Origin of the sequence: Thermodesulfitimonas autotrophica (assembly GCF_003815015.1) — a bacterium.
Lineage (GTDB): Bacteria > Bacillota > Desulfotomaculia > Desulfotomaculales > Ammonificaceae > Thermodesulfitimonas > Thermodesulfitimonas autotrophica.
The window spans coordinates 566,324-623,238 of sequence record NZ_RKRE01000003.1 but is presented as its reverse complement, the minus strand read 5'-3'; the positions used below and the strand labels follow the sequence as shown (position 1 = coordinate 623,238).

At 63.5% G+C, this 56,915-nt stretch carries 58 protein-coding genes and 1 tRNA gene (2 of these 59 running past the window's edge); 11 read left to right on the top strand and 48 right to left on the bottom strand.

The features are described 5' to 3' along the window. The 3 genes from murJ to EDD75_RS10660 form a co-directional block, all read left to right on the top strand. Positions 1 to 1,207 carry the 3' portion of a murein biosynthesis integral membrane protein MurJ gene (gene murJ / locus EDD75_RS10670; RefSeq protein ID WP_123931889.1) on the top strand. It extends 392 nt beyond the left edge of the window, so 1,207 of the gene's 1,599 nt are visible here — the last part of the coding sequence; the start codon falls outside the window, past its left edge; its stop codon occupies positions 1,205 to 1,207. Positions 1,208 to 1,309: 102 nt separating this feature from the next. Next, positions 1,310 to 1,852, top strand: coding sequence for an NADH-quinone oxidoreductase subunit NuoE family protein (locus tag EDD75_RS10665; protein WP_123931887.1), 543 nt, complete (start codon positions 1,310 to 1,312; stop codon positions 1,850 to 1,852). After that, positions 1,794 to 3,485: a NuoF family protein gene (locus tag EDD75_RS10660; protein WP_123931885.1), complete on the top strand. Its 1,692-nt coding sequence runs from the start codon at positions 1,794 to 1,796 to the stop codon at positions 3,483 to 3,485. Before EDD75_RS10665 ends, EDD75_RS10660 begins: the two co-directional genes overlap by 59 nt. On the opposite strand, the gene EDD75_RS10655 is transcribed toward EDD75_RS10660, so the two are convergent. Genes EDD75_RS10655 through EDD75_RS10645 form a run of 3 tightly spaced genes read right to left on the bottom strand, consistent with a single transcriptional unit; the run spans position 3,482 to position 6,049 of the window. Then, positions 3,482 to 4,228: an ABC transporter permease gene (locus EDD75_RS10655; protein WP_123931880.1), complete on the bottom strand. Its 747-nt coding sequence runs from the start codon at positions 4,226 to 4,228 to the stop codon at positions 3,482 to 3,484. The two genes, EDD75_RS10660 and EDD75_RS10655, sit on opposite strands and share 4 nt — an antisense overlap. 7 nt (positions 4,229 to 4,235) lie before the next feature. Beyond that, on the bottom strand, positions 4,236 to 5,015 hold the full coding sequence (locus EDD75_RS10650; RefSeq protein ID WP_123931878.1) for an ABC transporter ATP-binding protein: 780 nt from the start codon (positions 5,013 to 5,015) through the stop codon (positions 4,236 to 4,238). Further along, positions 5,012 to 6,049, bottom strand: a complete 1,038-nt coding sequence (locus EDD75_RS10645) for an ABC transporter substrate-binding protein (RefSeq protein ID WP_245963152.1) — start codon at positions 6,047 to 6,049, stop codon at positions 5,012 to 5,014. The genes EDD75_RS10650 and EDD75_RS10645 overlap by 4 nt, the downstream gene beginning before the upstream one ends. 252 nt (positions 6,050 to 6,301) lie before the next feature. Here EDD75_RS10645 and EDD75_RS10640 point away from each other — a divergent pair, with 252 nt between their 5' ends. Then, on the top strand, positions 6,302 to 8,101 hold the full coding sequence (locus EDD75_RS10640) for an NADH-dependent [FeFe] hydrogenase, group A6 (RefSeq protein ID WP_245963173.1): 1,800 nt from the start codon (positions 6,302 to 6,304) through the stop codon (positions 8,099 to 8,101). A 34-nt stretch (positions 8,102 to 8,135) separates the two neighbouring features. Continuing rightward, the gene (locus EDD75_RS10635; protein WP_123931874.1) at positions 8,136 to 8,453 is read left to right on the top strand and encodes a carbohydrate-binding protein; all 318 of its coding nucleotides are present in this window, start codon (positions 8,136 to 8,138) and stop codon (positions 8,451 to 8,453) included. A 121-nt stretch (positions 8,454 to 8,574) separates the two neighbouring features. On the opposite strand, the gene EDD75_RS11530 is transcribed toward EDD75_RS10635, so the two are convergent. The 8 genes from EDD75_RS11530 to prmA all read right to left on the bottom strand — a co-directional run bounded on the left by EDD75_RS11530 (position 8,575) and on the right by prmA (position 16,744). After that, positions 8,575 to 8,892 (bottom strand): HesB/IscA family protein, encoded by a 318-nt coding sequence (locus tag EDD75_RS11530; protein WP_342781001.1) that lies wholly within the window; start codon positions 8,890 to 8,892, stop codon positions 8,575 to 8,577. Positions 8,893 to 9,115: 223 nt separating this feature from the next. After that, complete coding sequence (locus EDD75_RS10625; RefSeq protein ID WP_123931870.1) at positions 9,116 to 9,790, bottom strand: ATP-binding protein; 675 nt, start codon at positions 9,788 to 9,790, stop codon at positions 9,116 to 9,118. Then, positions 9,790 to 10,068 (bottom strand): hypothetical protein, encoded by a 279-nt coding sequence (locus EDD75_RS10620; protein WP_123931868.1) that lies wholly within the window; start codon positions 10,066 to 10,068, stop codon positions 9,790 to 9,792. The genes EDD75_RS10625 and EDD75_RS10620 overlap by 1 nt, the downstream gene beginning before the upstream one ends. Beyond that, entirely contained in the window at positions 10,061 to 11,518 is a 1,458-nt protein-coding gene (locus tag EDD75_RS10615; protein ID WP_123931866.1) for an AAA family ATPase, read from the bottom strand. Before EDD75_RS10615 ends, EDD75_RS10620 begins: the two co-directional genes overlap by 8 nt. Further along, positions 11,500 to 12,504, bottom strand: a complete 1,005-nt coding sequence (locus EDD75_RS10610; protein WP_170157806.1) for a metallophosphoesterase family protein — start codon at positions 12,502 to 12,504, stop codon at positions 11,500 to 11,502. The genes EDD75_RS10615 and EDD75_RS10610 overlap by 19 nt, the downstream gene beginning before the upstream one ends. 97 nt (positions 12,505 to 12,601) lie before the next feature. Beyond that, on the bottom strand, positions 12,602 to 14,530 hold the full coding sequence (locus tag EDD75_RS10605; RefSeq protein WP_123931862.1) for an ATP-binding protein: 1,929 nt from the start codon (positions 14,528 to 14,530) through the stop codon (positions 12,602 to 12,604). A 292-nt stretch (positions 14,531 to 14,822) separates the two neighbouring features. Next, on the bottom strand, positions 14,823 to 15,779 hold the full coding sequence (locus EDD75_RS10600) for a DNA double-strand break repair nuclease NurA (protein ID WP_123931860.1): 957 nt from the start codon (positions 15,777 to 15,779) through the stop codon (positions 14,823 to 14,825). Positions 15,780 to 15,877: 98 nt separating this feature from the next. Further along, on the bottom strand, positions 15,878 to 16,744 hold the full coding sequence (gene prmA, locus EDD75_RS10595) for a 50S ribosomal protein L11 methyltransferase (protein ID WP_123931858.1): 867 nt from the start codon (positions 16,742 to 16,744) through the stop codon (positions 15,878 to 15,880). A gap of 196 nt (positions 16,745 to 16,940) precedes the next feature. Here prmA and EDD75_RS10590 point away from each other — a divergent pair, with 196 nt between their 5' ends. The 3 genes from EDD75_RS10590 (at position 16,941) to EDD75_RS10580 (ending at position 20,427) form a co-directional block, all read left to right on the top strand. Then, positions 16,941 to 18,233, top strand: a complete 1,293-nt coding sequence (locus EDD75_RS10590) for a homoserine dehydrogenase (protein WP_123931856.1) — start codon at positions 16,941 to 16,943, stop codon at positions 18,231 to 18,233. Then, entirely contained in the window at positions 18,223 to 19,134 is a 912-nt protein-coding gene (gene thrB / locus EDD75_RS10585) for a homoserine kinase (protein ID WP_123931854.1), read from the top strand. Before EDD75_RS10590 ends, thrB begins: the two co-directional genes overlap by 11 nt. Positions 19,135 to 19,203: 69 nt before the next feature. Then, positions 19,204 to 20,427, top strand: coding sequence for an aspartate kinase (locus EDD75_RS10580; RefSeq protein WP_123931853.1), 1,224 nt, complete (start codon positions 19,204 to 19,206; stop codon positions 20,425 to 20,427). Positions 20,428 to 20,475: 48 nt separating this feature from the next. Here EDD75_RS10580 and EDD75_RS10575 read toward each other — a convergent pair whose 3' ends face one another. The 25 genes from EDD75_RS10575 to spoVB form a co-directional block, all read right to left on the bottom strand. Beyond that, on the bottom strand, positions 20,476 to 21,060 hold the full coding sequence (locus EDD75_RS10575; protein ID WP_123931851.1) for a lytic transglycosylase domain-containing protein: 585 nt from the start codon (positions 21,058 to 21,060) through the stop codon (positions 20,476 to 20,478). 101 nt (positions 21,061 to 21,161) lie between these two features. After that, on the bottom strand, positions 21,162 to 21,743 hold the full coding sequence (gene plsY, locus EDD75_RS10570) for a glycerol-3-phosphate 1-O-acyltransferase PlsY (protein ID WP_123931849.1): 582 nt from the start codon (positions 21,741 to 21,743) through the stop codon (positions 21,162 to 21,164). Positions 21,744 to 21,957: 214 nt separating this feature from the next. Beyond that, the gene (gene der / locus EDD75_RS10565; protein WP_123931847.1) at positions 21,958 to 23,286 is read right to left on the bottom strand and encodes a ribosome biogenesis GTPase Der; all 1,329 of its coding nucleotides are present in this window, start codon (positions 23,284 to 23,286) and stop codon (positions 21,958 to 21,960) included. Between the two features lie 27 nt (positions 23,287 to 23,313). Beyond that, entirely contained in the window at positions 23,314 to 24,642 is a 1,329-nt protein-coding gene (locus EDD75_RS10560) for a DUF512 domain-containing protein (RefSeq protein ID WP_123931845.1), read from the bottom strand. 105 nt (positions 24,643 to 24,747) lie between these two features. Next, positions 24,748 to 25,122: a DUF3189 family protein gene (locus EDD75_RS10555; RefSeq protein WP_170157805.1), complete on the bottom strand. Its 375-nt coding sequence runs from the start codon at positions 25,120 to 25,122 to the stop codon at positions 24,748 to 24,750. A 47-nt stretch (positions 25,123 to 25,169) separates the two neighbouring features. After that, entirely contained in the window at positions 25,170 to 25,625 is a 456-nt protein-coding gene (locus EDD75_RS10550) for a DUF3189 family protein (RefSeq protein WP_123931840.1), read from the bottom strand. After that, positions 25,625 to 26,800, bottom strand: a complete 1,176-nt coding sequence (gene spoIIP, locus EDD75_RS10545) for a stage II sporulation protein P (RefSeq protein ID WP_245963151.1) — start codon at positions 26,798 to 26,800, stop codon at positions 25,625 to 25,627. Before spoIIP ends, EDD75_RS10550 begins: the two co-directional genes overlap by 1 nt. Beyond that, on the bottom strand, positions 26,787 to 27,500 hold the full coding sequence (locus EDD75_RS10540; RefSeq protein ID WP_123931836.1) for a DUF1614 domain-containing protein: 714 nt from the start codon (positions 27,498 to 27,500) through the stop codon (positions 26,787 to 26,789). The genes spoIIP and EDD75_RS10540 overlap by 14 nt, the downstream gene beginning before the upstream one ends. Before the next feature lie 280 nt (positions 27,501 to 27,780). Beyond that, positions 27,781 to 29,832 (bottom strand): bifunctional 4-hydroxy-3-methylbut-2-enyl diphosphate reductase/30S ribosomal protein S1, encoded by a 2,052-nt coding sequence (locus EDD75_RS10535; protein ID WP_123931834.1) that lies wholly within the window; start codon positions 29,830 to 29,832, stop codon positions 27,781 to 27,783. Then, a complete protein-coding gene (locus EDD75_RS10530) occupies positions 29,832 to 30,419 on the bottom strand; it encodes a lysophospholipid acyltransferase family protein (RefSeq protein WP_123931832.1) in 588 nt (195 codons plus the stop codon). The genes EDD75_RS10535 and EDD75_RS10530 overlap by 1 nt, the downstream gene beginning before the upstream one ends. A gap of 4 nt (positions 30,420 to 30,423) precedes the next feature. Further along, entirely contained in the window at positions 30,424 to 31,086 is a 663-nt protein-coding gene (gene cmk / locus EDD75_RS10525) for a (d)CMP kinase (protein ID WP_123931830.1), read from the bottom strand. Positions 31,087 to 31,151: 65 nt separating this feature from the next. After that, a complete protein-coding gene (gene aroA / locus EDD75_RS10520; RefSeq protein WP_123931828.1) occupies positions 31,152 to 32,459 on the bottom strand; it encodes a 3-phosphoshikimate 1-carboxyvinyltransferase in 1,308 nt (435 codons plus the stop codon). Between the two features lie 90 nt (positions 32,460 to 32,549). Further along, positions 32,550 to 33,644, bottom strand: a complete 1,095-nt coding sequence (locus tag EDD75_RS10515) for a prephenate dehydrogenase (RefSeq protein ID WP_123931826.1) — start codon at positions 33,642 to 33,644, stop codon at positions 32,550 to 32,552. 55 nt (positions 33,645 to 33,699) lie between these two features. Then, positions 33,700 to 34,524: a prephenate dehydratase gene (gene pheA / locus EDD75_RS10510; RefSeq protein ID WP_211328175.1), complete on the bottom strand. Its 825-nt coding sequence runs from the start codon at positions 34,522 to 34,524 to the stop codon at positions 33,700 to 33,702. Continuing rightward, entirely contained in the window at positions 34,524 to 35,540 is a 1,017-nt protein-coding gene (aroF, locus tag EDD75_RS10505; protein WP_123931824.1) for a 3-deoxy-7-phosphoheptulonate synthase, read from the bottom strand. The genes pheA and aroF overlap by 1 nt, the downstream gene beginning before the upstream one ends. A 19-nt stretch (positions 35,541 to 35,559) precedes the next feature. Beyond that, positions 35,560 to 36,645, bottom strand: coding sequence for a histidinol-phosphate transaminase (gene hisC / locus EDD75_RS10500; RefSeq protein ID WP_123931822.1), 1,086 nt, complete (start codon positions 36,643 to 36,645; stop codon positions 35,560 to 35,562). A 60-nt stretch (positions 36,646 to 36,705) separates the two neighbouring features. Further along, positions 36,706 to 37,497 (bottom strand): tryptophan synthase subunit alpha, encoded by a 792-nt coding sequence (gene trpA, locus EDD75_RS10495; RefSeq protein ID WP_123931821.1) that lies wholly within the window; start codon positions 37,495 to 37,497, stop codon positions 36,706 to 36,708. After that, positions 37,494 to 38,681 (bottom strand): tryptophan synthase subunit beta, encoded by a 1,188-nt coding sequence (gene trpB / locus EDD75_RS10490; protein WP_123931819.1) that lies wholly within the window; start codon positions 38,679 to 38,681, stop codon positions 37,494 to 37,496. The genes trpA and trpB overlap by 4 nt, the downstream gene beginning before the upstream one ends. Further along, on the bottom strand, positions 38,681 to 39,301 hold the full coding sequence (locus EDD75_RS10485; protein WP_245963150.1) for a phosphoribosylanthranilate isomerase: 621 nt from the start codon (positions 39,299 to 39,301) through the stop codon (positions 38,681 to 38,683). The genes trpB and EDD75_RS10485 overlap by 1 nt, the downstream gene beginning before the upstream one ends. Positions 39,302 to 39,313: 12 nt before the next feature. After that, positions 39,314 to 40,129, bottom strand: a complete 816-nt coding sequence (trpC, locus tag EDD75_RS10480; RefSeq protein WP_123931817.1) for an indole-3-glycerol phosphate synthase TrpC — start codon at positions 40,127 to 40,129, stop codon at positions 39,314 to 39,316. Then, on the bottom strand, positions 40,130 to 41,146 hold the full coding sequence (gene trpD, locus EDD75_RS10475; protein WP_123931815.1) for an anthranilate phosphoribosyltransferase: 1,017 nt from the start codon (positions 41,144 to 41,146) through the stop codon (positions 40,130 to 40,132). A 76-nt stretch (positions 41,147 to 41,222) separates the two neighbouring features. After that, entirely contained in the window at positions 41,223 to 41,792 is a 570-nt protein-coding gene (locus EDD75_RS10470) for an anthranilate synthase component II (protein WP_123931813.1), read from the bottom strand. Positions 41,793 to 41,836: 44 nt separating this feature from the next. Then, positions 41,837 to 43,342, bottom strand: coding sequence for an anthranilate synthase component I (gene trpE, locus EDD75_RS10465; protein ID WP_123931811.1), 1,506 nt, complete (start codon positions 43,340 to 43,342; stop codon positions 41,837 to 41,839). Between the two features lie 200 nt (positions 43,343 to 43,542). Then, on the bottom strand, positions 43,543 to 43,770 hold the full coding sequence (locus tag EDD75_RS10460) for an alpha/beta-type small acid-soluble spore protein (protein ID WP_123931809.1): 228 nt from the start codon (positions 43,768 to 43,770) through the stop codon (positions 43,543 to 43,545). 497 nt (positions 43,771 to 44,267) lie between these two features. Further along, positions 44,268 to 45,833, bottom strand: a complete 1,566-nt coding sequence (spoVB, locus tag EDD75_RS10455) for a stage V sporulation protein B (protein ID WP_123931807.1) — start codon at positions 45,831 to 45,833, stop codon at positions 44,268 to 44,270. Positions 45,834 to 46,088: 255 nt separating this feature from the next. On the opposite strand from spoVB, the gene fusA reads away from it, so the two are divergent. Next, positions 46,089 to 48,101 carry an elongation factor G gene (gene fusA, locus EDD75_RS10450; RefSeq protein ID WP_123931805.1) on the top strand — a complete coding sequence of 671 codons (2,013 nt, stop codon included), beginning with the start codon at positions 46,089 to 46,091 and terminating at the stop codon, positions 48,099 to 48,101. 55 nt (positions 48,102 to 48,156) lie between these two features. On the opposite strand, the gene EDD75_RS10445 is transcribed toward fusA, so the two are convergent. The 8 genes from EDD75_RS10445 to EDD75_RS10410 form a co-directional block, all read right to left on the bottom strand. After that, positions 48,157 to 48,366: an alpha/beta-type small acid-soluble spore protein gene (locus tag EDD75_RS10445; RefSeq protein ID WP_123931803.1), complete on the bottom strand. Its 210-nt coding sequence runs from the start codon at positions 48,364 to 48,366 to the stop codon at positions 48,157 to 48,159. Positions 48,367 to 48,502: 136 nt separating this feature from the next. Next, a complete protein-coding gene (locus EDD75_RS10440) occupies positions 48,503 to 48,682 on the bottom strand; it encodes an aspartyl-phosphate phosphatase Spo0E family protein (RefSeq protein WP_211328174.1) in 180 nt (59 codons plus the stop codon). Between the two features lie 158 nt (positions 48,683 to 48,840). Beyond that, entirely contained in the window at positions 48,841 to 49,482 is a 642-nt protein-coding gene (locus tag EDD75_RS10435) for a nitrite/sulfite reductase domain-containing protein (RefSeq protein WP_123931801.1), read from the bottom strand. A gap of 70 nt (positions 49,483 to 49,552) precedes the next feature. Beyond that, entirely contained in the window at positions 49,553 to 50,248 is a 696-nt protein-coding gene (locus EDD75_RS10430; RefSeq protein ID WP_170157804.1) for a Crp/Fnr family transcriptional regulator, read from the bottom strand. An 80-nt stretch (positions 50,249 to 50,328) separates the two neighbouring features. Then, entirely contained in the window at positions 50,329 to 51,198 is an 870-nt protein-coding gene (locus EDD75_RS10425) for an SPL family radical SAM protein (RefSeq protein ID WP_123931797.1), read from the bottom strand. 385 nt (positions 51,199 to 51,583) lie between these two features. Beyond that, positions 51,584 to 51,658 (bottom strand) — tRNA-Val (locus tag EDD75_RS10420). Positions 51,659 to 51,739: 81 nt separating this feature from the next. Beyond that, positions 51,740 to 51,940, bottom strand: coding sequence for a hypothetical protein (locus EDD75_RS10415; RefSeq protein WP_123931795.1), 201 nt, complete (start codon positions 51,938 to 51,940; stop codon positions 51,740 to 51,742). 285 nt (positions 51,941 to 52,225) lie between these two features. Then, entirely contained in the window at positions 52,226 to 52,699 is a 474-nt protein-coding gene (locus EDD75_RS10410; protein WP_245963149.1) for a pyruvoyl-dependent arginine decarboxylase, read from the bottom strand. Positions 52,700 to 52,893: 194 nt separating this feature from the next. On the opposite strand from EDD75_RS10410, the gene EDD75_RS10405 reads away from it, so the two are divergent. After that, complete coding sequence (locus tag EDD75_RS10405) at positions 52,894 to 53,817, top strand: VanW family protein (protein WP_211328173.1); 924 nt, start codon at positions 52,894 to 52,896, stop codon at positions 53,815 to 53,817. On the opposite strand, the gene EDD75_RS10400 is transcribed toward EDD75_RS10405, so the two are convergent. Beyond that, a complete protein-coding gene (locus EDD75_RS10400) occupies positions 53,814 to 54,242 on the bottom strand; it encodes an EamA family transporter (RefSeq protein WP_123931789.1) in 429 nt (142 codons plus the stop codon). The two genes, EDD75_RS10405 and EDD75_RS10400, sit on opposite strands and share 4 nt — an antisense overlap. A gap of 87 nt (positions 54,243 to 54,329) precedes the next feature. Further along, positions 54,330 to 55,358: a D-alanyl-D-alanine carboxypeptidase family protein gene (locus tag EDD75_RS10395; RefSeq protein ID WP_123931787.1), complete on the bottom strand. Its 1,029-nt coding sequence runs from the start codon at positions 55,356 to 55,358 to the stop codon at positions 54,330 to 54,332. 174 nt (positions 55,359 to 55,532) lie between these two features. On the opposite strand from EDD75_RS10395, the gene pdaB reads away from it, so the two are divergent. Beyond that, complete coding sequence (pdaB, locus tag EDD75_RS10390) at positions 55,533 to 56,282, top strand: polysaccharide deacetylase family sporulation protein PdaB (protein ID WP_123931785.1); 750 nt, start codon at positions 55,533 to 55,535, stop codon at positions 56,280 to 56,282. Positions 56,283 to 56,327: 45 nt separating this feature from the next. On the opposite strand, the gene EDD75_RS10385 is transcribed toward pdaB, so the two are convergent. Both EDD75_RS10385 and EDD75_RS10380 read right to left on the bottom strand, forming a co-directional pair. Continuing rightward, the gene (locus EDD75_RS10385; protein WP_123931783.1) at positions 56,328 to 56,828 is read right to left on the bottom strand and encodes a YhcN/YlaJ family sporulation lipoprotein; all 501 of its coding nucleotides are present in this window, start codon (positions 56,826 to 56,828) and stop codon (positions 56,328 to 56,330) included. A 38-nt stretch (positions 56,829 to 56,866) separates the two neighbouring features. Further along, positions 56,867 to 56,915: the final stretch of a divergent polysaccharide deacetylase family protein gene (locus EDD75_RS10380; RefSeq protein ID WP_123931781.1), read on the bottom strand. The gene runs 1,373 nt beyond the window's last position; 49 of the gene's 1,422 nt are visible here — the last part of the coding sequence; the start codon falls outside the window, past its right edge; its stop codon occupies positions 56,867 to 56,869.

Here is a 56,915-nt window from a genome sequence, read left to right as displayed (position 1 = left end):
CACCGCGGCGATGACGCCCGCGATTATTTTTTTGACGGTGGCCGGCATCCTGGGCGGCATCCTCAACGCCAACAACATCTTCGGGCCGCCGGCCCTCGGGCCGGCAATCATGAACGTCATGGTGATCACCGGCGCGCTTGCGGGGGCGCGGCTCCTTGACGTTTACGGGCTGGCCCTCGGTGTAGTGGCCGGAAGCCTCGCCTACACGCTGGTTCAGCTTCCGGCCCTCCGCTACGTCGGCTTTCGCTACACACCGGCCTGCGACTTTTGGCACCGCGAGGTGCGCCGGGTTGGGGCGCTGCTGCTGCCGGTGGTGCTGGCTTCCGGAATCGGCCAGGTTTACACCTTCATCGACTGGCGCCTCGCGTCAGGTCTCGCCGAGGGGAGCATCGCGGCGCTCAACTACGCGAACAAACTGATGAACCTGCCGCAGGGGCTCCTGGTCACGGCCGTGACCACCGCCATCTTCCCGACGCTAAGCCGCCTGGCGGCGGAGGAGCAGCCGGAGGCGATGGCCGCGACGCTCAGACGCGCGCTGAAGTGGATCCTGCTGTTAGGCGTCCCGGGCGCGGTCGGGCTCATCGTGCTGCGCGCCCCGGTGGTGATGCTTCTCTTCGAACGCGGGGCTTTCGACGCGCGGGCCACCGGGATGACGGCGCAGGCGCTCCTCTGCTACGCGGTGGGCTTAGCGGCTTTCTGCCTCAACCTCCCGCTCACCCGCGGCTTTTTCGCCTTTCAGGACACCCGGACGCCGCTCTTGATCTCGGCCGCTACCGTCCCCGTGAAGCTTCTGCTGAGCCTCGTCCTGGTGCGCGTTTTGCACCACGCCGGCCTTGCCCTGGCTACCTCCGTCACGATGACGCTCAATATGTGCCTCCTCTCCTACCTCCTCTACCGCCGCCTCCCCGCCCTCTTCGACGCCTCTTTCTGCCGCTTCGCCGGCCGGCTGCTCCTCGCCGCCGCCCTTATGGGCGCAGGGGTGCACGTAGCCGACGGTTACCTGGCCGCCCACCTGAAAACCACGGGTTTGGGGCTGCTCTGCCGGGTGGCAGCAGATATCGCGGCGGGCGCCCTCCTCTTTTTCGCCGCCGCCTTCTCCTTACGTCTCGATGAGCTTCTCTCCCTGTGCGACCTCCTCCGCGAAAAAGCAGCGGGCGTCGCCATCCGGAGCAAGTCGCTCCGCCCCCGCTACCGAAACAACCGGTAAAGATTTGCCGCGCCGGCGCCAGCCCCCGGCGGCCGGTTTCCAAAGAATAAATCGGGGTATTAAAAGCCGCGCCGGGGTAAACGCTAAGCACGGTGAGGATCGATGCCGGAGATAAACCCCTACGCGCGCCTCGACCGCTTCATCCGGGCCTACGCGGAAAAGCCCGGCGGACTGGTGCGGGTGCTCCAAAAGGCGCAGGAGATTTTCGGTTACCTTTCCCCCGAAGTGCAAACCTACGTAGCGCGCCAGATGAAGCTCCCGGCCAGCACGGTGGCCGGCGTGGCAACTTTTTACTCCCAGTTCGCCGCCGTGCCCCAGGGGAAAAACGTCATCAACGTCTGTCTGGGCACCGCCTGCTACGTTAAGGGAAGCGGGGAAATCTTCGCCGCTTTCAAAAAGCTCCTGGGGGTTGATGCCGACGAAACTACGCCGGACGGCCTTTTTACCCTGCGCGCGACCCGCTGCCTCGGCGCCTGCAGCATCGCGCCGGTGGTGACGGTAAACGAAGCGGTTTTCGCCCACGCTACGCCGGAAACGGCCGCGGCGATCGTAGCACGCTACCGGAAAGAAGGGGAGGAAAGGAAGGATGCTGCAGAGTACGCGGGACTTGGCAGAGCTGCGGCAACGCCTCCTCCCCCGGCTTAGCTTCCGGACACCGGCTGCCGCGGGTCCGCCGGCGGCGGTGCTGGTCTGCACTAGCATGGGCTGCCTCGCCGCGAAGAGCGAAGCGGTGATCGCGGCGCTCAAAGAGGAGGTGGCGGCGTTAGGGCTTGACGTGACCGTGCACGAGACGGGCTGCCTCGGGCTCTGCAAGTTCGGGCCGGCGGCGCTCGTTTACCCGGGGCAGGTGCTCTACTTGGGGCTCGACCCGGACGCGGTCCGCAAAATCGCCCGGGAGCACCTGCGCGACGGGCGCCTGGTGGCGGAGCACCTCTTCCGGGACCCAGAAACGGGGGCCGCAATCGCCCAACTCCCCAACATCCCTTTCTTCCGGCGGCAGCTCCGCGCCGTGCTGGCCCAGGTAGGCGTGATCGACCCGGGAAGCCTCGAGGATTACATTGCCGCTGGCGGCTACGCGGCTTTCGCCACGGTCCTGGGCTGGCAGCCGGAGGCGGTTGTGGCTGCGGTAAGCCGCGCGGGTCTGCGGGGCCGGGGCGGGGCCGGTTTTCCGACCGGCCGGAAATGGGCCGCAGCCGCCGCCCAGCCGGCCAAACGCAAGTACATCGTCTGCAACGCCGACGAAGGCGACCCGGGCGCCTTCATGGACCGCAGCATCATCGAAGGCACGCCCCACGCCGTGTTAGAGGGGATGCTCATCGCCGGCTACGCCGTCGGGGCGCAGGAGGGGATTGTTTACGTGCGGGCGGAGTATCCCCTCGCGGTTAAGCGCTTGGAGACGGCCATCCGCCAGGCGCGGCGCGCCGGCCTTTTAGGCAAAAACCTTCTCGGGAGCGACTTTTCCTTCGATGTGGAAATCTGCCACGGCGCCGGCGCCTTCGTCTGCGGCGAGGAGACGGCGCTCCTCGCGTCGGTAATGGGCCGCCGGGGCGAGTCCCGCCCGCGGCCGCCCTACCCGGTGGAGGAAGGGCTCTGGGGCGAGCCGACGGTGCTGAATAACGTGGAGACACTGGCCAACGTGCCGCTCATCATCCGCAAGGGACCCGAATGGTTCGCCGGCATCGGCACGGAGAAGAGCAAAGGGACGAAGATTTTCTCCTTGGCGGGGAGCATCAACATTACGGGGTTGATCGAGGTGCCGATGGGGGTAAGCCTGCGGGAAATCGTCTTCGGCCTGGGCTACGGGCCGCCGGCGGGGCGGGAGCTTAAGGCGGTGCAGACGGGCGGGCCTTCGGGCGGCTTCCTCCCCGCGCGCCACCTCGATACGCCGGTAGACTACGAGTCGCTCAAAGAGCTCGGCACGATCATGGGTTCTGGCGGCATGATCGTGCTCGACGAGGCGAGTTGCATGGTGGACGTGGCGCGCTTTTACACCGCCTTCGGGCAGGACGAATCCTGCGGCCGGTGCACTCCCTGCCGCGTGGGCACAAAGCGGATGGTTGAGCTTCTCGACCGGATCACCGGTGGCACGGCAACGGTCGCGGACTTGGAACTGCTCGAAAAGCTGGCGGAAGACGTGAAGGACGCCTCCCTTTGCGGCCTCGGCCAGACGGTGCCCAACCCGGTGCTCTCTTCGCTGCGCTTTTTCCGGGATGAATACCTCGCCCACGTGAAAGAACGGCGCTGCCCCGCCGGCCGCTGCCGGAAGCTCCTGCACTAAAGGTACTTCCAGGCGCAGAGGCGCCGCTCGAGCCACTCGAGGATTACGTAAATGAGGAAGCCGAGGAGTCCCATGGCGATGATGCCGGCGTAGAGCTCCGGGTAAGCGTAGCGCGTCCAGGCGTCGAGGAGGTAGTAGCCCAGCCCCTCCTGGCTCGCGATCGTCTCCGCAAAAAAGAGCACGGCGATCGCGGTTCCCGAAGCGATCCGGAGGGCGGTCAGGACCTCCGGGAGCACCGCCGGCCAGATCACGTGGCGCAAAAGGGCACCCGGCCCCGCGCCGAGGGAAGTCACCGAAGCGATGAGCGCCTGGGGAATGTGCCGGGCGCCGTCGCGCACGGGAAGGAGGATCTGGAAGAAAAGGACTAAGGTGATGAGCAGGATCTTCGCCCCGTCGCCTAAGCCCAAGAGCACCATCACCACGGGAAGAAAGACGATCTTGGGCACCGGGTAAATGAGGTAGATGAGGGGTGATAAAACGCGGTCGACCGCGGGATTGCGGCAAGCAAGTCCCACGGGAATGGCGGTAGCCACGGCAAGGCAAATGCCCGCCGCCACGCGGTAGCTGCTGACAAGCAGGTGGCGCCCGAGCTCACCCGGCAACTCCCGGAAGAAAACCGCAAAGGCCGCAAGCGGCGTAGGGAGCGCAGGGAGACGGACTACCGCCGCCGCCAACGCCCACAAAGCAAGCAGCAGCAAAAGCGCGCCGAGGGTGGTGCCTGCGCGGCGGAATAGTCTCTGCACCGGCGCCTCACCTCCGACCCGCCGCTGCGGTGCCCGGTGCTGCAGCGCCAACCGCCAGTTTTTCCCGCAGGAAGGAGCAAAGCCGCAGGAATTCCGGGTCACGGCGCCAATCCTGGCGCCCCGCGCCGGGATTGGGCAGCGCGGCCACCACCCGCCCCGGCCGGGGGGAGAGAACGATGATCTGCCGGCCCAAGAAGACCGCCTCCTCGATACTGTGGGTCACCAGGACAATCGTGCAGCGCGTGCGGGTCCAAATTTCGCGGAGGCTCTCCTGCAACGCCTCCCGCGTGAGGGCATCGAGGGAAGAAAAGGGCTCGTCCATGAGGAGCAGGTCGGGCTCAAGGGCGAGCGCCCGCGCGATCGCCACCCGCTGCCGCTGGCCGCCGGAAAGCTGCGCCGGGTAGAGGCGGCGGTACTCGTACAGCCCCAACTCCCGCAGGAGGCGGTTCACCCGCGCCTCCCGCTCCGGCCGCGGCACCTTGCGGATCTCCAGCCCGAGGGCCACGTTGGCGAAGACGTTTTTCCAGGGCAGGAGGCCGTAGTCCTGGAGAATCAGCGCCGTTTGGCGCCGCCCGGGAGCAACCGGTGCCCCGGCAACCAGCACCTTTCCCGCAAAATCAGGGATGAGCCCCGCCAAAACCGATAGCAGCGTGCTCTTGCCGCAGCCGGAAGACCCGATAACGCAGCAGGTTTCCCCCGCCGCCACCCGAAAAGAGACGCCGCCGAGGGCCGCCACGGGCCCCCCGGCCGTCTGGTACGTCACCCGCAATCCCTCAACCAGGATCAACCGCCGAGCACTCGCTTTTCCACCAGGTCGTCGTAGCGCACCGGCGCCTTCAGAATCCCCTTCGCCGTGAGCCAGTCAACCACCGCCTGCACGTCCGCGGGTGCCGGAAGCTGTGCCGGCGAGAAGATGAGCTTCATCCCGTGGCGCCCCCCGGGCAGCACCGGTTCAGGCACCCGCGCCTTTTCCTTTAGCAGCGGCACCTGAGCGGTCGGGTCCCGCTGGATGTCGCGCACCGCCCGGTTGTAAGCCGCCAGCAGCCGCTTGAGCCCCGTGAGGTTTCGGTCAATCGTCTCCTCGCGCGCGATGATGACCGTCTGGGAGATGTTGCTCTTCGTATCGTCAATGATGAGGCGCGCGCCTTTGGCCTCCGCCAGCGCCGCGAAGGGATCCGGCAGGATCGCCGCCTTGACGGTGCCGTTGAGCAGCGCCTCGAGGCGCACCGGAATCTTGGGGATCGCCACTTTCTTAATCTCCTCGGGTTTGAACCCCTCCGCCGTTAGCAGCCGGTCGAGCACGTACTCGTTAATCGTCTTCAGGGAGCAGGCGATGGGCACGTTTTTGAGGTCGGCCACCGTCCTCAGCCCCGAGCCGGGCGCCGCCAGCACCGCAAAGCGCCCCTCCTCCGGCCGCACGCCCTGGCAGAGAGCGATCGCCTTCACCTTAGTCCCGCCCTGCCGCATCTGGGCCACCGCCAGAAGGTCGCCCACCGCCACGTCGATCTGCCCGGCGGTGAAGGCGCTGTCCCGTTCCACCGCGCTCGGGAAGGAGATAAATTTCACCGCCACCCCCGCGTCGCGGAAATAGCCCTTCTGCTCCGCGACCCAGAAGGGGAGGTTGTCCGTGATGGGCAAGAGCCCCACCGTGAGTGCCGCCGGCTTTGTCCCACACCCCGCGCCCAGCAGGGCAAAGACCAGCAGCAGGCCCGCCAAGAGAGCCGCACCAGCGGCCGCCCTTAACCTGGCGGGCGTGAAGCCGGCTTGCCCTGGCAGAATAGAGCAAACGCGCCGCAAACTTCGCCTTCCCGTCTTCGCCAACTCCGCAAGCCTCCCTACTCTTAATAGTGAAATCTTCGTTTATTTTCGCGCCCCGCCGCCAATCTCCTGCCGCCGGCGCCAATCCGCGCGCAACATTCGCCCCGGGGAAGCGGCCCGGCCGCGCCCTGCCGAAGAATAAAAAGCCGCGGGCGGTAGAAGATTAGAACCGGTGATGTTGCCGTGACCGACGAGAAGCGCCGCATCGAACACGCCGGCCCCGAGGGCCCGCCACCCGCTCAACCCCAAAGGATCGTGCGGCTGACCATCGACGGCCGGGAAGTGGAGGCGCCGGAAGGAACCAATCTTCTCGAAGCCGCGCGGGCACACGGCATCGCGATCCCGAGCCTCTGCTACCTGCGCGGGATAAACGAGATCGGGGCCTGCCGGGTCTGCCTCGTGGAAATCGAGGGCCTCCCGGCACTGCAGGCGGCCTGCGTTTACAAGGTGGCCGAAGGGCTAAAGGTGCATACCAACACCGCGCGGGTCCGCCGGGTGCGGCAAACCGTGGTGGAACTCCTCCTCTCCGAGCACCACCGGGAGTGCACTACCTGCATCCGCAACGGCAACTGCGAGTTGCAGAATCTGGCGGAAACCTTAGGCATCCGCAACATCCGCTTCACCGGTGAGACGCCAAACTACCCGCTTTACGACCGCAACCCCTTCATCGTTCGGGACTACAACAAGTGCGTCCGGTGCCGCCGCTGCGAGGCCATCTGCTCGAACGCGCAGCAGGTCCACGTCTACGCGGCGCAGCACCGGGGCTTCGCGACGGTGATTGCGCCCCCGTTTATGCTCGACCTGGCCGACGTGGCCTGCACCACCTGCGGCCAGTGCATCCTCGCCTGCCCCACGGCCTCCCTCTACGAGCGGGAGTGCATCGCGGATGTCTGGCGGGCGCTTGACGACCCGGATAAGATCGTGCTGGCCCAGACGGCGCCCTCGATCCAGGTGACCCTCGGGGAACTTTTCGGGATGCCGCCGGGAACCGTGGTTACCGGGAAGTTGGTGGCGGCGCTGCGGCGCCTCGGCTTCGATAAAGTCTTTGCGACCGATTTCAGCGCCGACCTCACCATCATCGAAGAGGCCCATGAGTTCCTCGAGCGGCTTGAAGCCGGCGGCCCCTTCCCCATGCTCACCTCCTGCTGCCCCGGCTGGATCAAGTTCTGCGAGCACTTTTACCCCGAATTCCTCGGTCACCTCTCCACTTGCAAGTCGCCGCACCAGATGTTCGGCGCCCTCGCCAAAACCTACTTCGCCGCCAAACACAGCTACGACCCGCGTAAGGTAGTGGTGGTGGCGATTATGCCCTGCGTCGCCAAAAAGTTCGAAGCCAGTCGCCCGGAAATGGGAACCGACCAGTTTCGGGACGTCGATTACGTCCTCACAACGCGGGAACTCGGGCGGATGATCCGGCAGGCAGGGATCGACTTCGGCAGCCTGCCGGACGAGGACTACGACCAGCCGCTCGGTATCGCGAGCGGTGCGGGGACGATCTTCGGCGCCACCGGCGGCGTGATGGAAGCGGCGGTGCGGACCGCCTACGCGGTCACGCACCCGGACGAAAGGGGGCTGATTGATATGGCGGAGCTGCGCGGCCAAAGCGGGATCAAGGAAGCGTGGGTAGACCTCGGCCGCTGGCAGGTACGGGTGGGTGTCGCTCACGGTCTGGGTAACGCCCGGCGGCTTCTCGAACTGGTAAAGGCAGGCGAAGCCTTCCACTACCTCGAGATCATGGCCTGCCCCGGCGGCTGTGTAGGCGGGAGCGGCCAGCCGATCCTTGCCGGCCACGATCAGGCCGCGCTTTCGCTTGACTACCGGCACAACCGCGCCGACGCGCTTTACCGGATCGACTTTTCCCGGACCATCCGGCGCTCCCACGAGAACCCCCAAGCCAAAAAGATTTACGAAGAGTTCCTCGGGCGGCCGCTTGGCCCCACCGCCATGAAACTGCTGCACACCACTTACACGCCGCGCAGCCCGGTGCCCACCCGCTACGATCCCCAGCTTTTCCCAAGTATTTTCCCCAGGAGCGCGGTGCAAGATAACAATTGAGTACTAAACCCATAAAAGTTTAAGGAGGGTCATTATGTTCATCGCCAAAGGGAAACATATCCTTGATAACCGCGTTGACGTCACTCCTTCGCCGGCCGTCCGGGGCCGGGACGTTCTGATCCGCTACAACGGCCTGCTCGCCAAGAGCGGTGCCGACCGTGTTTACGTCCACTACGGGTTCGACGGGTGGAAAAATGTGAACACAGCAGAGATGCGGCGGGAACCGGACGGGAGCTTCGCGATTTCCCTTCCCGTTCAGGGGACGAGCGAACTCAACTTCTGCTTCAAAGACAGCGCCAACAACTGGGACAACAACAACGGCTGGAACTGGGCCAGCGACATTATTTACTGAGCGCCAGCGGAAAGTTCACTGCCAGACAGGGAAAGGGCTGCCCCACCGATCGAGGGCAGCCCTTTCTATGCCGTGGCAGAACAAAAATCGGTTTTCCCTGAAAGGTTTTCCGCCAGACGCCTTAGCAGGAAGAACAGGAGCCCCCGCAGGAAGAGGCGCCGGGCCTTGAGATGGTGAAACCGCCGCCCAACCAGGTGTTAGCGTAGTCGAGAACGGCGCCCTCTAAATACGGCTCCGTTGCCTTGTCCACGGCAAACTTGATTTCCCCGGCCGTAAAGACGGTGTCATCCGCTTTCACTGACTCATCCAGAGCCAGACCGAAGTTCGGCCCCCCTCACCCGATCCCGCTGATGTAGACCCTGATGTAGGCGTCGAGCGCCTTGCGCGCTTCGAGAAACTCCTTCAGTTTCTCCTGGGCCAACGGCGTTACTTCGAGCATCATTTCTTCTCCCTTCCCAGACTTCTACAAATTTTTCTGCGGCGGCTTTTTAAAAAGCAATTCTACCATGGCCAACACAATAATTTACAGCATTTTAACCTCTTTTAATATACCCCCAGGGGTATATTAACACAATCTCCGGCAGCCCGTCAATAACCCGCTCGAAAAAATAATACCCACGGGGAAGGGTAAATCGGGGCGTTCCCCGCCTACCGGCAATTTTTTACGACCCCGTGCCCGGGTGACGGTTGTTAGCGCCTGCCGGGTAAACGCGGCTCTCCCCGTTGCGCAGCTCCACCCGGTAGGCGAGCGTGCCCGTCTCGGCGAGCTCGCTGTTGTGGGTAACGATGATCACCTGCCGCCCGGCATCCTCGCTCATCAGGCGGATAAAGTCACCGAGCGCCCGGGAATATTCCTCGCTCACGTGCTTCCCCGGCTCGTCTAACACCAGCGGCCCGCCCATCCGGCTCCGCTCGAGGAGCACGTAGCGCAGCGCCAGGGAGATGATGTCCACGACCCCGCCGCCCCGGGCCTCGGTCGGTTCGGTCCGCACGGGCGTGGTTCCGCCGTAGGTGCTTACCACAAAAAAGTCCGCCTCCGGCTGGTCGCGCCGTTCGGATAGCGTGACCTCGAAGGAGATCTCTGGGCCGAAGACAGACTGCAGCGCCCACGTGACCACCCGCTCCACACCCTGCTTCGCCTGCTCCCGGGCGGCCTCGGCGGCAAGCTGGAAAACCTCCCGGGCCTGCGCCAGCACCGCTTCGCGCGCGCTGGTGGCTGCCAGTTCCTTTTCCACGGCCGCCAGCTCGGATAGCAGTCGCTCGTACTCCCAGCGGCGCCGGCGCAGGTATTCCCCAAAGCTCACAAGCGCCGCACCGATCGTTTCCCTGTCCGTCATTACTTGCGCCCCGCGTTCCGGTTTTCCTCGACCCGCCGGAGCAGGTCCCAGGGGATCAGCCGGTCAACCTCGGCCAGTGCCTGGCGCGCCTCCGCCTCCAACCGCGCGATCTCCTCCTCCAGCCGGTCTGGCTCCACACCTTCAGCGCGGATCTCCGCCTCGATCTCCCGGAGCCGCTGCTCCAGGACCTCCTTCTGGCCGGCCGCCTTCTCCCGCAGCCGCCGCGCCTTTTCGATACCTTCCTTCAGCCGCCCGAGTTCTTTTTCGAGCTCATCCATCAGCAGCATCCTCCCCCAATTCCCGGCGCAGGATTTCCGCCACGCGCGCGGCGGAAAGAGGTGCGAGGCAAAGCGGGCACCGCTGCGCCTTCGCGAGCAACGCGCGCAATTCCCGGGCCCGCTCGGCAACCTCTTTCCGGGCTGCCGCCAGGCTCCCGGCAGCGGCGGCGAGCTGTCGCTGCGTCGCCGCGTAATCCCTCAGGAGCCGCCGCAACTTCTCCGCCAGGCGGGCGTGTGCCGCCACCTGCTCCCAGAGCCGCCCCGCGACCGGGACCCCGTCGAGAGCGGCAAGCGCCGCCGCAACCCGCGCCAGGTGCCGGCTGGTGTCCCGCCGCCGCTCGGCCAAGGTCCTGAGCTTGGCGAGCCGCGCGAGCCGTTCCCCTATCTCAAGGAGCCGCCCTTCAGCCTGCGGGACCACCGTTAACGTCGCCAGGTTCGCGCGGATCTCGTCCCGCTCCGACCTGAGTGCCAGCCACTCGCCGCCTTTGCGCCGCAGGGCCGCCAGCCGCTCGATCAGGGCCGCGGCGCTAAGCGCCCCCGCTTCCGCCTCCCGCACCGTCGCGGTCGCGGCCAGTGTCTCCCGCACCGCGCATAGAAGCCCGAGGGCCCTCCCCCGCGCCTCCCGAAGCTCCCGCACCCGGAGACAGCGGGAAACCTTCTGCGCCGCGGTTTCGCCCCTACGGCGCAACTCTTCCGGCTCCGGCACCTGCCGCAGGAGTTCCGCCGCCTCCCGCATCCCCCGGCACAGGCCGCCGTACTCTTCCCGCAGCGCAACGAGCCGGCTCACCTTCGCCGCCGCCGCTTCGCTCCGGCGGTAAAGGTCGGCACAACCCTCGAAACGCGCCTCAAGTTCGGGCAGGTCGGCAAATCCCGCGATCTGCACCCGCAGCGCCCCCGCTTTTTCTTCTAATTCCCCCCGCAGGCGCGCCAGTTCCGCCGCCAGCCGGGCGGCCTTGCGGTCGGCCGCGTCGAAGAGGTGCGTCCCGGAAAGGTGCCCTACCGCCCGCGCCCGCACCGCCGGGCTCTCCGTTAGAAGAAACGGCGGGTCGAGTTGGTGGGCCACGTGAAGCTCGAAGCTCGCCCCTTCGAGTTTGAGCGGCCGCACCCCCGTAAGCTCCTCAACCTGCTCCGGCACCTCCCGCCCGAAGCCTTCCAGGACCAGCGGTTCCTGCCCGGGGCGGCGGATCACGTAGCGGTTGGTCTTGCCCCGGCGCTCCCGCACGATCACGAGGCCACCCGCGAACTCCGCGGTCACCCGGCAGTAATCCGCGCCCACCCGGATAAAATTTGCCCCCTGGGGCCTATTGTAAAAAAGCCACCGCAGCGCCCGGACAACGGCCGATTTCCCCTGGTCTGACTCCCCGAGCAGTACCGTCACCGCTGGGGCCAGGTCGATCTCCGTGTAGCGGTGCGACTGGAAATTTTCGAGGATCAAACGCTTGAGACGCAACCCTTACCCGCCTCCTCGCGGACCTCAGCCCAGAGCTTCATGACCTCCGCCTGCACCGCCGCAAACTCCGGCCTTTCCTTCATCCCCGCCAACACCCGGGAGAGAATCGCTTCGGGATCGCTCCGGGTAAAGGCGCTTGGCTCAGCGATCTGCCGCACCGTCTGGAGAAACTCCTGGCGCTTCCGCGCCCGGAAGGCCGCGTCCTCAATGGCGCCGCGGTCGAGCACCTCATCACCGGGACGGGCGCTTTTAAGCCTTATCGTTTCGTGCCGCGCCCCGGTTCCCTCCAACCGGATGAGGACCACGGCGGGCCAGCGGCTCAGCTCCCCGGGACTTGCGGAAAGCCGGACGAGCGCACCGGGGTTAAGGAACCACCGGCCATCCCGGCAAACGTCCTGGTAACCTAAGTGGTAATGCCCGCAAAGGGTGTAGTCGGCTTGCGTCCGCGCCGCGATGTCGTCGATCAGGGTGTACTTCACCATCGGCCCGAAGCTCCGGTCGAGCAGGGCGCCGTGGCAGACGTGGATGGCCACGTCGCAATTTTGTTTTTTAACGATATAGTCGCCGCCGCCGTCGTCAATGGCAAAGTGGTAAGGGGCACCGGTTAGCTGAACCCGAACGTTGCCGTCGTCAAGGTATACCGGGCTCTTATCGAGTAACCGGACCACCCCCCAGCGCCCCAAAAAACCGAGCAGCGTGCGCATCAGCGTCTCGGGGTTCTGCCCGTGGAGGTCGTGGTTGCCCGGAACGATAAAAAGCGGCGCTTCGATTTGCCGCAAAATGCTCGCGAACTCCCCTACCACGCCCAAGCCGGGAACGGGCACGTCGAAGAGGTCGCCGCCGTGAAGCACCGCGAAAACGCGGTGCTCGGCCGCGAGTGCCGCCACCTCGCCTAGCTTCGCCTTGAGCGTGGCTACGAAGTCATCCGTCCGGTTGCGGGGCGCCACCCCCCGCAGGTGGGTGTCGGTAACAAAAAGGAGCCGCATCAAAACCTCCGCTATTTTTTTCATCGGCCGGCTGGCCCGTTACCTGAAGCAGCGTCGCATCGCCAACTCCCAACGTAGAACGCGGAATGCCGCACGCCTAACCACGCAGCACGTACCGCATCCCGCCGAACGCCCGGTTTGGCCGCGCCTCCAACCGCCCGTCCGCCGCCCAGCGTTCGAGCGCCCCCCGCAGCTCCGCCTCCGTCACCCGCCGGTTGAGGCTCTGCTGGCAGTGGTTGAGGCAGGCCGCGAAATCCACCTCGGTGAGATAACCCCGGTTAGCGTCCAAAAACGCCCGTACCGCCGGCCAGAGGTCCTCGCCACAAGCCGATAGGTGGCGCCGCCACTCCGCAAAGGGGTCCTCCGCGTGGGGGCTGCGCGTCCAAGAAGCCCGCACCGCCACCGGCACCGTCCGCCCCAAAATGGCCGAAGAAACGAAAGCGTTCCCGGACGAGAGATAGGGCAGGCGCGCTACCTCGTGCGGCCCCAGGTCCGTCTCCCGGCTGATCGTGTCGAGATCCTGCGCCCGCACCGTCCGCAGGATGATCTTGGTGTTAAGCTGCGCGTTCACCGTGTCGTCGAGAAGCGCGGGCCGCTGGGTTGCCAGAATCAAAAAAACGCCGTACTTGCGCCCTTCCTGCGCGATTTCCCGGATGACCGCGCGCGCCGGCGCAAAATCCTTCTCCCCTTTCGGCTTCGGCGCTAAGACGTGCGCCTCGTCGGTCACGAGGAAAAAGGGCGGAAAGTAAGGGACGCTCCGCCCGTCCCCGTACTGCAGGTTGTCCCGGTAGCGGCGGCGCAGGCCGAAGAGCTTGCGGATGGCGTAGGTCGCGAAAACGCATAGATTCCGGGCATCGCCGCGCACAATGCAGGTTTGGCCCTGTTTTAATGCCTCTTCTATAACTTCTGTCCCCTGCGAACCGACCAGGTTGCCCTGCAAGAGGTAATTGAGGCGTCGCAGCACCGCGTGCGCCGTCGCTTCGGCGATGCCGCTATCCCGGTAGTCCCGGTAAACGTTAAGCTTCTCCCGGAACTCTTCCTGGCGGGCCGGGTCCTCGGGGAAGAACCGCGCCGCCGGGTCCTCCCCCCGCTCGAGGGCTTCGACCGCGCGCTCGTAGCGGTTCCGCTGGGCGAGCGTGTCGGCTAACAGCCACAACCGCCGCCGGTAAGTTTCCGCGCTGTCTCCCTGACGCCACAGGAGCCGCGCGCAATGCTCCATCTGCTCCGTCCAGCCGTCCATCACCGCCCGGAAGAGGGTCACGAGGTCCCCCACCGTAAGATCCTCGAAACGCACGCTCACGTTGCGTCCCAAAGTAAAAATCCGCCACCGGCCGCTCAAGGCCGCCGTTCTTTCCATAAAAACGGGCTCGAGCGCCAGGGCCTGCTCGAAGCTAAGTTCAAAATGCGGGTCAAAGACTACTGCCGGAAGCCCCTGCGCGATCAACTCCTCTACCAGCACCCGCAGGGCGAAAGACTTCCCGGAACCGGAACCCCCAAAGATGCCGATGTGGGGGTAGCGGCTGAGTTCCGGCCACGCGAGGAAAAAAGGTACTCCTTCCGCCGGCCGGGCGCAATCTTCCTCCGGAAAGTAACGAAAAACGCGGTTCTGTAACTCTGGCGGCAGCGCGTAGCCTTCCGTCCCCCGCACCACCCCCAAAAGCGCCGCATTCGCCGTCTCCCGCGGCAGCAGCAGCTCCCGGACATCGGCGAAAGAGGCGGGCCGCACCCGCGCCCCCACCGATAGCGGGCAGGAGAGCTCCGCCGTAGCCCGCACCTCGGCGAGGTAAAAGGTTTCGCCCTGCGGGTTGTAGCCGAGCGCCTGCAGCGTGCCCAAAGTAGCCTCATCGATAAGCCCCGGTCCCCGCCCCGTATCGGGCAGCAGGGGGTTCACCGCCTGCGTGGCCACCACCTCAACCAGAACGGGCGCCGCTTCCTCCTCGACTACCAAGAACTCGCTCAGCCGAAAGGGCCGCTCCCGGGTTGCCACCTTGGCCCGGTGCTGGTCGGTGATCCCGATTAACCGCAACCGCGCTCCTCCCCCGAAAATGACCAATTATTACCAACGCCGACGGCTGTTTGCGCCTGTTTCGCTCCCGCTCACACGTTCACCGCGCGGACCAAACTTTGCGCTCCTCCTCGCGCTCCGGCGGGCACCGGGCAAACACGGCGTCCGTGCCGTGGTTGCCCTCTGCGGCCGTCCGTGGCCGCAGACCCGCCTCCGCCGCTCGTCGTCGCTCAGTTTGGTTGCCGCACGTCTCAAGTGTTCGCTTGGAGCTGAAACAGGTGACGACGATGAAATCGTCGGGAACGACTCCCCTTTAAAGCGCGCGCCGCGTCCGGTGCGCCGTCAGCAACAATTCCCGCAGCGCCGCCGGAACGGCTGCCGCCACCAGTTGCTCCACCTCCGCCGCCGTCAGCCGCACGTAACGGTCGGCGAGGTCCACCGGCGCCGGAACGCCCCGCCCGTCCCCTGGCGTCAACGCCCGCAACATCCCTAAAGCCGCCAGGACCGCCTCCTCCTGCACCCGTAAGAAATCGAAAGCTACCGGCTGCGGGTGCGCCCCGAAGCGGGCGAAAACGGTCCCCGTCCCCTCCCCTTTACTCAGCCCCGGCCCGACAACGAAAGCCTCCCCGACCTCCAGGCAGCCGTAGAGGATCTCCCGGTCGTAGGGGCAGTGCCCGGCAGGCCAGAGGTCGCCCACCGCTTCACCTAACAGCCGGCTCGAAACCTCCTCGATCACGCCGATGAGCACCCCGGCGCCGGCCGCAACCGCCTCTGTTAGCCGGGCAAAAGGCGCCGCCGCCCGCGCCCGAAAATGGACAAAACCGCCGTCAAGCAGCGTGAGCGCCCCCCGCACGCGGCCGGCGACTTCAAGCGCCACCGTGAGCTCCAGCTCGGCCATAAGCGCCTTAACCCGCAGTTCGGCCGCCGTCTCGGCCGGTTGCGCCCCGCCCGCCGCCTCAAGCACCGCCCGTTCTTCGGGAAGCAACGGCGAAAAAAGCCGGTGGCCTACCGCCGGCTCCCCCACAGGGGGCAGGGGCAGCGCCACCGCCTGAATCAACGCCAAAAAGCAGGGGTAGGTTGTCCCTATTGTCTGGCAGGAGCCATCCACCGCCACCACCGCCCGCTCGGGTTCCCGCGGCGCCACCGGGATAAAACGCCCGACCTTGCAGAGCGCCTCCCGGACCGCCCCTGCCGGCGGCCGCTGAAAGGCGGCAAGCGCCGCGCCGAAACGTTTGAGCTCCGCCAGCGCCCCTTCATTCGCAATCAGCAAGCAGCCTACCCTCCACGCAACCTCTTAAGGGCATCCTACCATACGATGACCAACGGAGCAAGCCTCGTTTTAACCCCGGTCGCCCGGCCACCGCCCCGTCACCGGGCCACCCCCGCTACGGCCACCCAGTCGTTCCGGCGGGTGACTTCGCAGACCGCGAAATATTTTTCTATCGCCGCCGTGACTTCGGCTTCCCGGGGGGCCGCAATGCCGCCGGCGATAAACGTGCCGCCCGATTTAAGGTGCCGCGCCGCTTCGGGAGCGAAGGCGATGATGACGTCGGCGACAATGTTGGCCACGATGACGTCGGCCGGCTCGCCAACCCCCCGCAGCAGGTCGCCCGCTACCACGCGGACCACTGACGCGACACCGTTGCGGGCCACGTTCTCACGCGCGACCCGCACCGCCACCGCATCCTCGTCCACCGCCAAGACCCGGCTGGCACCAAGGCGTGCGGCGGCAATGGCCAGGATGCCGGAGCCGGTGCCAACGTCGCAAACCACATCTCCCGGCTTCACCACCCGTTCCAGTAACTCCAGGCAGAGCTGCGTGGTGGGATGAGTGCCGCAGCCGAAGGCCATGCCGGGATCGAGGGTGATAACCAGATCGTCCGGCAACGGTGCGTACTCTTCCCAGGGCGGCCGGATAACGAGGCGTTTCCCTACCCGAAAGGTCCGGTAGTGGCTCCGCCAGAGGCGGATCCAGTCCGTTTCCGGCAGCTCCCGCACCTGCACCGGACAGAGCACGAATCTTGAAAGAAGAGCAATAATTTCTTCGCTCTGCCCGGCCCGCTCCTCAGGCAGGTAGCCCTTGACGTGCACCAGGCTTGCTACCGCCTCCGGAGAATGGGCTCCCGGCCCACCGGTGCTGATTTCCACGCCGTAGCCGGTCAACTCGCAGAGAAGCGAACTCACCAGATCCACCGCTTCCGGCCGCACCGTAACCTCGATTTCTATCCATTTCATGGCGCTTTAGCCCCCTCAGCAGCCATTATACCATATTCTGTCGCTGCCCCGCAGGGCAGGCCCGAAATGGCTGTTTATTTTGGCGGTTAGCGGTGTTATAATCCTTTTTATAGACGGCAAAAACGCCCGCGACAGGTTAAGCACGGCGAAAGATGCGCTACAAGCGGGCGCACCAGGCACAAAAGGGGAGATAGCCGTGGACACAATCGGTATCGGCCTCTTGGGTTTCGGCACCGTGGGGCGCGGCGTTTACCGCGTCCTGCAGCAAAACCGGGAACTAATCACGAACCGCTTGGGCGCTACCGTCGAGGTGCGCAAGGTGCTCGTCCGGGACCCGGAGAAGGACCGGGGCATAGAGGTGCCACCGGACCTCTTTACCGCCGATCCGGCGGCGATTCTCACTGACCCCGCCGTTCAGATCGTGGTTGAAGTGGTGGGGGGCATTGAGGCGGCCCGCCGCTACGTGGTAGAAGCCTTAACCCGGGGAAAAAGCGTGGTGACGGCCAACAAGGACCTTCTCGCCGCCCACGGGCAGGAACTCTTTGCCGCCGCTGCGGCGACCGGGGCCGACCTCTTCTTTGAGGCGAGCGTCGCCGGCGGTATCCCCATCATCAAGATCCTTAAAGAAGCGCTGGCGGGCAACCGCATCATAGAAGTGATGGGGATTGTCAACGGTACCACCAACTACATCCTAACCAAGATGAGCGAGGAAGGGGCCGCGTTCGAGACGGTCCTGCAAGAAGCGCAGGCGAAAGGATACGCCGAGGCCGACCCGACCAGCGACGTTGCGGGACTCGATGCCGCCCGTAAGATCGCCATCCTCGCCTCCATCGCCTTCAACTCCCGCATAAAGTTAGAAGACGTTTACGTTGAGGGCATCACGCGGGTAACGCCCGCGGATATTCGCTACGCCCGCGAATTAGGCTACGTGGTGAAACTCTTAGGCATTGCCCGCGAAACGCCGGAGGGGATCGAGGTGCGGGTTCACCCGGCCCTGGTGCCGGTCGCGCACCCGCTCGCGGCGGTGCGGGACGTCTTCAACGCCGTTTTTGTGCGGGGGGACGCAGTCGGCGACACGATGTTTTACGGGCGCGGCGCCGGCGAACTTCCCACGGCCAGCGCGGTGGTCGGGGATATCATCGCCGCGGCCCGGAACATCCGCTACCAGATGCGGGGAACGACGGGGTGCACCTGTTTTGAAACCAAGCGGGTGAAACCGATTACGGCGGTGGAAACCTCCTATTACCTCCGCCTCCGCGTGACGGATAGACCGGGCGTTCTGGCCGGCATCGCCGCCGCCTTCGGGAATAATATGGTGAGCCTGGCGGCGGTGATCCAGAAGACGACGGGCGAAATCGCGGAATTAGTGCTCGTCACCCACCGGGTGCGCGAGGCAAATCTGCGGGCCGCGGTCGAAGAACTGCGCCGGCTGCCGACCGTGGAAGCGGTGGCCAACATCATCCGGGTCGAAGAGTGGTATGGCGGTTAGCGTCAGGGTAACGGTCCCCGCGACCACGGCAAACCTCGGCGCGGGCTGTGACTGCGCCGGCCTCGCCCTCGCGCTCTATAATAAGGTTGCGCTCACCGTGGCCGGAGAGGGGCTCCGGATCACGGTAAAGGGTGAAGGAGAAAAGAACATCCCCCGGGATGAAAGAAACCTGGTCTATCAGGCGGCCAGGCGCGTCTGGAACACGACCGGCTTTCCGGTCCCCGCCGGGGTCCAAATCACGCTCGAAAACGCCATCCCGGTAGGCGCAGGCCTCGGTTCGAGCGCCGCAGCGATCATCGGCGGGATGTTAGCGGCAAACGCCGCCGGCGGCGCAAAGCTGACCCTTCAGGAAGTACTGGATTTAGCGGCCGCGCTGGAAGGGCACCCGGATAACGTAGCGGCAGCGCTCTACGGGGGCGCCGTCGTGGCGGTTGTTGAAGGGAAGCGGGTCCTGACTCTCAGGTTCCCGGTAGCGGCAGAACTGCGGGCCGTGGTAGCCGTTCCTGCTTTCTCCCTCCCTACCGCGCAATCCCGGCGGGTTCTGCCCCCCTCTTACGTGCGGGAGGAGGTCCTCTTTAATGTCGCGCGGGCAGCCCTCCTGGCCGGCGCACTGGCCTGCGGGCGCTACGACCTGCTACGGGTGGCAATGCAAGACCGGCTCTACCAGCCCTACCGCGCCCCGCTGGTACCCGGACTGAACGAAGTACTCGCCGCCGCCCTTAAAGCAGGCGCCTGCGGGGTGGCTTTAAGCGGCGCGGGACCCGCGGTGGTGGCGCTAACCACGCAGGACGCCGCGGCCGTTGGCGACGCGATGGAGGCCGCTTTTGGGGCCGCGGGGGTTCAGGCGCGGGTTTTGATTCTGCAACCGGACGCGGCCGGCGCCCGGGTGGAGCAGTTTTAGCTCTGCAACATTTCGCTTGCTGGTTATATAATAATGCTATTGACAGAAGCATGTCGGGAGAGTGTGGCAATGCTTATTGTTCAGAAGTTCGGCGGCAGTTCGGTGGCCAATCCGGAGCGGATCAAGCGCGTTGCTGACCGGGTCTGGCGCACGCGCCAGGAAGGGAACGAGGTGGTAGTGGTTGTTTCCGCTATGGGCGATACTACGGACGAGCTTATCGCCCTTGCCCGGCAGTTAAGCGATGATCCCGCGGCGCGCGAGATGGACCAGCTCTTAGCAACGGGCGAGCAGGTATCCATCGCCCTGTTGACCATGGCCCTCCACGAATTAGGCGCCCAGGCGGTTTCGCTCACCGGGCCGCAGGCCGGTATCGCTACCGACGGTGTCTACGGCAAGGCGGCGATTACGGGGGTTGCTGCGGCACGACTCCGCGCGGAACTCGCTGCGGGGAAAATCGTCGTGGTGGCCGGCTTTCAGGGCCTCGCGCCCAACGGCGACGTCACGACCCTCGGACGGGGCGGCTCCGACACGACCGCGGTAGCCATAGCGGCGGCGCTCCAAGCAGACCGCTGTGAGATTTACACCGACGTGGACGGGGTTTATACCGCGGATCCCCGGGTGGTACCGGAAGCAAGCAAGCTGCCGGTGATCTCCCACGACGAGATGTTAGAGCTTGCCAGCCTCGGTGCGGTGGTCCTCCACCCGCGCTCGGTAGAATTAGCAAAACTTTACGGGGTGCCGTTAGTGGTGCGGTCGAGCTTCAACGACAATCCGGGAACACTCGTTAAGGAGGATGACGGGATGGAACGCGCGCACATGGTGAGCGGCGTCGCGCACGATCTGAACGTCGCCAAAATCGGCATCTTCGACGTGCTGGACCAGCCGGGGATCGCGTACCGGCTTTTCGCCGCGCTGGCCGAAGAAAAGATTAACGTCGACATGATCATCCAGGGGGCGACCCGCAACGGCCGGAACGACATCGCTTTCACCGTTTCCCGGACCGATCTAAAAAAGGCGCTGGCCGTGGTCGAAAAGGTGAAGGAGGCCGTCGGCGCCAAAGGCTACACTTACGACGACCGGGTAGCGAAGGTTTCGATTGTGGGCGCCGGGATGATCACCCGGCCCGGAGTGGCGGCGGCGATGTTCGAAGCGCTGAGCGCGGAAGGGATAAATATCGAGATGATCAGCACCTCAGAGATCAAGGTTTCCTGCGTGATTAAGGAGAGCGAGGCTCAGAGGGCGGTGCAGGCGCTGCACAGGAAGTTCGGGCTCGACGCGGTGGGGCAGAACTAAAGCCGCAGCTTTACCAGGATTCCAGAGGCGGCCGTGAAAAACGGGGGCTCAGGCCCTGTCAGCCCGGCCGCCTTTCGCGCCGTTTTGGAGTAACCGGGCAAGTTCCGCAAGTATTTCCCCTTTCGGGCGCTTTTTCTGGCGCCCGGCCTCCACCGCCGCCAGAGCCAGCACCCGGGTAACAAATTCCTCCGCCTCCCGGGAGGAGGCGTCACCCGGAGTCGCCGCGCCGGGCGCGGCGCCCGCATAGTAAGCCGCAAGCGCCGCCCGGAAATTCCCGTCGTGCCGGTCAAGGAGCAACCGCAGGTAGCGCGCCGCACCGAAGATGTTCTCGACCGGGTCGAACGGGTTCTGAAGCCTCAGAAACCTGGCAACTTCCGGAGAAAGCTGCATGATTCCCATTTTCCCGCTGGAAGAGACAAAGTCCGCCCTTTTCCCCGAAAGCACGGCACCGATGGCCCGCAATAACGCTGGGGAAAGCGCGTAACGCCGGCCGGCCGCGCGGAAGACGGCACCGTAAAGCTCATCGTTCATCCGGCAGGACGGAGATGATTCGGTGACAGCAGCAAGGAAGTCGCGCGGCTGAAAAGAGGCGACGTCGTCCCACCCGTTCGGCGGAAAATCGATCTCCCGCACCGGGTTCACTCCGTAAATCGTGCTGTAGGTTTATGGTTCGTCGCCAACAGCGCTTTCCCCTGCCGCTGATTTTTAGTTGTTTTGTCAGAAAAGGTCGCGGGTTAGCGGAACCGGTGCTCGGTCCCGGTAAGGAGGCGCCGGATATTGCTCCGGTGGCGGTAAATGGCAACGCCAGCCGCAACCGCCCCGAAAAGAATGTAGGGCCAGGAGTAGCCGAAAGCGGCGATGAGCAGCGGCAGGCTGCCGGCCGCGATAATGGAGGCCAGAGAAACGTAGCGGCTCAAAGCAAAGACGAAGGCCCAGATCAATAGAGAGCCGCAGGCCGCCCCCGGCGTGAGCATGATGAAGACGCCGAGCGCGGTGGCAATCATCTTGCCGCCGCGGAAGCGGAGGAAGACCGACCAGCTATGACCGGCCAGGGCGCAGGCGCCGGCAACGACCGCCGGCCACTCGCCAGCGCGGCTGCCTAAGTAGACGGCCACCGCCCCTTTGCCCACGTCGCCGGCCAGCGCCAACAGACCGAAGGCCGGACCCAGCGTCCGCCAGACGTTGGTGGCGCCGATGTTACCGCTGCCGTACCGGAAAATGTCAATCCCCCGGGCGCGGGCTAACAGGTAGCCGGTGGGAAAAGAGCCGAGAAGGTAAGCAATCAGGGCAATGCCTATCAGTTTCAGAAAAACCACCCCGCCTGCCGCGGCTCCCGCTTCTGCGCTAGCAGATTTTCACCTTTGAAGCCGCCGGCTGGTTTTTTATTTAGGATACAGGGAGACGCGAAAAAAGACAAGCCGCAATGCGCCGCTTTTCGGCAGAATGCGTCTCCCTCCCGGGTTTCACCTTCAGTATATGAAGAAAGGTTTTTCGGGGAAAGCCAGGGTAAGGTTTTTGGCCGCCGGGCAGTTAGGCCTTCTTCTCCCGCTTGCGCCGCAACTTGAAGCGGACCGGTGTTCCGGTGAAGTCGTAGGCCGCACGCAGTTGGTTTTCGAGGTAACGGCGGTAGGAAAAGTGCATAAGTCGCGGATCGTTAACGTAAAGCAGGAAGACGGGCGGGTTGGTCCCGACCTGACTCCCGTGGAAGATCTTCAGGCGCTTGCCGGCTGCCTGGGGCGGCGGGTTACGCAGGGTTGCCTCCTGCAGCAGGGCGTTGAACTCCCCCGCCGGTACGCGCCGGCAAGCGTTGGCCGCCGCTGTATCCACCGCTTCTATGAGTCGCCCGATACCCTTGCCGGCAGTCGCCACGGTGAAGACCACCGGCGCGTAGCCGATGAAGTCGAGCGCGTAGCCGATTGCCTCGCGGAACGCCGCTGCGTCCCTCCGTTCCGCCGGCACCAGGTCCCACTTATTCACCACCACCACCACCGCTCGGCCCGCCTCTTCAATCATCCCCGCAATCCGCTGGTCCTGCGTGGTGACGCCCTCAAGCGCATCGAGCACGAGCACCGCCACCTGCGCCCGGTCAATCGCCTTCCGGGCGCGCAGCACGCTGTACCGCTCCACCGGCAAATCAATCCGGCTTTTCCGCCGGATACCGGCGGTATCGATCAACACGTAGCTTTTGCCGCCGCGCTGGAAGGGCGTATCCACCGCGTCCCGCGTCGTCCCCGGAATCTCGCTCACAATCACCCGCTCCGCGCCTAAGATCGCGTTGACCAGCGAGGACTTCCCCACGTTCGGCCGCCCGACAATCGCCACCCGCAGGGCTTCCTCACCCACCTGCCGGGATGACTTCTCCGGAAGGCGCGCCACAATCGCGTCGAGGAGGTCGCCGGTGTTAAGCCCCTGGGCCGCCGAAACCGGTAAGGGCTCCCCCATCCCGAGGGCGTAAAACTCCCCAAGGGCGGGCGGCGGGTCAAAGCGGTCCACCTTATTGGCCACCAGAAGCACCGGCTTCCCCGCCCGGCGCAGGAGGTCCGCCACCACCCTGTCCTCGGGCATCAGTCCGGTACCGGCATCGACGACGAAGAGGGCGAGATCGGCTTTTTCCAGCGCCTGCGCCACCTGACGCCTGATGCCCGCCTCGATAGCCCCTTCCGGCGCGGCCACCACACCGCCCGTGTCCACCAACAGGAATTCCCGGCCGCTCCATTCGGCTTCCCGGTAAATCCGGTCCCGGGTAACGCCCGGCTCAGCCTCTACAATCGCCGCCCTTTCCCCGACCAGCCGGTTGAAAAGGGTTGATTTGCCCACGTTTGGCCGCCCGACAATCACAACCACCGGTTTCTCGCCCATGACCGACTCCTTTACCGTTTCGGAATCTCACTCTTTACGAAAACTGCGGCGCGCAAGTTTCACCCCGAGGGCGGCCACGAGCTCGTGCGGGCCAGCCGCCGCTACCACCCGGCAGCCGACTTGCTGCGCTACCGCCGCGCAGGTCGTATCGTCGAGGAAGAGGCGCCCGTCCTTCAGCGCCGCAGCGGGGACCACCACGAGTTCGGGCCGCAGCCCCTCCCGGAAAAGCGTAGCGAGGGCCGCGCAGATATCCCGGCCGGTAAGCAGGCCGGCCACCGTTACGCTGGTCCCGAAAAAGCGGTTCGCAACCGGCACCAACGTTACTTCAAGCCCCGCCACTGCGTTGAGCCGCGCAACCACGGGTCGCAGCACCGGCGCGGCCAGCGTGCCGGTAACCAAAACCGCCCGGCAGGGGGTGGTCGTCTCCGGGAGGCGCCGCGCCACCCGCTTCCAAGCGTCGCGAAAGCGCCGCACCAGCCCAACCCCGTTCTCCAACTGCGGGAAGCCCTCGTACTCCTTCGTCGCCGGCACCGCTTTTCCTGCCAGGAGGTAAAACTCATCGGCCGCGAAGACCAACCTGCTGCCGTAGCGCCGGCGGAACTCCCGCTGCCACGCCGTTACGTCTTCTATGAGCGCCGCTGCCGCAGCGGGCGTCACGGGGCGCAGCGGGTAGAGTCCCGCCCGGTGTGCCGTCAGGCCAACCGGTACCACCGCCACCGAACGCACCGCCGGGAAAAAGGACGCCAGATCCCGCACCGTCCGCTCCAGCTCCGCCCCGTCGTTGAGGCCGGGACAGAGGACGACCTGCGTGTGCAGGGTAATGCCGCCCGCTGCCAGCGCCGCGAGTTGCGCCTTGATCTCCGCCGCACGGGGATTTCCCATCAGGCGCGCGCGCAGCTCCGGGTTGGTGGTATGCACGGAAACGTAAAGCGGGCTCAACCGCTGGGCCACAATCCTTTCTATGTCCCGGCGCGTGCAGTTCGTCAGGGTAACGAAATTTCCTTCCCAGAAGGAGAGGCGGTAATCGTCATCCTTGAAGCAGAGGCTCGGGCGGAGTCCCGGCGGTTGCTGGTCGACGAAGCAAAAAAGGCAGCGGTTGGCGCACCGGCGGATCCGGCCGAAAGGCGAAACAAAACTTAAGCCCGGCCGTCCTGCTTCCGCCGCGAGCCGGACGTTGAACTCCTTCTCCCCCCGCCGGACGGTGAGTTCCGGTTCGGCAACCGCCAGATAGAAGTAGTAGTCGATGATGTCCCTGACCGGCCGGCCACCGATAGCGGTGATCCGGTCGCCGGCCGCCAGCCCGGCCGCAAATGCGGCGCTGCCGGGCTCCACCGCTTTTATCTCGAGACCGCTCATTGACCTCGGGGAAACGCAGTCTGCAACTTTCACCGCGCCAAGCGCAAACTTTGTCGGAAATACCCAGACACCACGAGTAAATTATCCTGCAGGAGGGTGCCGGCGTCAAGCCTCTTCCGCCGCCAAACGCACCAGATGCGGGTAGCAGCGGGCCAGGGCCCGGCAGAAAAGCCACCTGCCGAAGGGGCAACCGCTGCGGGCAAGCCACCAGGCCAGGGACAACCACGTTCCGCAGGCGACATCCGGCACCGGGCGGAGGAGCCATTCCGCTTCTCCCAAAAGTTTTTGCCGCGCCCTAAAAAATTCGTAAAATAAGGGCGCCTCCCCGCGACACCAAAAGGCGTAAACCCGGTGCCCCTCAGGGTCGGTGCCGTAATAGACGAAGGCCCGCGGCGCCGCGAAGAGCGGCAGCGCAAAAAGACGGCCGGGCGCCGGCGGAACGTCTCCCGCCAGGCGGCCGGTCCTGATCGCCGCCGCCACCGCCGGCAGCGGCAGCTCCCGGCAGCTGAAAAAGAGGAGCTTTCTGCCTATGATTCGTCGACCTCCGCCTTAACCCGGTAGACCAGCTCGCGCAGGCACGGGTAAGCCTGCCGCAATCCCGCCACCACTAACGGGCGGCCGACCCGGGTTAATTTGAGGCGCCGCGACAGGAAACCGCCGATTTTTAAAAGCGGCGGCACGCAATACATTGCGTTTACGAGCAACAAGTCCCCGGCCGGTTCCTCCCCTGCAGGGCCGCCGAAGACCAGGCTCAGCATCTCCCCGTCCCGGCGGCGCCCGAGCACGTAAACGCGGTGGCCTTTTTCGTCGGTGCCGAAGAAATAGAGCTGCCCGTGATTGCTCCCGTCCTGACGGTCAAGAAACGGCAGCGCGAAGAGGCGGGCAGCCCCGGGCGGCCGCCGGGGGGAGATAAGCCCGGTGTGGAGCGCGGCCGCCAGAACCGAAGAGTGCGTTCCGCCGTAGCAGTGGTAAACGATATTCACTAAGCCTTATCATCCCCCTGCCGGTCGCGGTCGCGGAGCACGTTCGCCTCGCGCCGCCAGAAGGAGCGGAGCCGTTCGCGTGCGGTCTCCCAGCTGCCAGCGCCGATGAGGAGATAAGCCCCCACGCCGATAACCGTAGCCACCAGGACCCACGCAAAGGCCCGCCAGGCACCCGGCGAGGTCTTGTTGGTCACGGGGCGCGCACTCTCCGGCAGGTCTGGACGGGGTCCGGTAATTCCCAGCACTACCGGAACCGCGTCGGCCAACAGTTGCACGCCGCGCTCTGCTTCCGGACGGGTTATCGTGTGCGTGCCGCACTCAAGGAGCAGCGCCGTCGGCATCAGGTCCTGGTTATAGCTGCCGTTACCGAGAAAAATTCCCTTGACCAGCCCCGGATGCACCCGGTTAGCATAGGTCATCAGCCGCTTCGCAAAGTCAAGGTTCGCGGACATGCGCGGGTTCTGCCGTCCCACCACGAGGCGGACCTGCCCCACCGTGGTGCCGGCCACCTGCTTCCGGTAGAAGTCCGGATCGGGGACACCGTCCCGGTGAACGTCGAACAGCGCGATGGGATTTGCCCGCAGCAACCGGACGGCCGTCTTGCGCGAGCGGATGTAGGCGTAGGCGTCGTGCGGGTCGTGCGGCGTCGTGTCGTGGAGAACGCCAACCCCGTTCCGCCGCAGCTTCCCGCTAAGGTAGCCACCCACCTTCAGAATCCCGCCCCGGTAGGGAATCGCCGCCGCACCATCCGTAGGGACATAGGACTCGTCGCTGTGGGTATGATAGACGCCCACCGCCCGGCGCCCGCCGAAGATGCCCACCGGCACCGCCGCGCGGTCGAAGTATTCCTCCCACGCCAGAACGTCGCGGTCAATGCCCAAAAGCCGCGCCTGGGCGACCTTGCCGCTCACCTTTTCAATCCGGTAGTGCTTCCCGTCGGCGGTAATCAGTTCGTCACCGGGAGTAAGCGCCCGCCCGAGCTCGTCGATAGCCCGGCGCGCCTCGTCAACCACGGTGAAATAGTCGCCCGGTTTGAGCTCATCGTCGCGGTCAAGTAAGCCCGCCGCCGCAGGCAAAGCCGGCAGCTCGCCCGCCGTCAGGAAAACGCCGAGTCCCAAGCCGGTCGCTATCAGCACCATTCCTAACAAAAGCGCAACGGCGCTATTTACTCTCATCATCCCTACCCCTTTCCGCGGGAGACTGGAGGTTGGCCACTAACTCTTCGGCCCGTCCTTCAGTGGCGGGCCCCCCTTGCGCCCGCTCCCTTATTTCGCCCACTACCTCCGCTAAGAGTACGGCGAAAATGCCCGCGAGCACTATCGTGTCAAAAACGCCCCCGCCGCCGATATCCACCCGCACCGGCGCCCGGGCGGCAGCAACCCGGAGGTAGTGAAAAATGTCCCCGAGGAGCACGCCTAAGGTAGCCGCTACGAAGGCCGCCCGGCGCGACCGTCCCATCACGTAAGCCACCACGCCCGCCACGATCGGGTAAAGATAGAGAGGCTCCATAAAGTGGTAGCGGCCGGCGGGCTCCGTGAGGCCCCGCATCAGGTAGCTGCCGATAAAGTAAACCACGGCGCCGGTCAAAAGCGCGCCCCACAGCGCCCGGGAGCGCTCCTCGCGCGTGCCTGCCCCGGCAAGCAGGTAAATCGCCAGCCCCACCGGCACCAAAGCGCCGCCCACGTTGATGGAAACCGAAACCGGCCGCCCAGGTATCGGGATGTCGATCAGGCTGCCTAAAAGAAGGGCGGCGATAATCATAAGTGCCGCCCTGTCCGTCAGCCGCATCCGGTCAAAAACCCGGTGGCCAAGTCCCAGGTAGATCAGGACGGAAACGATGATTAGCGCTAACAGACCGATCGGTAATCTGTCCATAACCACCTCACCTTTTCTATCCGTTTCTCCGCAAGATGGACTTCCGTCATAAGGCTGCCCCGCACAGCGCAAAAATATACCAGCATCCGCCGCCCCGCGCCCTTTCACCCCGGGAAAGCGCCGCGCCCGCGCAAAATAAAAAACACCGGGTTTTTCTCCGGTGTCTTAAACAAAAGCGGCGAACTTGAAAGCGGCAGAAACGCCAGGCCCGAATCTCGTCCCGGCCCCGTTCTTTTCCGGCAGCTACCTATAAGCCAACCCTTGATCCCGGGCCGGCCCTTCAGTCCGAAATCTCGTCGTCGGGCAAACCGATAGCCGCCGTCTCCCCTGCGTCCTCTTCAGTTTCCGCCGTGGCCACCGCACTGGCGTAATCGACAGTCATGCTGTCTTCTATGGTCCGCTGCTCATCCCCGGCCACATCCTCTCCTTTCCGGATGGCATCGCGCAGGGAGAGCCGGATGCGCCGCCCGGTAGGGTCAACGCTGAGAACCCGGAGCGTAACCCTGTCCCCTTCGTTGAGCACATCCTCCGGCTTCTCCACGTGCCAGTCGGCGAAATGGGAGATGTGCACCAGCCCTTCCACACCCGGTTCAAGCTCCACAAAAGCACCGAAGGGCGCCAGCCGGACCACTTTCGCCTCCACCAGGCTGCCCACGGGGTACTTTTCCGCCACCGTATCCCAGGGGTCGGGAATCACCTGCTTCCGGGAAAGGCTGATCTTTCCGTTTTCCCGGTCGATCTTGATCACCTTGACCTCAATCTCCTGGCCGACCTTCAAAACCTCCGCCGGGTGGTTGACGCGGTGCCAGGCAATCTCCGAAATGTGCAGCAGGCCATCCAGACCCCCGATGTCCACAAACGCACCGAACGAGGTGAGCCGCCGCACGACGCCTCGCACCACCGCGCCCTCCTGGAGGGAGTTGAACAGTTCCTCGCGTTTCCGCTGGTATTCCTCTTCGAGAATGGCCTTGCGGGAAAGGACAACCTTCTTGCGCGCCCGGTTAAGCTCGATAACTTTACAGGTCACCTTCTGCCCCAAATATTTCGTCAGGTCCTCCACATAACCCCGGTCCACGAGGGAGGCGGGCAGAAAGGCCCGGACACCGAGATCCACAATCACCCCGCCTTTCACCACCTCCCGCACGACCCCTTCGACGGGCGTCCCTTTCTCGAAGGCTTCCTGCAATTTCACCCAGGCTTTCTCCGCATCCGCGCGGCCCTTAGAAAGAATGACGCGGCCTTCGTGGTCTTCGGCCTTGACCACCCAGACATCTATTTCATCCCCCACACTCACGACCTCGTGCGGGGAGGAGATCTCGCAGCAGGACAGCTCCCGGAGCGGGATAACGCCTTCTGTTTTGCCCCCTACATCTACGAGCACCTCGTTCTGGTCAATCGCCACCACGACTCCCTTGACGATCTCGCCGCCGCGCAGGGTCCGGAAATCGGCCATCTGCATCTCTTCCTGCGCATTCTCCGCCAGTTCCTTCATTCGCCTTTCTACCTCCTCGATAATCCAATCAGGTGTGGACGCCCCGGCAGTCAGCCCCGCCACCCGCGCCCCGGCAAACCACTCCGATTTGAGCTGGTCAGCGGTTTCGATATGGTAGGTCGGCGTGCCGCTCTCCCGGCAGATCGCCGCTAACTTCCGGGTGTTGGCGCTGTCGTAGCCGCCGACCACCACCATCACGTCGACCTGCGCGGCAAGCTCGCGCGCCGCCTGTTGCCGCTCGGCGGTCGCGTGGCAGATGGTGCTGAAAACCCGGAGCTCGGAAGGCGCTTCTCCTTCCTTAACCAGCCGGCGCCGGAGCACCGCCACCACCGCTTCGAAGTTATCGAGCGGCTGCGTGGTCTGGGCGATGACGCCAACCCGCGGCAAGAGCGGCAGGCGGGCGGCCTCCTCCGGACCTTCCACCACCTGCGCCCGTCCCCCGGTCCAGCCGACGATGCCCCGCACCTCCGGGTGTTCCCGGTCACCGACAACGACCACCGTGTAGCCCTGCTCGGTAAGGTCTCGGGCCAGTTCCTGCGCCCGTTTTACAAAAGGGCAGGTGGCGTCCACAACCTTCAAGCCTAATTCTTGAGCGGCCGCAAGAACTTCGGGTTCTACCCCGTGAGACCGGATGACCAAGGTCCCCTCCGCCGCGGCCGCCAAGTCTTGGATCACCTCAATTCCCTTCTCGGCCAGCAGCCTGACCACCTGGGGATTGTGGATCAGGGGGCCCAGGGTAAAAATCCGCCCGGTATTTTCCGCGCGGGCTTGCAGCGCCAGCTCTATCGCCCTCTTCACCCCGAAGCAGAAGCCTGCCGACGCCGCCCTCTTAACCTCCATCAGTGCCTACCATCTTCCATCAAGGCGGCAATCGCCGCCATCATTTTTTCGCCCCCGGCCGTTATCTCGGCGCGGGACGGCTTACTGCCCCCGGACGCCAGGAAGAAAGGCTTGCCAACCCTAACCCTCACCCGGCCGCAGAGGCCGCGGGTACCGATCAGGGCCACCGGAACCACCGGCGCCCCGCTCCGTAGCGCCAGCATCGCCGCCCCCGGCTGGGCGGGCAGGAGCTTTCCCGTGTGGCTGCGCGTCCCTTCGGGGAATATCCCGACGACGTGACCGCGCATTAGGTGGTCAAGCGCCATTTTAAACGCCCGGCGGTCGTAAACCTCGCGCCGTACCGGGAAAGCACCCAAGAGGCGCAGGAGCAGACCGAAAAGCGGGACCCGGAAAAGCTCTTCTTTGGCCATAAAGTAAACCCGCCGCGAAAGCGCCGTCCCGAGCACCACCGGATCCCAGTAGCTCTGGTGGTTCGCAATTACGATGACCGCTCCCTCGCGCGGCAGGTTCGCCGCCCCTTCCACCTTCCACCGGCGCAGGAGCAGGAGCAAAACTTTGCATAAACCCCAGGCAAACCAGTAAACCACCGTTTCAGCCCCCGCGCACTAGCGCCGCCATCTCTGCCACCACCTGATCGGGGCTCTTGCCGGTGGTATCGATCACCACCGCATCGGGCGCCGGCATTAGGGGCGCCACCGCGCGCGATTCGTCCCGGGCATCCCGCGCCGCAATCTCCCTAATCTGCTCCTCGAGGGTCGCGTCGTATCCCTGCCCGGTAATCTCGAGGAAGCGGCGTCTCGCTCTCTCCTCAACCGACGCCGTGAGAAAAAATTTTTTCTCGGCGTCAGGCAGCACCACCGTGCCGATATCCCGCCCTTCCATCACCACCCGGCCGGAAGCCGCCATGGCCCGCTGTTTTGCGGTGAGCTGCTGCCGCACCCCGGGAACTTGCGCTATAACGGATACAAAACGCGAAACCTCGGGCGTCCGGATCTCGCGCGTCACATCGCGCCCGTTTAGAAAAACCTTTAAAGTCGTCCCGTCCTGCCGCCAGACCTGTTCGATCGTAAGGCTCTCGGCCAGACGCGTCAGCGCTTCTTCATCGTCGCCGGGAATCCCCGCCGATAGAGCCGCCAGGGCGACAGCGCGGTACATCGCCCCGGTGTCGATATAGTCGTAGCCGAGGAGTCCCGCGAGCTTTTTGGCTACGGTGCTCTTCCCGGCACCTGCCGGGCCGTCAATCGCGATCCGCAAAGCCGAACTCTGCCCTTTCTGCGTTCGCTGATTTGAATTCGACACTCCCTATAGATTTCCTTTTTCTAAGCCAAAATTTCCGTATCAACCGCCGCACCGAGACGCGTAAGCGCGGCTACAAAACCGGGGAAGGAGACGTTAATCGCCCCGGCGTCCTGAACAACCGTCTCGCCCGCGGCGGCGAGGCCCGCCACCGCCAGCGCCATCGCCACCCGGTGGTCCCCGTAACTCTCCACCATCGTTCCCTTTAACGGCTTTCCGCCGCGGATAACCAGTCCGTCGGGCAGCTCCTCAACGTCCGCCCCCAGACGCGCCAGTTCTACCGCCATCGTCCGCAGCCGGTTCGACTCCTTATACTTGAGCTCGGCGGCGTCGCGGATCACCGTCTCGCCGGCGGCATACGCCGCCGCTACGGTCAGCACAGGGATTTCGTCGATGAGGCGCGGAATCAGCTCGCCGCCCACTTCCGTGCCGCGTAGCGCCCCGGAATAAACGGTAACGTCACCCCACGGTTCAGGCCCGGCATCCCGCACCTTAACCTCGATCCGGGCTCCCATCGCCTGCAGCACGTCGAGGATGCCGGTGCGGGTGGGGTTAAGGCCTACCCCCTTTACGGTAACCGCGGCGTCCGGCACGATACAGGCGGCAACCAGCAGAAAAGCGGCCGAGGAAATATCGCCGGGGACCCGCACCGGCACCGCTTTGAGCACCGGCCCGCCCCGAACCGCAACGGAAAGCCCGTCTCGCCTGACGGGCGCGCCGAAAAGCGCCAACATCCTTTCGGTATGGTCGCGGGAAAGCGCCGGCTCGGTTACCACCGTTTCCCCGGCGGCATAAAGCCCCGCTAAAAGAACCGCCGACTTGACCTGCGCGCTCGCCACCGGCGAGGCAAACTCGATGGACTTGAGCCCCCCGCCACTAACCGCAAGGGGGGCAAGCTCCCCGCCCGCCCGCGCCATAATCTGGGCCCCCATCGCCCGCAGCGGCCGGACCACCCGGCCCATCGGCCGCCGGCGGAGGCTCGCGTCACCGGTGATGACGCTAAAAAAAGGCTGCCCCGCAAGGATGCCGAGAAGCAGTCGCATCGTAGTGCCGGAATTTTTGGCGTCGAGGATGTCGGCGGGCTCGGTGAGCCCGTGTAGCCCGCGCCCTTTAACCCGCACGCGCCCCGCCTCCGGCCCCGTGATGCCCACTCCCAGCGCGCGCAGGCAGGCTAAGGTGGCTAGACAGTCCTCACCGGCGAGAAAATTCTCGATCACCGTTTCCCCTTCCGCAATCGCCCCTATCATGAGCGCCCGGTGGGAGATCGACTTATCGCCGGGAACCTCCACTTCACCTTGCAGGGTACGTGCCGGCTTGACCCTAAGCCGCAAATGAACCCCCCCTCCGAAAAGACGTTCAAGCTTATACTGACTGACCTTTGGGGTCCGTTTAACGTTCAGCGTTCGACGTTTATTAAGATCTTACCGTTTCCGGGTTTCGATGCCGCTGGCCCGCAGCAGGCGCACCGCCTCTTCCTGGTCGGCAGCCGCGGCAAAACCGAGCCTGATCGTGCCGCCCTCCCCCTCCCGCACCCGGAGGATCTCGATGTCGCTGATATTGATACCGGCATCACCGAGAATCCCCGCCAGCCGGGCTATTACACCCGGCCGGTCGGGGACGGTCACCACAATCTCGTAAAGCTCCGGCAGGTAGCCCTTGCTCTTGGCCGGCACCGTCCGGCGCACCTGCTGCGCGCGCCGCAGCCACCCTTCCACGCCCGCGCCGTCGCCCGCAGCGATCAGGGCCGCAAGCTCGCTCAGCGACTCCCGGTAGCGGCCGATCATGGTCAAGACGGCACCGCTGTTAGAGAGCAGGATGTCCCGCCATAGCGCCGGATCCCCTCCCGCCACCCGGGTGGTATCCCGGAAGCCCCCCGCGGCCAGGGGCAGCAGCGCCTCCCGCTCGGGAAGCGCCCCAATGGTGTTGACGAGGGCGGCAGCCGCGCAGTGGGGAAGGTGGCTCACCGCCGCGACGTAAAAATCATGCGCCTCGGGAGAAAGCTCAACCACGCGGGCCCCGATCCCTGAAGCCAGCGCCCGGACCTTCGCCACCGCGTCCCGCTCGGTAGCGGGGGTCGGGGTCAGGATGTAGTAGGCGTTTTCGAAAAGGTAGGGGTCGGCGCTTTTCACCCCGGTTCGCTCCGAGCCGGCCATCGGGTGGCCGCCCACAAAGGAAAAACCACGGGCGCGGGCGATGGGCTCAGCCGCCCGCACGATGGCCGCCTTGGTGCTCCCCACGTCCGTAACCACGGTCCCCGCCCTAAGGTAAGGAGCTATCGCCTCTACCACGGGGATCACCGTGCCGACCGGCGTGGCCACCACGACGAGCGCTGCGTCCGCCACCGCCCCTAACGCGGTCGTCACCCTGTCGACCGCACCGACCTCCAGCGCTAACCGGAGTTTTTCCTCGCTCCGTCCAACGCCCACCACTTCTTCCGCCAGACCGACCCGCTTAAGCGCCATCCCGAGGGAGCCGCCGATCAACCCCACACCGATAATCGCAACCCGTCCGAACACCTGCCGTCCTCCCCAAATAGCGGTTTCCCCATACATTTGCAGCCACTTCTGCCCGTCATTCCCAGCGCGGGTAAGAACCAAGAACCTTGAAAAAAGTGCTCATTTTTATTATCGCCGCCAGGGCCGCCGCTACGGGCGCGTCTTCCTTATGGCCCTCACAGTCGATAAAAAAGATGTAGTGGCCGATGCTGCGCCGCGCCGGGCGGGACTCGATTTTTGTCAGGTTGATCCCGCGCCGGGCGAATTCGCCAAGCGCCGCGTAAAGCACTCCCGGCCGGTCGTGCCGCAGCGAAAAGGCGATCGAGGTCTTGTCCTTCCCCGTCCGCGAAGCGGGTTCGCGCCCAATTACCACGAAACGGGTCTCGTTTTCGGCGCTATCCTGAATCGCCCGGGCCACCACGACCAGCCCGTAGCGCTCTGCCGCCTCCTCGGTGCCAATGGCGGCCCAGGATTCGTCGGCGGAAGCCACCAGCCGGGCCGCTTCCGCCGTAGAGGTGGTCGCCTCCCGGACCACCCCCGGTAGCTCCCGCTCCAGGAACGCCCGGCACTGCGCCAGCGCGTGTGGGTGGGAAAGCACCCGCGTGAAGCGCCCGGGGCGCCGGGCGAGAAGATGGTGAACCACCGGCAGAATCACCTCGCCAACGATGACCACCGCCGGGTCCCGGACGAGAAGGTCGAGCGTCACGTTCACGCTGCCTTCCAGGGAATTCTCCACGGGGACGACCCCCGCCGCCACCTCCCCCGTCGCAACCGCACCGAAAAGTTCCGGTATCTCGGCATAAGGGACCCCCTCGTAATCCTGGCCCGAATAAAAACGGGCCATCGCCTGCGCCGTAAAGGTTCCCGATGGCCCTAAAAAGCCGATCCGCAAAACGGCCACTAAAGCGTCCTCCCTAACGCTGCCGCTATCCGCCGCAGGTCATCCATCATTGCGCCAAAGTTTTCGGGCGTGAGCGACTGCGCCCCATCGCAGAGCGCCGCCGCCGGGTTGGGGTGAACCTCCACTAACAGGCCGTCGGCCCCCGCCGCGATCGCCGCCCGGCACATTGGCGCCACGAACTTCCAGCGCCCGAGGCCGTGGCTCGGGTCGACCACCACCGGCAGGTGCGACAGGTGCTTCACCACCGGAACCGCCGAAAGGTCGAGGGTATTGCGGGTGTAGGTTTCAAAGCTACGGATGCCGCGCTCGCACAGGATCACGTTGAAGTTACCGTTGGCGAGGATGTATTCGGCCGCCATCAGCCACTCCTCAATGGTTGCTGACAAGCCGCGCTTGAGGAGCACCGGCCGGTTAACCTTGCCAACCTCCTTCAAGAGGTCGAAATTCTGCATGTTCCGGGTGCCGATCTGAATGATATCCGCGTACGCCGCAACCAGAGGAAGGGTGCGGATATCCATTACCTCCGTCACGATTTTGAGCCCGAACTTCTCGCGCGCCTCGGCCAAAATCTTGAGTCCTTCTTCGCCTAACCCTTGGAAAGAGTAAGGGGAGGTGCGCGGTTTAAACGCGCCGCCGCGCAGGATCGTTGCGCCTGCGGCTTTAACCTTTTCGGCCGCCGTCAGCAACTGCTCCCGGCTCTCTACGGCGCACGGTCCGGCCATGACGTGAATCCTCTCGCCGCCGATCACGATACCGTCTCCCAGGTCGATAACCGTCCTGTCGGCGCGGAAGGAACGGCTGGCCATCTTGTAAGGCTGAAGGATGGGGATCACCTCTTCCACCCCCGGCAACACCTCCAGGGCAACCTCCTTTAGCCTTCGCTCGTCCCCGATAACCCCGATAATCGTCTTTTCCACGCCCCGCGAAAGGTGGGCCTTGAAGCCTTCGTCCTCGATCCGCCTGATTACGCCTTCGATCTCCTGTTCCGTAGCGTTATTCGCCATCACGATGATCATTCAGCACTCCACCTCCGTCTCACTCCGCCAGAACCTTCTCTATCGCCGCCACAAAGCGGGCGTTCTGCGCCGCCGTGCCGATCGTCACCCGCAGGTGCGTCGGATATCCGAAACCGCCCCGGATAATGACGCCCTCCGCCAGCATCCGCCGGAAGATTACCCGCTCATCCCGACCGGCGTCGAAGAAGATGAAGTTCGCCTCCGTCGGCACGTAAGGAATCCCGCGCGCCCCGAAAGCTTGGTAGAGAAAGCGCTTGCCTTCTTCGTTCGTCTTTTTCGTAAGCGTCACGAACTCCTCGTCCTCTAACGCAGCCAGCGCGGCCTCCTGGGCCAGGGCGTTGACGTTGAAGGGCTCCCGCACCCGGTTGAGATAGCCGACAAGCCGTGGCGAGCCGACACCGTAGCCGACCCGCAGCCCCGCCAGACCATACATCTTTGAAAAGGTCCGCAGCACCATCACGTTGTAACCCCTGCGGTAGTAATCGAGGCCGTCGGGGTAGTCCGGGTGGGTGACGTACTCGAAATAGGCCTCGTCAAAAACAACCAGAACCGCCGGGTCGAGGCGCTCGAGCAGCCAATCGACCTCCTGCCGCGTGGCGATCGTTCCCGTCGGGTTGTTCGGGTTGCAGAGATAAATCATCTTGGTTTTCGGCCCTACCCGGGCGGCCATCGCTTCGATATCGATCCGGAAATCTTTAAGCGGCACCTCCACGGGCACCGCCCCCATCAGCCGGGCAAGGGGCTCGTAACGCGGGAAGGTTGGGACCGGCATTACCACCTCGTCGCCCGGTTCCAAAAGCGCCAGCGAGAGCATCTGGACGAGCTCGTTGGAGCCGTTGCCGACGATCACGGCATCGAATTCAACCCCTAGCCGCGCCGCCAGCGCAGCGCGAAGCCGGTAGGCACTTCCGTCGGGGTAAAAATTCATCTGGCTAACCGCCGCGGCAACGGCCGCCATCGCCCGCGGCGAAGGACCGAGAGGGTTCTCATTGGAGGCTAATTTAACGATGTCTTCGAGGCCGAGCTCCCGCTTGACCTCTTCGATAGGCTTACCCGGCTGGTAAACTGCCAGGCTGTCAAGACAACTGCGCACCTTGATTTCCATACAACCTCATTCCCCGGTTTTTGAACAATCTTACCACAGTCCTATTGGCAGGACAATCCTTTATCCCCCTTGAGGGCTTAAAGCCCGCTTCAGGGCCGCGGTAAACCTTCCCACCTCCTCGAAAGCCCCGGCGCCGATAAGGCGGACGATGGCGCTGCCGACCACCACCGCGTCGCAGAAGGGCGCAACCCGCGCCGCCGCTTCGGGGCCGGAAACCCCAAAACCAATCGCCACTGGCAGGTTAGTGTGCTGGCGGATGCTATCACCCAGACTCCTCAGATCCGTCTCGATCGTTTCCCGCATCCCCGTTACGCCGGTGACCGAAACACAGTAGATAAAACCCCGCGCCCGCGCGCAGATCGCCGCAATCCGGGAAGGGGTGCTGGTAGGTGCCACTAGAGGAATGAGATCGATCCCGTAGCGGTCCGCAGCGCGCAGCAGCGGCCCGCTCTCCTCGTAGGGGAGGTCGGGCACGATCATCCCGTCCACACCGCTTTCTGCCGCCCGCCGGCAGAAGGCTTCGAGCCCCTGCTGGAAGACCGGGTTGTAATAGGTCATCAGCACTAACGGCGCCGCAACCGCCGCCCGCACTTCTGCCACCATCGCCAGGATCCTATCCACCGTCACGCCCGCAGCGAGCGCCCGGTTTGACGCCGCCTGGATCACCGGTCCGTCGGCCAGAGGGTCGGAAAAGGGAATCCCAATCTCGATGATATCGGCACCCGCCTGGTCCATCACCGCAATGAGCGCCGCAGTCCGCTCCAGGTCCGGATCGCCAGCGGTAAGATAGGTGACGAGGCCTTTCTCGCCCCGTTTTCGCAAACCCGCAAAAGTCTCTGCTATCCGGCTCATAACTTCAACCCCTTCACCCGGGCCACCGTTTCCACATCCTTGTCCCCCCGGCCCGAAAGGTTTACTACCACTACCGCGTCGTGCGGCAACGTGGGCGCCAGCCGCACCACTTCGGCTACCGCATGCGCGCTCTCGAGGGCGGGGAGGATTCCCTCGGTCTTGCTCAGCAGTTCGAAAGCCGCGAGCGCCTCCGCGTCGGTAGCGGTGGTATAAGTCACCCGGCCCGTCTCCTTGAGGTAGGCGTGCTCCGGTCCCACCCCCGGGTAATCCAGCCCGGCGGAAATCGAGTGGGCAAGGTTTATCTGGCCGTCCGCATCCTGAAGGACGTAGCTCAAAGAGCCGTGCAGCACCCCGGGGCGGCCGCAGTTAAGCGTCGCCGCGTGGCGCCCCGTTGATAGGCCCTCGCCGGCCGCTTCCACCCCGATCAGCCGCACCGCCGGTTCGTTAAGAAACGGGTAAAAGATCCCCATGGCGTTCGAACCGCCCCCAACGCAGGCCACAACCACGTCAGGCAGCCGTCCGGTTTCCTGGCGGACCTGCTCCCGCGTCTCCCGCCCGATCACCGCCTGAAAATCCCGCACGATCATCGGGTAAGGGTGGGGGCCGGCGACCGAGCCGATCAGGTAGTAGGTGTCCCGGACGTTGGTCACCCAGTCGCGGATCGCTTCGTTCATTGCGTCCTTCAACGTCCGGCTCCCGGCACCCACCGGGATCACCTGCGCGCCTAAAAGCTGCATCCGGATCACATTGAGCCGCTGCCGGACGATGTCTTCCTCCCCCATGTAAATGGCGCACTCAAAACCTAAGAGCGCCGCGGCCGTAGCCGTAGCCACCCCGTGCTGGCCGGCACCGGTTTCGGCAATCACCCGCCGTTTTCCCATCCGCTTCGCCAAAAGCGCCTGCCCGATCGTGTTGTTTATCTTGTGGGCGCCGGTATGGTTTAAGTCCTCCCGCTTGAGGTATATCCGGGCGCCGCCCAGGTAGGCGGTAAGCCGGGCCGCGAAATAAAGCGGTGTCGGCCGCCCCACGTAATCGCCGAGGTACCGTTCAAGCTCACTCTGAAACCCGGGGTCGTCTTTGACGGCCGCGTAAGCCGCCGTCAGCTCCTCGAGCGCCGGCATTAGCGTCTCGGGCACAAACCGGCCCCCGAAACAGCCGTAATACCCCCGCGCATCTGGTAGCATCAGAAAACCTCCTTCGCCCGCTGAATGAATAACCGGATCCTGGCCGGGTCCTTCCGGCCCCCGGTTTCAACCCCGCTCGAGACATCGACCGCATAGGGCCGCACCCGCCGCACCGCTTCCGCCACGTTCTCCGGGGTGAGGCCCCCGGCGAGGACCAGCGGCACCGGGAAAACCTTTCCCGCCAGCAGTCCCCAGTCGAAGGCTTTGCCGGTGCCCCCCGCCACCCCGGGAACAAAGGTGTCCAGCAAAAGCGCGTCCACCCGGTAACCAGCCAGCCCCGCGAGATCTTCAGGGCCCTTCACCCGGAAACCCTTAATCACCCGGAACCCTATTTCCCGCAGGGCCTGACAGTACCCGGGGGGTTCCGCCCCGTGAAGCTGGACCGCGCCGAGCCCGCAGTAGGCGGCGATCTCCTTTACCGCCTCAAGGGGTGCATCAACGAAAACCCCCACCGGCACCACGAAAGGCGGCAGGACCGCCACAATCTGCCGGACCGTTTCCGGCGTTACCTGCCGCCGGCTGGCCGCGAAAACAAAGCCTAGCGCATCGGCCCCGGCCGCGACCGCCACCCGCGCGGTTTCTACGTCCTGGATACCGCAGATCTTTACCCGCACCATCATCGCTTACCCCGGTCAACGTTCGACGTTACCTATCATCTCACTGCCGCCTTCTGCACCGGCAGCGACAAGTTCCCGTAGTTTCGCCCCGATGTCGGGCGCAGCCATCAGCGCCTCCCCGATGAGCGCCGCGTCTACCCCGTGCCTTTTTAACGCCTGCATCGCTAACGGCGAGCCGATACCGCTCTCGCTCACCACCACCACCTCTGGCGGGAGATAATGCTTCAGCCGGAAGGTGGTCTTAATGTCGGTGGTGAAGCTTTTCAAATCGCGGTTGTTGATCCCGACGACGGTCGCCCCGGCGGCCAGCGCCCGCGCGATCTCCTCCTCCGTATGCGTCTCCACGAGCGCCTCCATCCCTAATCCCCGCGCCAGCCCCAAAAACTCCGTTAGCTCCCGCTGCCGGAGGAGGCGCACAATCAAAAGGATGGCGTCAGCACCCATCTGCCGGGCCTCGTAGATCTGGTACGGGTCAAGAATAAAATCCTTGCAGAGAAGAGGTAACTCCGTTACCCGCCGCACCAGACGCAAAAATTCCGGGTGCCCCTGAAAAAAGCGCTCGTCCGTCAAAACCGAGATCGCCGCTGCCCCCGCACCCGTGTATATCCTGGCCACCGCCACCGGGTTGGCGTCCGGACGGATGAGCCCTTTCGATGGTGACGCCCGCTTGATTTCAGCGATCACCGCCACCCGCCCCGGTCGCCGCAGCGCGGCCCGAAAGTCGCGCGGGGGCGGGGCAAACGCGAGGGCCGCCTTAAGGACCTCCGGGGGACAGACCGCCTTCCGCCGGGCAATCTCGGCGCGCTTGTGCTCAATGATGCTCCCTAACACCTATCCCACGCTCCGGGTCCAGGCCACGTACTCTTCCATCTTGGCGAGCGCCGCGCCGGAAGCAAGCGCCGCGCGCGCCAGCCCCAGCCCCTCGCGCACGTCCTGCGCCCTTTCCGCCGCTACCAGCGCGAGGGCAGCGTTTAGCGCCACCGCGTCGCTGCGCGGCCCCGCCTCACCCTGGAGAATCCCGCGGGTAATGGCGGCGTTTTCTGCCGCCGTCCCGCCCTTCAGCGCTGCCCGCTGGCAGCGCACCACACCGTACTCGATCGGGTCGAGGACCCCGCGGCGCACCGCCCCGTCTGCCACTTCGGCGTAAAGCACCTCGCCCACCGGCGACACCTCGTCAAGCCCTCCCGCGCCGTGGACCACAAAGGCCCGCTTCACCCCGAGCAGAGAGAGAACCGCCGCCACCAGGTCGACAAGTTCGGGCGCGTAAACGCCCACCACCTGGGCCTGGGCCCCGGCGGGATTGCAGAGCGGCCCGAGGATGTTGAAAACGGTCCGCAGACCCAGTTCCCGGCGGGGACCTGCCGCGTGCTTCATCGCCGGGTGGCAGAGAGGCGCGAAGAAAAAGCCAAAACCGACCGTATCCAGGCACTGCCCAGCTACAGCCGGCGGCAGGTCGATTTTCGCCCCGAGCGCCTCAAGGAGATCGGCGCTCCCCGCCCGGCTCGAGACCGAACGGTTCCCGTGCTTCGCCACCGGACAGCCGCACGCAGCAACCACGAAGGCCGCGGTGGTCGAGATGTTGAACGTATGGGCGCCGTCGCCGCCCGTGCCGCAAGTATCGACTAAGAGCGGGTGGCGCGACCGGTAACCCACCGCCTTCTCCCGCATCGCCCGGGCGAAGCCGGCCACCTCCGGCGCCGTCTCCCCCTTCATCCGCAGCGCCACCAAAAAGGCGCCAATCTGCGCCGGCGTAGCCGCGCCCTCCATAATCTCCCCCATCACCGCCCGCGCCTCTTCGGCCGGCAGGTCCTCCCCAGCCACCACCTTGGCCAGTGCCTCCTTGAGCATCCTTTTCAACCCCTTTCCCCTCTGAAATGCTTCTTTCACTTTTCACTAGTGCGGCTTACCGCGTGTGGCTCTCCCGTTACTTTGCGAGGCGCAAAAAATTCTGCAGCAGTTCTTTCCCGTGTTCCGTAAGGATCGACTCCGGGTGAAACTGCACCCCTTCCACCGGCAGTTCCCGGTGCCGGAGACCCATGATCTCTCCTTCCGCCGTCCAGGCGCTCACCGCGAGCACCGGCGGCAGGTCCTCAGGGGCAACGATGAGGGAGTGGTACCGGGTCGCCGTGAAGGGAGAAGGTATTCCCCGGAAAATGGTCCGCCCGTCGTGGTGAATTGGCGACGTCTTCCCGTGCATCAGCCGCGCTGCCCGCACCACGCGGCCCCCGAAGGCCTGGGCAATCGCCTGGTGCCCGAGGCAAACGCCGAGAATCGGGATTTCCCCGGCAAAGCGCGCGATCAGGTCCAGACAAATACCCGCCTCGTTCGGTGTGCAGGGTCCCGGTGAGAGGACGATGTGGGAAGGATTGAGCCGCGCAATCGCCTCGAGGGTAATCGCGTCGTTCCGGTAAACCTGCACTTCCGCCCCGATTTCCGATAGGTACTGCACAAGATTGTAGGTAAAGGAATCGTAATTGTCGATCATTAAAACCAAGGCCAGCACCCCTCAAATCCGGGTAAGATTAGTTGGTTGGTTAACTACCTTTCAGCACCGGCGAAAACCCTTTTCTCCCCGTGGGCCACCGCAGACCGCTCCGGAGCTCCGAGCGTGGTAAGGAGCGCCTGCGCTTTGTTGATCGTTTCGACATACTCCCGCTCCGGCTCGGAATCGGCAACAATTCCCGCCCCGGCCTGCACGTAAGCCTTTCCTTGGTGAATAACCAGCGTGCGGATAGCGATACAGGTATCTAAATTTCCGGTAAAGCTCAGGTAACCCACCGCCCCGGCGTATATCCCGCGCCGGACCGGCTCCAGTTCCTCGATGATTTCCATCGCCCGCACCTTCGGCGCCCCCGAAACCGTCCCCGCGGGGAAGGAGGCAGCCAGCGCATCCAGCGCCGTGTATTCCGGCGCCAGGCGCCCCTCAACCCCGGAAACGATATGGATCACGTGGGAGTATTTCTCGATGGTCATAAATTCGGGAACGCGGACCGTGCCCGGCAGGCAGACCCGGCCCAGATCATTCCGGCCCAGATCCACTAACATGATGTGCTCCGCCCGCTCCTTCGGGTCACTCAGCAGCTCGCGGGCCAGAGCCTCGTCGGCCGCGGCATCTTGCCCCCGCGGGCGCGTGCCGGCAATCGGGCGCGTTTGGATAACCCCTTCCTCCACCCGGATCAGCATCTCCGGCGAGGAGCCGACCACCACCGGATCGCCGAGGTCAAGGTAGAAAAGATAGGGGGAGGGGTTGATCATCCGCAGCCGCCGGTAAACCTCAAAGGGATCACCGGCAAACTCCTGCGCGAAGCGCTGGGATAAAACCACCTGGAGGATGTCGCCCGCCCGGATGTACTCCTTGGCGCGGCGCACCGCCGCTAGGAATTCCTCCTTTCCCATGTTGGCGACCACGCGGGCCGGCGCTTCCGGCAAGCCAACCGCCCCCTCCAGCGCTACCGGCCGGGAAAGGTCGGCCAGCACCGCCCCGATCTTCTCCTGGGCCTCCCGGTAAGCCCTCTCGGGATCACCGCCGGGACGGGTATTTACCACCACTACCAACCTGTGTTTGACATGGTCGAAGGCAAGCACCACCCGGGTAAAGATGAGGTGGCAGTCGTCAAGCCCCAGGTCGTCGACGGTCCGCACCGGCAGGCGCTCGAAGTGGCGGACGAGATCGTAGCCGAAGTAGCCTACCCCGCCGCCGTAAAAGCGCGGCAGGTAAGGTAGGCGCGGGCCGCGAAGCTTAGCAAGCAGCTCGCCGAGTACGCCTATCGGGGAACCGGTGAAGCGCCGTTCCTCCCCTTCGCCCGTTACCGTACCGCTTTCCCCCCGGGCACGGAAGACAAGAAAGGGCTCGTAGCCGATAAAACTGTAACGCCCTAAAAACTCGCCGCCGGCAACGCTCTCGAGAAGGTAGGCGGGAGACGAAGCGATCTTTTTGAAGACCGCGATCGGGGTCTCCAAATCCGCAGCCACTTCCCGGAAAACCGGTACCACGTCGTACTCCCTGCTCAGGCGCAGGTATTCCTCCCGGGACGGATAAATCACGCTGCCCACTCCCCTCGCCGCAAAAAATAAGCCAGCACCCAGAATGAGTGCTGGCAGAACTCGCAAAGCCGCCTTCCCAGCCTCATCTGCGCTCTTCTCAAACTCATCTCCGCTCGGCTAATCCCTATTCACTTACGAGTAAGTTTACCCGCCACGGTCCGTCCCTGTCAACCCCCAACTTGAAAATTTTCCAGCGGCTTTTAGAGACGCTCCCCCCGCCGGAGGGCCTCCTCGGCGTGCCTGATCATCACGCGGACCATCCGGCCGCCGATCTTGCCGCCCACCCGGCCGCAGTCCTTCGCGGCGATATTCCCCCAGTAGCCATCCTCGATCTGGGATGTCAAGCCGAGTTCCGCAGCCACCTCGTATTTAAAGCGGTCCAGAACCGCTTCCGGCAAAAGCTTCTTCTGCGGGAAAAACTGCGCCATCTCCCTCACCTCCGCATCGCGCCACCTTTTAAAACCCGCTTTGTTGCCGCCACCTTACTTTATGTCCGGTCACCTTCGAAAATGATCAACTATTGCCAATACCAGCGGCTGCTTCCGCCTGTTCCGCTCCCGCTCACACGTTCACCGCGCGGACCAAACTTAGCGCTCCTTCTCGCGCTCCGGCGGGCACCGGGCAAACACGGCGTCCGTGCCGTGGTTGCCCTCTGCGGCCGTCCGTGGCCGCAGACCCGCCTTCGCCGCTCGGCGTTGCCCGAGTTTGGTTGCCGCGCGCCTCAAGTGTTCGCTTGGAGCTGAAACAGGCGACGCCATCTATTTTTGTCTTTCGTGGTGCCGCTATCTTAGCGGCATGAAGAACTCCTTTCGGCTTCCCTTATACCTCCCGGCTTTTCCCGGCCCCTTAAGGCCGCTCCCTCCTATCCCCCACCTGCCTCATTTATATCAACTTATCGCGGCCGCATTTTTATTTTCGGCCCTTTTCATCTTTTTATCGCGGTGAAAATTTTCCCAAAAATGGCAAATAAACGCGCGCAATCATCCCGCCGCAAAGCCCCGGTGAGGATTAAACCGGCGACGTAAACGGTTCCGACCAACAGGAGCTCCGCCGCAAGACTCAAAAGCGGCCCGGCTCCTCGACTAGCAAAGAAAGTGCTGCCCCACTTAAGGACTACAGCCGCCGGAAGCGTCGCCACCAGAGGCTTCAGAATCACTTCCCCGACGGCAGGTGTGCAGCCGGTCAACTGCCAAAGGTCAACGAGATTGAGGATGCTCATCACGGCGAAGCCGACGACGACCGCCGCCGCAGCACCCCGAATGCCGTACTCCGGAAGACCGGTCAGGAAATAGATACCGGTGAGCTTGAAAATCGAGGCCACCACGAGGTTCCGGAAGGGCACGAGCGGCCGGCCCAATCCCTGGAGAATCCCGGTGGTCGTCTGCTGTAAGTAGAGAAAGGGCGCCCCGAAGGCAAGCACCTGCAGAATAGCCCCTGCTTCACGATAGCCGAAAATAAAATGGCAGAGCTCGCCCGGGAGCAAAAAAAGCACCGCCGCGCTTGGCAACCCGGTAAGCACCGTCAGGCGCAGCGCGTTATTCACGCGCGAACTAAGGAGATCGCCGCGCCGCGCGGCCAGCGCCTCGGCGATGGCCGGCACCAGCGCGGTGGCCAGGGAAACGGTGATGATTCCAGGAGTGTAAAGCAGGGTTTCGGCGATGCCGGCAAACTGGCCGTAGATGCTCGTCGCCTCCCGGGTCGTGAGCCCCGTCGCGAGCAGCCGGTGCGGGATGAGCACCGCCTCCAGAGCCAGGAAGCCTGTGGAGACAAGGCGCATCAACGTTACGGGAAGGGCCAGAGCGAAAAGCTCGCGGCCGAGGGCAAGATCGAAGAAGGGGCCCCTTCGCCCCGCAGCTACCAGGCCGCGGCTCCAGAAGAAGTAGCCGAGCATCAGCAGGAAGCCGGCACCCTCACCGCAAACCACCCCGAGCGATGCGCCGCAGGCGGCTGCCACCACGCCATAAGGCAACAAAATGGAGGCCAGCGTCAGCCCTGCAACCACCCGCACTAACTGCTCTAACATCTGGCTGGTGGCGGTAGGCGTCATGTACTGAAGCCCTTGAAAAAAGCCCCGGAAAACCGAGCAGACGGAAACGATAAAGACGCCCGGCAGTAAAGACACAAAAGGGAGGTAAGTTGCCGGATTAGAAACAATCTTCCCGGTCAGCACCTTCGCCGTCGCTATTCCCGTCACGGTGACCAGAAGACTCGCCATCACCGTACAAGCGAGGGAAAGGCGCAGCAACCGCCCCACCGCACCAAAATCATGCCTGGTTACCGCATCGGCGACCAACTTGGCGATAGCCACCGGGATGCCGAGCGAAGCGATCACCAAGGCGAGGACGTAGAGCGGGTAAATCATCGTAAAGAGGCCGATGCCCTCCGTCCGGATAAGCCTGATGAGAAAGACCTGGTAAACAAAGCCCAGAACCCGGTTTACCAGACTGGCACCGGTTAAGACCAGGGTACCCGTTAGGAGCGACTGGCGCACCGGTTTTCCCCCTCCATCGCCTTCTCGCTATCTCTTTTGTCTGTTAACTATGTATATGGCCAGTCCCAAAGGCGCAGACGGGAAACAGGGAGCGGGCGAATTCAGCAAGAAAAATCAAGGTAAAAAACAGGAATTCGCCGCCGGCCGTAGAAATAGCATAGCTTGAACCGGGAGCAAAACGCCGGTAAAATTCCGGATGTTTTAGCGCAAACGCGCTTGAAAACGGGAAAAATATTACGGGAGGGAACAGAAAGGTTGAAAAATTACGCGGCACAAGACATCAGGAATATCGCGGTAGTTGGGCACGGCGGGACCGGTAAGACCTCACTCGTCGAAGCGCTGCTTTTTAATACCGGCGCCATCACGCGCCTCGGGAGGGTGGAAGACGGCACAACCACGGCCGACTACCACCCCGAAGAGATCAAGCGCGGCATCACCGTCCACACCAGCATCGTTCCTTGTGAGTACGAAGGCAAGAAACTTAATTTCCTGGACACCCCGGGTTACTCCGACTTTATCGGGGAGGTAAAAGCGGCCCTCCGGGTGGTGGAAGGAGCGCTTTTCGTCGTTTGCGGCGTGGCCGGCGTGGAAGTCCAGACCGAGATCATCTGGGACCAGGCCGGCGAGCTGCCGCGGGTCGTTTTTATCAACAAGCTCGATAGAGAAAACGCCAATTTCAACCAGGTCCTCGCGGGGTTGAAGGAAAAGTTCGGCGCCAACTTTGTGCCGTTCACCATACCGGTCGGCGTGGCCGAAAACTTCCGGGGCGTGGTCGATATTCTCAACCAGAAGGCATATTTAGACGACGGTAAAGGGGAGAAAGAGGCGCCCGTCCCCGCCGACCTTGCCGGCGAGGTGGAAACGTACCGGGACCAGATGATCGAAGCGGCGGCGGAAGCGGACGACGAGTACCTTATGAAGTACCTCGAAGGGGCAGAGCTTACCCCCGAAGAGATTCAGACGGGCTTGGCCCGAGGCCTCCGGGCAGCCAAGTTCGTGCCCGTCCTCTGCGGCTCGGCCACGAAAAACTGCGGGGTCAAGACCCTTCTTGCTTTCCTGGCGCGCTTCTTCCCCGCGCCGGAGGTCAAAGAAGGGCCGCTTGCCGCCCTGGTCTTCAAGACGCTCGCCGACCCTTACGTGGGCAGAATGAATTTCGTCCGCGTCTTTAGCGGTGTCCTCAAGAGCGACACCACGGTTTACAACAGCACGAAGGAGAAACCCGAAAAAATCGGGCAGGCCTTCTACCTCCGCGGCAAAAACCAGCAGCCCACCGAAAGCATCCCGGCCGGCGATATCGGCGTACTAGTGAAACTTGCCGAAACAACCACTGGCGACACCCTCTGTGAAAAGGATAAACCAGTAAAGCTCGACCCCATCGACTTCCCGGAGCCCACCCTTTCCATTGCCGTCGAGCCGAAAACGCAGGGTGATGAAGATAAGTTGGCTACGGCGCTCGCCCGTCTGGTCGAAGAGGAACCGACCGTTCGGGTAACCAAAAACACCGAAACAAAGCAAACCATCATCACCGGCATGGGCGAAACGCAACTCGACATGATCCTCGAACGCTTCAAGCGCAAGTTCGGGGTGGAAGTTACCCAGAAGCCGCTGCGCATCCCGTACCGGGAGACGATCAGGGGCGAAACCAAAGTCGAAGGGAAATATAAGAAGCAGACGGGGGGCCGCGGGCAGTACGGCCACGTCTGGCTCGAGCTCAAACCGCTGCCGGACGCTGAATTTCAGTTCACCGAGAGCGTTTTCGGCGGCGCGGTCCCGAGCCAGTACTTCCCGGCGGTAGAAAAGGGCGTTCGCGAAGCGATGACCGAAGGCATTTTGGCAGGTTACCCAGTGACCAACGTGGCGGTCAACCTCTACGACGGCTCCTTCCACCCGGTAGACTCATCGGAACTCGCCTTTAAGATCGCCGCCTCGATGGCCTTCAAAAAGGGAATGCAGCAGGCCAAGCCGGTCCTGCTTGAGCCGATCATGGAAGTTGAGGTCTTGGTACCGGAAAACTTTGTCGGCGACATCATCAGCGACCTCAATACCAAGCGGGGCCGCATCCTCGGTATGGAGCCGAGCGGACGACGCACGCTGATCAAGGCCTACGTCCCGCTCGCGGAGATGACCCGCTACGCCATCGATCTCAAGTCGATGACCCAGGGCCGGGGCACCTTCAAGATGAAGTTCTCCTCTTACGAAGAAGTGCCAGCCCAGCTCGCGGAAAAGATTATCAAGAAGGCGCAAGAAGAAAAAGCGGCCGAGAAATAGAAAAAAAGTACAAGGGGAAGGGGCTGCCGCTTCCCGGCAGCCCCCGCCGTTACTTTCAGCCCTGGGACATCTTCTCCTCGGCGTAGCGGATCATCCGCCGCACCATATTGCCGCCGACCAGACCGCACTCCCGGCTGGTCATGTCCCCCCAGCCAACGCGCTCAATCTTGTCGGCAAGTCCCAGTTCCCCGGCCACCTCGTACTTGAACCTATCGAGAGCAGGCTCGGCCTCCGGAACAACGGTCCGCCGCTTCCGGCGCGCCATTTAATCCCTCCCGTATAAGTTTTTCGCCGAGAATGGCCCGTTATTATTTTGTCCCGCCACGAAGAATTTTATACGTTTAAATTTAACATTTGCCTACCCGGGAATGCCGAAGGCAGGCCGCCCCGAAAAAAACAGCTCAACCCCCTTTTTCTTCCGCCTTGTGCTTCAAGATGCGGTAGTATTCGTTCACCACGGCATCGAGTATCTGGCTTGCCGCCATAACCTCCTGGTCAACCGCACCCCTTGATTCAAAAAGCTTCTCCAGTCTTTCCCGCAGTTCCTCAATCGTTTTGATAAGGTCCCCGATTTCGTCCACGAAGCAACCTCCCGGTTTTTACTCTTAAGCTTCCCCCCGAAACTATTTCCTATAGAAAAAATTTACCACCAAATGGTGGTAAACGCTAAACTGATCTTTCGGGGGTTCGCCGGATCCACCGCCAACCCCCAAAAATAAATGCCGCCATAAATTAATGTTCACCCCGCAAGCCGTCGCATCTCTTCTATCCCCAAACGCTCCACCAACGCCCCGAACGATTCGCGCTCCTTTCCGTGCGTGCCGTAAACCGCGAGTACCCGGCCGCAAAGCGCGATCACTTCCTCGCCACTCAACCCCTCGGCGAAAACTTTTGCCAGCCGGGGTGTAGTCCCGGCGCTGCCGCCCAATACCACAGTGAAGCCTGTTTTCTTACCGAAGACCCCGAAGTCTTTAACCCAGGCCTCGGCACAGTTACGCGGGCAACCGGAAACGCCGATCTTGAACTTGCCCGGAACCGCCGCTCCCAAGTAGCGTTCTTCGAGCTTCATCCCTAACCCCAGGGAATCCTGCAGGGCGTAAGTACAAGCCGCCGTCCCGGGGCAGACCTTAACGCTCCGGACGCAGTTCCCCACGGCCGGTGCGGGAGGTAGCCCGAGATCCTCCCAGACCCGGTCAACATCCGCCTCTTTGATCCCTACCAGAGCAATCCGGGCGGCGCCGGTGAGCTTGAGCACCGGGATCTGGTAGCGCTCCGCCACGGCCGCGATGCGCCGCAATACCTCCGGGGTAACCAGCCCCGCCGTTAACTGGGGAACGATCGCGTAGCTACCGTCTTTTTGCTGCACTGCTGCCTTCGGCATCACTTCAACCTCCTAATCTTTTTTCAATAGAAAAGTTAGCACGGGCAGCAGCGATAAAAAATGATCTGCATCAATTTTCGGCGGACGGCGCTAATTTTTGGGGATCAAACACCAGCCGCCGCTTCTCGCGGTGGATTATTCCCTCTTTACGCCACCGGCTCATGATCCGAGCAGTAGTCTCCGGCGTCAGCCCTGCAAGGTACGCCAGCGTCTCCACCTTCAAGGGCATTTTTAGGCGCACCCCGTCCCGCACCGGCTCCCCTTCTTTTGCCGCCAGGCGCAGCAGCACTCCTGCCAGACGCTCGCGCGCCCGCTTGAGCGCCAGGTCACGCGCTACCAGCCGCGAGTGGGCCAGTTTGGCCCCTAAGAGCGCCAGAACCCGCCAAGCCACCTCCGGCCGAGCCTGCACCAACCACCGGAAGTAAGCGCCCGGCAAGGCACAAACGACCGCCTCCTCGACCGCCGCAGCGCTAACATCGCAACGGCCGCCTTCCCGGATAGCAGCTTCGCCCACCAGGTCGCCAGGCCCCGCGAGGTCAATAATCTGCTCCTTCCCCTCTTCGTTCTGGTAGTAAAGCTTGAGCCGGCCCGCGTGGACAATGAAAAGCTCCGTGCAAGGCTCTCCTTCCACCAACACCTGCTGGCCCGGTGCGAGGCGGCGCTGCACAATATGGCGGCTGAACTCCGCCAGCACCTCCGGAGCGAGGTCGGCCGCAATCGTGAGACAACGCACCGGGCACGCCGCGCATCCAACCGGTAACTTCACGCCCCTACCACCTGCCTGACCCCAAACTGCCCCGTCCCTCATCGGTAGCAACAGGCACCTCACCCTCTCCGCCCTGCCTCCTACCGCCTCCCGGCGGTGAATCTTCTCCGGTCCCAAGGGCGCGGGGGCTTGATGAAACACCCGTGCCGGCGCGCAAGAGCTGTCAGCCTCCCAGAAAGCGCGCCCAAGTACCCGGAAGGGTCGGCGAGATACCGCTCCAAAGACTTTACGGCCCGGGGAAAGTTCCTCCGGTAAGCAGCCGTTAGGCGCTCAACCGAAGCCGGGTAAGGGTTCAGGGCATCGAGGTAAACCTCCCGGACCCCGGCTTCGCTCAGGGCACTTACCAGCCGCTCCAACACTCCGGGAGCGTCAGTTATCCCGGGAAGGACGGGCGCTACAAACGCCCACACCTCTATACCCGCAGCGGCAAGTCTTCCGGCCGCCCGCAGCCGCGCCGCCGGAGGCGCCGCTCCGGGTTCCAGCACGGCAGCCACGCCGTCGTCGGAAACAGTCACCGTAAAGCCCACGGAGCAGTTCTGGAGCTTCCCAAGCAGATCCGCGTCCCGTACCACAAGGTCGGACTTGGTGAGCAGCTCGACCTCCGCCTCCGGATCTGCCGCTGCAAGAACCTTCAAAGACTCTCTCGTAAGACCGAATTCCGCCTCCGCGGGCTGGTAGGCGTCTGTAACCGTGCCTAAGATGATCCGCCCCGAAAGTGCTTGCTTCCGCTGTAATTCACGGGTGAGGACTTGGGGAAAGTTCACCTTCGGGGCAACGAACCCGCCCCACTTTCCGGCGCGGCTCGCAAAACGGAGGATTGTGTCGGCGTAGCAGTAAAGGCACCCGTGCGCACAGCCGAAATAGGGGTTCAGGCAGTAGCGGTAGCCGCCGATGCCGGTCCGGCTAAGGGCCGTTTTGCAGTGGATCGGTTTTACAACCGCTTCGCACACCTGAATGCAGCTCCATTCGCTTAAGTTTTATTACCCTGCAAGCTGGCCATTGTAGGCCCCCTGCCCACGAACACCTTAGAGGGGGCGGGCACCACCATAGAGATCCTCCTTGTAAGTTGTTGAGCCGGTGCCCAGACCGTCGAAAATCCCGATGCAAAAATAGGCGTACGCCACGCTGCTGTTAGAGCGCGGCGTACACATTAAAGTCGTGGCCGCCCGCCTCGGGCATGCCCCGCGAAGCGTTTACCTTGGCGACCTACACTTCAGCCACACCGAGGTTAAGTCCGGGAGCCAGGGAGCTGCGCTCGATTTCTCATTGTTGTCAGATTGTTGTCAAACAGGGAAATTTGAAGGCTTCCGGGCATCCGGAAGCCTTGCCGCTCTATGGTGGGCGGAGTAGGAATTGAACCTACGACCTTCTGCGCGTCAAGCAGACGTTCTCCCACTGAACTATCCGCCCGGAACTGCTACGCAACCATTATCCCACAAAGCCAGCTCTTTGTCAAGCATACGGCGAAAGCACGCCTGGCGAAAACCGGTTCTATCCGTGAAATTTGCTCAGGGTCTTGCCGTCGGGCAGGAGGTCTTCCGGGGCGGGTTTGCCGGTCTTCTGCCGGATCTGGTAACGCTGGCACTTGGTAAAGTCGCCGGAACAATACTGGCGGATATAGATGTTTTTGAGCATCTCCGTTTTGAAGCGGTTGTAAATGGGGCACTTCTCGTAAAACTCACACGTGGCCATCCGCTCATCCCCTTTTCGAAATTTTATCGGAAATATTCGATGGCCTTCACCAAAATCCTCCTGGTATAGCCAAATTTAGAGACATACGTTCAAAACCGCGGCGCGCAGAATTCCCCGGCCGCGGGTGACGCCCTACTTCCCCCCAAAGATGAAGGGCGAACCGTAACGGTCACCCCCTACCTAAACGAAGCTAACCCGCGGTCGGAGCGGCGCTCAAACTATGCCACCTTCCGCGCCCCCTTATTCGAAATGAAGCTAACCCGCAGTTCGCCGGCCAACCCGGCTTCAGTACCATAGAACCACGCCCGCGAAGGCACAACCCAGCTTCACAACCTGGTGTTCGGTGCTTTCGACCAGCACCTCTTTCAACGGCAGCGAGCGGCAAGCGAAGGCCTCCTCAACCATCCGCACGATCTCTGCCTCCACCACGGCCCGCGAAACCCGTCCGCTGTGCTCCATGATGATGCCGTAAGAAGCAGGGTCTTCCGCCAGGCCGACGGCTACCGCCGCCGCAATGACCTCGCCGGGAACGTCGCTCGTGATGAAGCCGTAGGCTACGGGTACAAGCGCCCCCGGTGGCAATACGATACCCCTGTCCGGGCGACAGCGGGGCGGCAAAATACTGCTCACCTTGATGAGGTTGCAGTTACCGACGCCGGCCCGCAGAATGGCCTTATCGAAGGCCGTAAGCCTCGTTTCCCCTTCCGCCGTCCCGGAAACGAGCTTGAATTTAACAGGAATGGGAAGCAAGAATGACACCTCCGCTTGTCCTTTTTTGGGGATGCAAACCTGATTTATTAGTATGGGAAAGAACGCAGCGGGGTGAAAGGACTACGGCGTCGCCAGGAGTAAAACGCAGGCCTTTTTCGGGGAAAGCTATTTTTACGGAAATGTTACTGACCCGAAACGATGCGCGCCGCGAGCGCGGACCCGCGCTTGAAGGGGGCCCATTCTTGAAAAAGGCAAGTCTACTCGTGATCCTTTTGGCCTGCACCGCCGTAGCCCTTCTCTCGTGGCCGGTTGATATAGCCGTAAGGCCCGGCGCCAAACCGCGTCCTGAACCGACTAACACCGCCGCCGAAGACTGGGACTGGGAAGCGCAGGCCACCTCTTACCGGGGGCCGCTCCCCTGGGATGAAAGCCCCAGCGTTCAGGCCTTTTTGGCCGAGCGCGGCGCGCCCGTATTGATGGCGGCTTTCAAGGCGGTCCTGCGCGAACCTATCGGTGCGGAGCCCTACAACATCGCCCTCGCGGCCGAAAAGCTTTCCGGAACCGTCGTCTTACCCGGCGCGATCTTCTCCCAGAACCAGACCATCGGACCCTATACCGAAGACCGCGGCTACCGCGCCGGCCCCACCTATATAGGAAACCGGTACACCACCACCATCGGCGGCGGTGTCTGCAAGGTATCGTCTCTTCTTTACAACGTCGTTTTGCTCAGCAACCTCCGGGTGGTAGAGCGCCACCCCCATTCGATGACGGTTCCTTACGTACCCCCTGGCCAGGACGCGACCGTTTACTACGGCGTCAGAGACTTTAAGTTTCAAAACACCACCGCCGGACCGGTCGTGATCCTGGCTAAATTCAAAGACAACACGCTCTACATGGCGCTCTACGGGACGGAAAAACCACCAGAAGTCAGGTGGCACCACGCCGTCCTGAAGCGGGTGCCCACCTGGACCGAAGAGCATTTTAACCCGCAGCTCCCGCCCGGGGGGAAAAGGGTGGTCATGAAAGGCCAGGAAGGAATTGTAGTCCGTTCGTGGCTCACAATCAAAACGCCTACCGGCAAAGCGATCAAGAAAGAGCTCGGGACAGACTGGTACGAGCCCAGCCCCCGTATCGTCGAGTTCGGCCCGCGTAAAAACAGCCGCTAAAACTTCGGCTGCAAACCGACCAGCACCAGCCCCGCCACGATGAGCAGGATACCGACAACCTGATAGGCGTAAATCTGCTCACCGAGAAAGAAATGGCTCAGGACGAGCGTAACCATCGGGGAGGTGGACATGATCATCGTCACGTCGTTAAGGTTACCGATTTTAAGGGCGGAAAAATAGGCGAGATCCCCCAAAATGGTAGCCAGGAGCGCTTCGAAGGCGATAAAAAGATAGATTTTCGGGGGGAGGAGCCGGAACTCGGCTATGCCCCCGGTAAAGCCAAACCACCCGGCAAGGACGACGCCGGTGTAAAAGGTCCGGAGCGCCAGGGCCGTCAAGGGGTTGGTCTGGGCAAGGCCCAGCTTGCCGAAGAGGGGGGCGAGGCCCCAGCAAAAGGTCCCTAACAGGGCGAGTAAAAATACCAACGCGCCGTCCCTCGGATAAGAGGATGTGAGGAAGCTAATAGTTTATATGCCGCACGAAGACCCTTGAGAACCAGGGCGCCGCACCCTCTATTGCCACCGCCAGAACCGCGCGTGCCACGGAAGTCGTTCCACCTCCCGCCCGGCTACCAGCCCCACGCGTCCTAATTCCTGCCCCCGCCAGGTAAAAACTACTTCCCCCAGGGGGGTCCCAAAGCGCACCGGCGCTACCGGCGCGGCGCGCAAGGTCACCTCTTTCTGGAGAAGACCTTCTTCACCCGCAGGCAGCACCACTACCAGGGCCCGGTCGGTTACCAGGGGCACATCCGGCAGCCGCCCTTCGCGCACCCGCAGCCGGGTGTAGTACTCGCCTGCCACGCAAGCCGTCCGTTCCCGCAACACCTCCATCCCCCATGACAGGAGCCGCCGCGTATCCCAGTACCGGCCGTCACTGTGCAGCACCACGCTGATGAGGTGCCGCCCTCGTTGCGAAACGGCGGCGATGAGGCACTGCCCGGCCGCACTTGTGGTACCGGTTTTGACGCCGGTGATACCGGGAAAGTTTTCGTGGAGGAGCTGGTTCGTATTTTCTATCTGCATCGTCCGCTGCGGCGCAACCCAGTGAATGGTCGCCGCGCGTGTCTGCACCAGCCGGGCGAATTCGGGGTTACGCATCGCGTAGCGCGCGAGATAAGCAAGATCCGCCGCGGTGCTAAAGTGGCTAGGGTGCGAGTAGCCGTTGGTATTGGCGAAGCGAGTCCGCACCATCCCGAGAAGCAGCGCCTTGGCATTCATCCACCGGACAAAGGTATCGTGGTCGCCGGCCACCCCTTCCGCAATGGCCACCGTGGCGTCATTGGCCGAGCAGATGAGCGCCGCTTTTACCAATTCCCCGAGCTTGATGCGCTCGTTCGCCCGCAGGTCGATAATCGAGCCCGCCCACACCGATGCCGCCCGGCGGCTTACCGTTATTTCCTCCTCCGGGTCGGCGAGCTCAAGCGCCAGGATGGCAGTCATTACTTTCGTAAGGCTGGCCGGCGCCCGCCGTTGCTGGCCATTTTTCACGTAATAAAAAACGCCGGTGTCGGCATCCATCAGAGCGGCCGCATCCGCAGTCACCTGTGGCTGTCCCCAGGCCCAAAGTGGCCACGCCCCAGAAAATAAAAACGCAAGAATAACAACCGGTGCAAGGCGCAATTTTTCTACCACCTTCCCATAGCACCTAAAGCATATTTTCCGCCTCCGGACAATACGTAGATAAACGGAGGGAGTTTGATTTCGGAGGGATGCAAAATGCGTGTTTTCTACGTGAATCTGCGCACCCTGCGCCAGAGCCTCCTTTTGCTCCTTTATCTTCTGGCGATCGGTATCTTCTTCGCCTACGCTCTTTTGCACCAGCCTTACACCCCTACGAGCGCCACAGGCAGCCCGATCGTTTACCGGGTAAAAACCAACGAAAAAGTCGTCGCCCTCACCTTCGACATCAGCTGGGGGAACAAGACGCCGGGTCCCGTCCTCGACATCCTCAAAAAAGAAGGGGTCAAATGCACCTTCTTCCTTTCCGGCCCGTGGGTAACTAAATACCCGGAGATCGCCAAACGGATTGTCGCGGACGGTCACGAAATCGCAAGCCACGGCCACCGGCACATTAACCTGAGCCAGCTGCCCAAGGAAGAGATAAAAAACGAGATCCTTCAAGCTCACGAAAGCATCCGCGCCGTCACCGGCAAAGAGCCGCGCCTTATCCGGACACCTAATGGGGACTATGATGCCAAAGTGCTCAAAGCGGCCGCGGAGCTCGGTTATACGGTGATCCAGTGGGATGCGGACTCCCTCGACTGGAAGAATCCGGGCGAGGAAACCATCGTCAACCGCGTCTTGCAACTGGCCCGCCCGGGCAGCATCATCCTCCTGCACGCTAGCGACACCTGCCAGCAGACGGATAAAGCTCTGCCGGCAATCATCGCCGGCTTACGCGAGCGGAAGTACAAGATGGTGACGGTCTCCGAGCTCTTCAAGTACGGACCCGGCGTGGCAGAGTAAAGGGCGACCCCCGCAGTCGCCCTTTCACGCGTGATTTGCTTTCCTTCAACGCGTTTCCGGCGTCATCCGCCGGTTTATCTCCCGGAGCTCGCTTGTGAAGGCGGAGAGCGGCTTCCCTTTCGCAATCCCCTCCTGCACACGGCGAATCCGGGTGTAAGTATCCGGGTCGGTGGTCACCATTACCCGGGTGAGCCGCGGCTCGGCCCGCTTCAGCCGCGCCGCCACGTCGCGTTTGACCCGGTCTACAGCCCCTTTCTCAAGCCCCGCCTTCAGGTCGAGCCCCACGTAGGCGGTGCTGCCGGCAAGCACAACCGTAGCCTTGTTCACCCCGGGCACCCGCGCCGCTTCGCTGGCCAAGCGGCTGGCCAGCCGGCTCATCTCCCGCGGGTCGGTAGGCAGGGGTTTCCGCGCCGGTGCAGGCGTTACCGGCCGCGTAGGAGTTGCCGGGGACGGCGTCGGTTTGCGGGCCGGGGAACACCCGCCGCAGAAAAGGGCGGTTAAGACCAGCAACGTAACGATGGCAAGGTAGAACCTTCTCAGGTGCACGCTTTCCCTCCTTTCTCTGCACTATTGCTTAGTATTCCTTAACGCTCGCCCGTCATACTTCGCTGCTGCTGGAAGATGATGTTCGAA

What these genes read in the sequence shown, in the direction of transcription:
- hisC (WP_123931822.1), bottom strand. Translation starts at nt 36,645, where the DNA reads ATGGAAATCAAGGTGCGCAGTTGTCTTGACAGCCTGGCAGTTTACCAG.
- EDD75_RS10620 (WP_123931868.1), bottom strand. Translation starts at nt 10,068, where the DNA reads ATGGATGAGCTCGAAAAAGAACTCGGGCGGCTGAAGGAAGGTATCGAA.
- EDD75_RS10485 (WP_245963150.1), bottom strand. Translation starts at nt 39,301, where the DNA reads ATGATGGTGCGGGTAAAGATCTGCGGTATCCAGGACGTAGAAACCGCG.
- EDD75_RS10445 (WP_123931803.1), bottom strand. Translation starts at nt 48,366, where the DNA reads ATGGCGCGCCGGAAGCGGCGGACCGTTGTTCCGGAGGCCGAGCCTGCT.
- trpB (WP_123931819.1), bottom strand. Translation starts at nt 38,681, where the DNA reads ATGCTACCAGATGCGCGGGGGTATTACGGCTGTTTCGGGGGCCGGTTT.
- EDD75_RS10460 (WP_123931809.1), bottom strand. Translation starts at nt 43,770, where the DNA reads ATGGCGCAGTTTTTCCCGCAGAAGAAGCTTTTGCCGGAAGCGGTTCTG.
- EDD75_RS10540 (WP_123931836.1), bottom strand. Translation starts at nt 27,500, where the DNA reads ATGGACAGATTACCGATCGGTCTGTTAGCGCTAATCATCGTTTCCGTC.
- EDD75_RS10560 (WP_123931845.1), bottom strand. Translation starts at nt 24,642, where the DNA reads ATGAGCGGTCTCGAGATAAAAGCGGTGGAGCCCGGCAGCGCCGCATTT.
- prmA (WP_123931858.1), bottom strand. Translation starts at nt 16,744, where the DNA reads ATGAAATGGATAGAAATCGAGGTTACGGTGCGGCCGGAAGCGGTGGAT.
- EDD75_RS10625 (WP_123931870.1), bottom strand. Translation starts at nt 9,790, where the DNA reads ATGACGGACAGGGAAACGATCGGTGCGGCGCTTGTGAGCTTTGGGGAA.
- EDD75_RS10435 (WP_123931801.1), bottom strand. Translation starts at nt 49,482, where the DNA reads ATGCCGAAGGCAGCAGTGCAGCAAAAAGACGGTAGCTACGCGATCGTT.
- EDD75_RS10665 (WP_123931887.1), top strand. Translation starts at nt 1,310, where the DNA reads ATGCCGGAGATAAACCCCTACGCGCGCCTCGACCGCTTCATCCGGGCC.
- der (WP_123931847.1), bottom strand. Translation starts at nt 23,286, where the DNA reads ATGGGCGAGAAACCGGTGGTTGTGATTGTCGGGCGGCCAAACGTGGGC.
- trpA (WP_123931821.1), bottom strand. Translation starts at nt 37,497, where the DNA reads ATGAGCCGGATAGCAGAGACTTTTGCGGGTTTGCGAAAACGGGGCGAG.
- spoIIP (WP_245963151.1), bottom strand. Translation starts at nt 26,800, where the DNA reads ATGAGAGTAAATAGCGCCGTTGCGCTTTTGTTAGGAATGGTGCTGATA.
- pdaB (WP_123931785.1), top strand. Translation starts at nt 55,533, where the DNA reads ATGCGTGTTTTCTACGTGAATCTGCGCACCCTGCGCCAGAGCCTCCTT.
- EDD75_RS10610 (WP_170157806.1), bottom strand. Translation starts at nt 12,504, where the DNA reads ATGCGGCTCCTTTTTGTTACCGACACCCACCTGCGGGGGGTGGCGCCC.
- EDD75_RS10660 (WP_123931885.1), top strand. Translation starts at nt 1,794, where the DNA reads ATGCTGCAGAGTACGCGGGACTTGGCAGAGCTGCGGCAACGCCTCCTC.
- EDD75_RS10580 (WP_123931853.1), top strand. Translation starts at nt 19,204, where the DNA reads ATGCTTATTGTTCAGAAGTTCGGCGGCAGTTCGGTGGCCAATCCGGAG.
- thrB (WP_123931854.1), top strand. Translation starts at nt 18,223, where the DNA reads ATGGCGGTTAGCGTCAGGGTAACGGTCCCCGCGACCACGGCAAACCTC.
- EDD75_RS10535 (WP_123931834.1), bottom strand. Translation starts at nt 29,832, where the DNA reads ATGGAGGTTAAGAGGGCGGCGTCGGCAGGCTTCTGCTTCGGGGTGAAG.
- EDD75_RS10635 (WP_123931874.1), top strand. Translation starts at nt 8,136, where the DNA reads ATGTTCATCGCCAAAGGGAAACATATCCTTGATAACCGCGTTGACGTC.
- trpD (WP_123931815.1), bottom strand. Translation starts at nt 41,146, where the DNA reads ATGCTCAAGGAGGCACTGGCCAAGGTGGTGGCTGGGGAGGACCTGCCG.
- aroF (WP_123931824.1), bottom strand. Translation starts at nt 35,540, where the DNA reads ATGATCATCGTGATGGCGAATAACGCTACGGAACAGGAGATCGAAGGC.
- EDD75_RS10415 (WP_123931795.1), bottom strand. Translation starts at nt 51,940, where the DNA reads ATGGCCACGTGTGAGTTTTACGAGAAGTGCCCCATTTACAACCGCTTC.